This window comes from Pandoraea anhela (assembly GCF_902459655.1).
Lineage (GTDB): Bacteria > Pseudomonadota > Gammaproteobacteria > Burkholderiales > Burkholderiaceae > Pandoraea > Pandoraea anhela.
Genome location: NZ_CABPSB010000001.1, coordinates 346,029 through 403,699, shown reverse-complemented (window position 1 = coordinate 403,699; position 57,671 = coordinate 346,029). Strand labels below are relative to the sequence as shown.

The following is a 57,671-nucleotide window of genomic DNA, read 5'->3' as shown; positions in this document are numbered from 1 at the left end:
GCTGCGGGGGCACGGCAAAACCACCGGCAACGTCTACGAACTCATCACCGAGGGATCGCGGCGGCAACTGCTCGGCAGCCGACGTCGGCACCCGTATCTGGATCGGGCGATCGCGTCGACGGACTTCGTCGACGGTCTGGCGGCGCTCGATCTGTTGTTGTCGGAAACGCGTCAGGTCGTGACGCAAACCGGGGCGGGCATCGTCGAGGCGCCGCCTGTTGCCGGATCCGAGCGTTGATGCGAACCGAAAATGCCGGGAACCGTGGAGGCTCCCGGTGCAGGCTCAGCGGGCGCTGGCCTCGGCAACGCGTTGTGCGATGTGCGCCAGCGCTTCGTCGACCTGATCGATGAGGATCAGGCACAGATCGCCCGGTTGCAGACGGGCGAGCGCCTTGTCGATGGCGACGAACTCGCCGTCGATTTCTTCGACGTGGCTCGTGCGACGGGCATCGACCAGCCCTTCGCGCAGCAGCCGGATCACTTCGCCGTCTTCACGGCCGCGCTGGCATTGGTCCTGATAGAGCAGCACGTCGTCGAAGGCGTCGCCGAGGATCTCCGTCTGACGACGAATGTCCTCGTCGCGGCGGTCGCCTGCGCCCGAAATCACCACCGAACGGCGGCGCGCGGGCATGGTCTCGACCGCCTGCGTGAGGGCGGCGATGGCGTCGGGATTGTGGCCGTAGTCGGCGATCAGCGTCGCGCCCTTGTAATCGAAGACGTTGAAGCGGCCCGGCGCCGTGCCCGCGTCGTTCACGAATGTCGCCAGTCCGGCACGAATCGTCGCCGGATCGAGGTTCAACGCCCAGGCCGCGCCGATCGCCGCCATTGCGTTCTCGACCTGGAAGCCGATGGCGCCGTTGCGCGTGAGCGGAATCTCGGCGAGCGCGTAACGTGTCGCTTCGCTGCCATGGGACGTCACGATATGCGCGCCGTCGACATAGACCACCCGCTTGCCCTTGGCGCGATGCGTGGCGAGTACCGGATGGGCGGCGTCCACGGCGAAGTAGGTCACATCGCCCGGGCAGGCGTCCGCCATGCGCGCGACCATCGGGTCCGCAGCATTGAGAACCGCCATGCCGCGCGGCGACACATTGCGCACGATCACGCTCTTGAGTACGGCCAGATCCTCCACCGTGTGGATGTACGACAGTCCGAGGTGGTCGCCCATGCCGATGTTGGTCACGACGGCGACGTCGCAACGGTCGTATGCGAGACCTTCGCGCAGCAGTCCGCCGCGCGCCGTTTCGAACACCGCGGCGTCCACATCCGGGTGCATCAGCACATTGCGTGCGCTGCGCGGGCCGCTGCAATCGCCGGTGTCGATCCGCTCGCCGCTGATGTAGATGCCGTCGGTGCCCGTCATGCCCACACGCAACCCTTGTTGCGCGATGAGGTGAGCGATCAGGCGCACCGTGGTCGTCTTGCCGTTCGTGCCCGAGACGGCCACGAGGGGAATGCGACCGTCGTCACCGTCTTCGAACATGGTCGAGATGATGGCCTCGCCGACTGCGCGGCCCTTGCCGTAAGACGGCTGAAGGTGCATGCGAAGCCCCGGTGCCGCATTGACTTCCACGATGCCGCCGGCCTGATCCTCGAACGGTTTGATGACCGTTTCACACACGGCATCGACGCCGGCGATATCCAGGCCGACCTGCTGGGCCGCCGCGACGGCGCGGGCAGCAATTTCGGGATTAACGTCGTCCGTCACGTCGGTGGCCGTGCCCCCGGTGGACAGGTTGGCGTTGTTGCGCAGCACGATGCGCGCCCCCGCATTCGGCACCGAGTCGGCGTCCAGGCCCTGCTTGGCCAGCGTGGCGAGCGCGATGTCGTCAAAACGAATCTTGGTCAGCGACGTGGCATGGCCTTCGCCACGGCGCGGGTCGGCGTTCACGGCGTCGACCAGCTGACGCACGGTATGCACGCCGTCGCCGGTCACTTGCGGCGGATCGCGACGTGCAGCCGCCACCAGCTTGTTGCCGATGACCAGCAGACGGAAGTCGTGACCGGGAATGTAGCGCTCGATAATCACGTCGCGGCAGATCTCCTGGGCCGCCTCGAATGCCTTTTCGATCTCTTCGCGCGTGCGCAGACGCACGGCGACGCCTTTGCCCTGATTGCCGTCGCGGGGCTTGACCACGACCGGGGCGTCGATCTCCTGCACCAGCTTCCACGCGTCTTCGATGTCGCGCACCGTACCGCCGAGCGGCACCGGCACACCGGCGGCGTGCAGCAGCGTCTTTGTCAGATCCTTGTCCTGTGCGATCGACTCGGCCACCGCCGAGGTGCGGTCGGTCTCGGCTGCCTGAATGCGGCGCTGCTTGCTGCCCCAGCCGAACTGCACCATCGATCCTTCGGTCAGGCGACGGTACGGAATGCCGCGCGCGACGGCCGCATACACGATCGAGCCGGTCGACGGGCCGAGGCGCACGTCCTCGTCCAGATCGCGCAGGCGAAAGAGCGCATCGGCCAGATCGAACGGGCTGTCTTCGAGCGCGGCGTAAATGAGTTGCTGCGCGAGATCGAAGGCGAGGCGTCCGACCGGCTCCTCGCTGTACTGCACCACCACCTGGAACGTGCCCGGTTCGATGGTTTGCGTCGTATGGCTGAAAGTCACCGGGCAACCGGCGGCGGCTTGCAGGTGCAGCGCCGTGGTGGCCAGTGCGTCGGCCAGCGAGACAGAGCGCTCTTCGGCGTCGGGCGTGAGCGCGGGCAGCTCGGGGAAGCGGGCGCGCAGACGGGCTTCGAAACCGGCCAGATTGCCGATCGAATATTCCAGATCGGTGCACGTCACGATGGCCTCGATGGCGGTGTGACGGCTCCAGAGGTTCGGCCCGCGCAATGCGCGGATACGGGAGACTTCCATAAATTGCAATCCCTGTCTGTCCACTTCGCGTCCCTATATGTCTATATATGGCAGATGCTTGGCGAGAAAAACGACTGTGGCTTAGGTGTTTGGTGAAGATCTATATATAGCGACGGCGGCGGCAGACGTGTCTGCCGGACGCCGCGCTTCACTCATTTGGCGCGCACGTGCTCAGGCGGCAAGCCCGCCGAGCGTGCGCAGCGGCTGTCCCATCCACAGGTGCACCAGTTCGAGCATCGCGGCGGCACCGCCTTCGTCGGCCTGCAACACGAGCAGATCGCCGCTCGTCATGCGGTCCAGCGCCGCTTCGGCGGCAGTGCGGCGCTCGCCGGCGTCCGTCACCTGAACTTTGCGCTCGGCGGCGTCGATGCCCGCACGCAGTTGCGCGCGCGACTCGGCCGACTCGCGATGGCGTGCGATGCTCAGGTCGTCGCACAGCACCACGTGGTCGAACGTCTGCGCAAGCCGCTTGCCTTGCGCCTGAAGGTCCTCGTCCATGCGATCGGCGCCGGGGCCGTAGACCACCGTGCGACGCTCGGCGGGCACGGTGGCGAGCGCGGCGGCCAGCGCGGCGAGCGCCGGTGCGTTGTGGGCGTCGTCGACGATCACGGTCGCGCCTTGTTTTTCGAACAGCGTAAAGCGGCCCGGGGCATCGACCTGACCGACGTCGAAGGTGGTCACGCCGGCGCGCAGAATGTCCAGCGCCACACCCATCGACCATGCGGCCGCCACGGCGGCGAGCACGTTTTCGACCTGGAAGCCGACGCGGCCCGCGTAGGTCAGGGGCATGTTGGCCGTCGCGCCGATGCCGGTTTCTTCCGCACCGGTCGCGAGCATCACCTGACCGTTACGCACGAATACGGCGCGCTTGCCGGCGGCGCGATGCGCCACGATGGCCGGCAGTTGTTCGTCCAGCCCGAAGAAGATCACGTCGCCGTCGCACAGCTCGGCCATTTCCACGACCAGCGGGTCGCGGGCATTGAGCACGGCCACGCCGTCGGGCAGCACCACGTCCACCTGCGTGCGCAGCACGCTGAACATGCGGTCGACATCTTCTACGAAGTACTGGCCCAGATGGTCCGGGCGATCGATGTTCGTCACGATGCCGACCTGGCAGCGGTCGTAGGCAAGGCCCTCGGACAGAATCGCGGTGCTGTCGTTTTCGAAGACGGCGGCGGTCACGCCGGCGTTCATCAGCACGCGGTTCGCGGCGTCCCAGTTGGCGCGATCGCCGCCTTGCACCAGACGCTTGCCGAGGAACAGGCCGTCGCTGCACGCGAGGCCGGTATGCTCGCCCGCCAGTTGCAGCAAATGGGTGAGCAGACGCGCCGTTACGGTCTTGCCGTTCGTGCCGGTAATGCCGACGATCGGAATGCGGCCGGCGTCGCCATCGGGGAACAGATGATCGACGATGGCACGGCCGACCGGACGCGGTGCGCCGTCGGCCGGCTTCAGGTGCATCAGCAGGCCGGGGCCGGCGTTGACTTCCACGATGGCGCCGCGTTGCTCTGCGAGCGGCCGGGAGATGTCTTGCGCCACCAGATCGACGCCGGCGATGTCCAGACCCACGATGCGGGCGGCAAGCGATGCATGCGCCGCCACGCTCGGGTGCACGCGGTCGGTCACGTCGAAGGCGACATTGCCGTTGCGCTGGATCAGCACGTTCTTGCCTTCGGGCGGCACGGAGTCGGCGTCGAAGCCCTGACGCTTGAGTTCGAGGCGGGCCGACGAGTCGATTCGCACGCGGTTGAGCGGCTGGTCTTCCGCGCTGCCGCGACGCGGATCGCTGTTGATTTGCAACTCGATCAGTTCGGAGACGGTATGTTGGCCGTCGCCCACGACACAGGCCATTTCGCCCATCGCGGCGGCCACGACGCGTCCGCCCACGACCAGCAGACGGTGCTCCAGGCCCGGCACGAAGCGCTCGACGATCACGCCGTTGCCTTCTTCGAGCGCCACGCCGAACGCGGTCGTGACCTCGTCGCGCGTGGTGAGATTGATGAACACGCCACGGCCATGGTTGCCGTCGTACGGCTTGACGACCACGGGCAGGCCGATATCTTGGGCGGCTTCCCAGGCGTCGTCGGCGCTGGAGACCAGACGGCCTTCCGGCACGGGCACACCGCACGATTCGAGCAGTTGCTTGGTCAGATCCTTGTCGCGCGAGATGCTCTCGGCGATGGCGGGGGTGCGGTCCGTCTCGGCGGTCCAGATGCGACGGGCGGCAGCGCCGTAGCCCAGTTGCACCAGATTGCCGTCGGACAGACGCAAATGCGGGATGTCGCGGTCGTCGGCGGCGTCGACGATACACGCCGTGCTCGGGCCGAGACAGTGTTTGTCGACCAGCCCGCGCAGGGATTCCACGGCGGCCTCGACATCGTATGGACGATCTTCGATGGCAGCCATGACCAGATCGCGGGCCGCAAACAGCGCTGCGCGGGTCACGTCTTCATGCCAGGCGCGCACGATCACCTTGTACACGCCGGTGATCGGGGTCTCGCGGGCCTTGCCGAAGCCGCCGGGCATGCCGGCGAGGTTCTGGAGTTCGAGCGTGACATGCTCGAGAATGTGGCCCGGCCACGTGCCTTCGCGCAGACGCTGGAGGAAGCCGCCGCGCTCGCCGATGCTGCAACGGTGCTCGATGAGGGTGGGCAGCCACTCGGACAGTCGCTCGGGGAACCCCGGGATCTTATTGGACGGGAACGCTTCCAGTTCGCCGATATCGACCCATGCCTCAAGCACTGGCCGATATGTCCACATATTCGGTCCGCGCAGCGACAGGACATCGAAAATCTCAATGTCTTTCTTTTTCATCTAAGGCTTTAATTCACGCGTCAGGGCTGGTACGAGAAAGCCGGCGAGGCCAATTGGGGGCGGCACAGCCGGTCGCGCTTTTACAGTTAACTGGATGCTTAACGCAAAAATTCCGTAAACGGTTGACAGGCGCAACAATATTTCCATGTTGCACCGTGTCATGCGGGAACTCTGTGTCGCAAAAAGCGTCGCTGTGGTTATACTTGCGGCAATTTTGCGGACCTGACAGGGAAAGTCCGCGTCGATTTTTCTCCGTTTGCTCGATGTCCGCCCCTTGAGGACACGTCTGCCGCATCAATGACTGACACCTCCGCTCAAGCGGCGTCACCCGCCGCCCCATCGACAGATGTTTCCGCCGCCGCGTCTGTGGCTGCCACGCCGGCCCGCAGTGCCGCCGCCGAATCCTGGTACCTCGATCTCACCGCCCAACTCGCCGAAGGCGAGACGGTGCTGGCCTGGCTTACCGTCGATCTGGATGCGCAATTGCATTTCGCGCGGGGGGTGGTCGTCGCGACCGACCGTCGTGTCATCGCCCGTGAAGCACGCCGCGACACGCCCTCGGGGGCCTGGCATTCGTGGGCGTACCGGGCCGACCTGACGCTCGCGCACACGGACCACGCGGGCGTCGGCTCGCTGGAGTTGTGCGACGCCACCCGAAAGCTCGCCAACTGGCGCTACACGCTCGGCCAGAATCCTGCGGCGCTGACGCTGATGGACACGATCGTGCGCCAGCGTGACGCGCTCGTCGCCGGCCATGCCGCAAGCCACGAGCCGGAAGATGCCGGGGTTTGCCCGATTTGTCAGGCGGAGTTGCCGACGGGGGCCGAAGAGTGCCCGCAATGCAATCCGGAAGCAGAAGCCCCGCCGTCGACGTGGGCATTGCTCAGATTGTGGCGCTTCGCGCGTCCGTATCGCTTTCAGTTATTGGCCGGTTTCCTGCTGACGCTTTGTGCCACGGGGGCCACGCTGATCCCGCCGTATCTGACGATGCCGCTCATGGACAACGTGCTGATCCCATTCCAGAACGGCAAGCCCATCGATTACCACCTGGTGGGAATGTATTTGTCGGGCTTGATGGGCGCGGGGCTTGTGGCCTGGGTGCTGGGCTGGGCGCGCACCTATTTGCTCGCCAAGGTGTCGGAGCGTATCGGGGCGGATTTGCGCACGGCGACTTATTCGCACCTGCTGCGCCTGTCGCTGGAGTACTTCGGCGGCAAGCGTACGGGCGACCTGATGGCGCGCATCGGTTCGGAGAGCGATCGTATATGCGTCTTTCTCTCGCTGCATTTGCTGGACTTCGCGACCGACGTGCTGATGATCGTGATGACGGCGGTCATTCTCGTATCGATCAACCCGTGGCTGGCAGTCGTCACGCTGGTGCCGCTGCCGTTCATCGCGTGGCTGATTCATCTGGTGCGCGATCGGCTGCGTCACGGCTTCGAGAAGGTCGACCGCATCTGGTCGGAAATCACCAACGTGCTGGCCGATACGATTCCGGGCATTCGCGTGGTCAAGGCGTTCGCGCAGGAGAATCGGGAGGTGGCGCGCTTCAAGGAGGCGAACCGTCACAACCTGGTGATCAACGACCGCGTGAACAAGGTCTGGTCGCTGTTCTCGCCGACGGTCACGTTCCTCACGGAAGTCGGCCTGCTGGTTGTCTGGATCTTCGGTATCTGGCAAGTCTCGAAGCATGAGATCACGGTCGGCGTGCTCGCCGCGTTCCTCACGTACATCAGCCGTTTCTACACGCGTCTCGATTCGATGAGCCGCATCGTCTCCGTGACGCAGAAAGCCGCCGCCGGCGCGAAGCGCATTTTCGATATTCTCGATCACGTCTCGAACGTGCCTGAGCCGGTCAATCCGGTGCATCTGAAGGAAGTGAAGGGCGCCATCGATCTGCGCGACATCGGTTTTCGCTACGGCAACCGCGCCGTGATCCGGGGGATGGATCTGCGCATCGCGCCGGGCGAGATGATCGGTCTGGTCGGTCACAGCGGCTCGGGCAAGAGCACGCTCGTGAACCTGATCTGCCGCTTCTACGATGTGGCCGAAGGCTCGATTCAGATCGACGGCGTAGACATCCGTGCGCTGCCGGTCTCGGACTTCCGCCGCAACGTCGGTCTGGTGTTGCAGGAGCCGTTCCTGTTCTTCGGCACGATTGCGGACAACATCGCCTACGGCAAGCCGAATGCGACGCGCGCGGAGATCGTCGCCGCGGCGCGCGCGGCCCACGCCCACGAGTTCATTCTGCGGTTGCCGCACGGTTACGACTCGCTTGTCGGCGAGCGTGGTCAGGCGCTCTCGGGCGGTGAGCGTCAGCGCATTTCGATTGCGCGTGCCTTGCTGATCGATCCGAGAATTCTGATTCTGGACGAAGCGACGTCGTCGGTGGATACCGCGACGGAGAAGGAAATTCAGAAGGCGCTCGACAACCTCGTCAAGGGCCGCACGACGATTGCCATCGCGCACCGTCTCTCGACGCTGCGCAAGGCCGACCGGCTCGTGGTGCTCGATCGCGGCAAGATCGTCGAAGTGGGCAACCACGACGAACTGATCGCACGTGAAGGCGCGTACTACAAGCTTTATCAGGCGCAGCAGCGCAACGTCGATACGGATATCGACGCGGTCGTCGAGTCGGCCGAAGCTGCCGCGACGGTCGCCGCCGTCACCGCCGCGCCTGCCCAGCCGCTCTCCGTCAACTAATCGTCAACCGCACCATTCGCGAAGCTACTTATGCAGATCGATTTCACCCTGTCGCGCAACGCCTTCGGACGTCTGGTGCTGACCGACGCCGAGGGCGTCGCCCATGAAGGCGTCGTGCCGGTGCGCGCGTTCCCGATCGCCGCACCCCAGGAGGGGCTCGCGCTCGTGAGCACCGAAGGCCGGGAACTGGTCTGGCTCGATTCGCTCGATGCATTGCCGTCGGCCATGCGCGCGCTCGTGCACGACGAACTGGCCGCCCGTGAATTCATGCCGGAGGTGCTGCGCATCAAGGGGGTGTCGACGTTCGCCACGCCCAGCAAATGGACCGTCGAGACGAATCGCGGCGAGGCGTCGTTCGTGCTGCGCGGCGAAGAAGACATTCGACGTCTGGGTGCGCACACGCTGCTCATTACCGACAACCACGGCATCCACTTCCTGATTCGCGACACGGGCACGCTGGACAAGCCCAGCCGGAAGATTCTCGACCGCTTCCTCTGACGTCTTTCGAAGGCGTTTTGCACGATTGGCGTGACCGCACTTCGCCGTACCTCCCGGCGCTGGTAAAATCCGTGCTTTTGATTTTGCGGTGATGCCGATGTGGTTCAAGAATCTTCAGTTGCACCGAATTCCTGCCGGTTGGTCCATGAGCGTCGCGCAAATGGAAGAGGCGCTCGAAAAGCACGCCTTCCGTGAGGGCGGCAGCCTCGAAATGCAGGTGCAGGGCTGGGCACCGCCGCGCGAAGGCGGTGAACTCGTGCACAGCATCAATCGTCAGTTCCTGCTCGCCTATCGCGCCGAGAAGAAGCTGCTGCCGACGACCGTCGTCAATCAGGTGACGCGGGCCAAGGCCGCCGAACTCGAGGAGCAGCAGGGCTTCAAGCCGGGCCGCAAGCAAATGCGCGAGCTCAAGGAGCAAGTCACCGACGAGCTGCTGCCGCGCGCGTTCGGCATTCGTCGCGATACGCGTGTGTGGATCGATCCGGTCAATCGCTGGCTGGTGATCGATGCTGCGTCGCCGGCGAAGGCCGACGAAGTGCGCAGCCTGCTGCTCAAGACGCTGGACATCATGCTGGAGAACGTCGAGCTCAACGAAGCGCCGGTGGCCGTGATGACGTCATGGCTTGCCGGCAACGACGCCCCCGCCGGTTTCACCGTCGATCAGGACGTCGAACTGCGCTCGAACACCGATGAAAAGGCGGCGGTGCGCTATGTGGCGCATCCGCTCGACGGTGCGGACGTGCGCCAGCACATCGAGGCCGGCAAGCGCTGCACGAAGCTGGCGATGACGTGGAACGACCGCATCTCGTTCGTCCTGACCGACGCCTTCATCATCAAGCGCGTGACGCCGCTCGACATCATCAAGGACGCCGCCGACCCGACTGCCGAAGGCGAAGCCGAGAAGTTCGACGCGGATGTGGCGCTCATGACCGGCGAACTCGCCCGCATGCTCGACGATCTGGTCGAAGCCGTGGGCGGTGAGCGCCAGATGGACAAGGCGGCCTGACGCCCGCCCGCGACCTGTTTCGCCGACACACGGAACGCCGCGACGCCCGGGCAGGGCGCCGCGGCGTTTTTTTACGATTGCGCGGACGGATCGATCAGGTAGACGCCTTGCGTCAACGCCTGCTTGACGGCGCGGGTCCGCTCGTCGACGCTCACTTCCAGCTCACCCGCCTCGATGGCGTCGTATGCCTGACGCACCACGTCCGACGGCGCGGCTTTTTCCACGTCGAAGCCGCTCGTCAGGTCGGTGTCGATGTAACCCGCATGCAAGCCCACCACCTGAGTGTTCTGTGCGCGAAGCTCGTGACGCACGCCATTGGTCAGCGACCATGCGGCCGACTTCGTGATCGAATATTCAGGGATCACGCGCGAGTTGACCCAGCTCACGATGGACAGCACGTTGAGCAGTGCGCCGCCCCCATTGCGGCCGAGGATCGGGGCGAACGCCTGGGTCATGGCGAGCACGCCGAACAGGTTGGTCTCCAGCGTCTCGCGCAGCAGTTGCGCCGCGCCCGGGCGAGTCAGTCCTTCGGACACGCGGGCAATGCCGGCGTTGTTGATGAGCAGCGTCACGTCGCCGGCCAGTTCCGCGGCCGCGGCCACGTCGTGCGGATTGTTGACGTCGAGCTTGACCGGAACGACGCCCGGCAACGTCACCTTGGACGGATCGCGCGATCCGGCGTAGACCTTCTTCGCGCCGAGGGCCAGCGCCTGCTTTGCGAATTCGAGTCCCAGGCCACGGTTTGCACCGGTAATGAATACGACGGCATCTTTGATCTTCATTTCACTGCTCCAGCAAGGTAAGTGGGCCGAATCGACCATGGAAACGACCGGCGAATTCGGTTACAGTTCTTGACAATGGTGGTCGCCATCGTCAATTTGAGCGCATTGTGCAAACGGAGAGCGAATTTGTCAATGGTGATCGACATTGTCTTTTTCGATGAGGTCGATAGCGGCGATGCGTCGGCTATGGGTCAAGGAGCAGGAAAATGGGAATTTCAAGAGAGCAGGCGGCGGAGAACCGGGAGGCGATCGTCAGTGCGGCCGATCGGTTGTTTCGCGAGCGAGGCGTCGATGCCGTCGGGCTGACGGCGCTGATGAAGGAGGCGGGTTTCACGCAGGGTGGCTTCTACAACCACTTCAAGTCGAAGGACGCGCTCGTCGCCGCCGTCATGGCGCGGGCGATCGAGGCGAACAACGGACGCCTCGCGCAGAGCGCCGCGGCAGTGGCCTCAGGCGAGCCGGCGAAGGCCGGCGCGAACAGGTATCTGTCGACGGCACATCGGGACGATGTGGCGTGCGGCTGCCCGATGGCCGGGTTCGCGGGGGACGTGTCGCGTATCGGTGGCGAGGCGCAGGCGTTTTACGCAAAAGGGCTGGCGGACTCGCTCGAACACATGACCGCAGCAGGTATGGCGCAGGGGCTGACGCACGAGCAGGCGCATCGACGCGCCATGGCGCGATTCGCGCAGATGGTCGGCTCGCTCGTGCTTTCGCGCGCCGTGGTGAGCGCCGACCCGGCGCTGTCGGAGGCATTACTGGCGGCGGGGCGTGAGGCGCTGAACGAGGCCCATAGCGAGGTCCATAACGAAGCCGATAACGAAGCCGATAACGAAGCCGATCAGCGCGCCGCGACCGACTGACGGGATGTCGTGAGGCGCGGCGGCCGGTCAGTCCTGCGGCCAGCGCCACGTGGCACGAAGGCTGTCGCGCAGGAACTCGACGAACATGCGCGTGCGCGGCGCCAGATGGCGGCTGTGCGGGTATACGGCATGCAGCGGCGCCGCCGGAATCCGCAGGTCGGGCAGCACGCGTGCGAGGCGGCCTGCCTGAATATCGTCGCCGACATCCCAGATCGATTTCTGCGTGATGCCCGCGCCATGCAACGCGAGTTCATGGGCCGTATCCCCGTCGTCGACGACATAAGTATCGGGGACTTGCACGCGAAATGTTTCGGATTGCGATACAAATCGCCAATCGCCGTGAGGCGCGTTGCCGAACAGAATGCAATCGTGACGGCGCAGGTCTCCCACATCGTGGGGCGTACCGCGCCGCGCCAGATAAGCGTGGGAGGCGACCAGCACGCGATAGTTCGGCGCAAGTTCCTGCGCGATGAGACTGGAGTCGGGCAGGGCGCCCACGCGGATGGCGACATCGATGCCGTGGGCAACGAGATCGACCCACAGGTCGCTCAGCGACAGATGCACCCTCACGTCGGGATGCTGTTCGCGAAATGCGACAAGCAGCGGGGTGAGATGGCGACGCCCGAACGCGCGTGGCGCGCTGATGCGAAGCACGCCGCCAACGGTGCCTGCCTGTCGCGTCATCAACCGTTCAGTCTCGGCGATTTCCGCCAGAATTCGCTGGCAACACGCATGGAAGACCTGTCCTTCCTCGGTGAGCGCCTGTTTGCGCGTGGTGCGATTGAGCAGGCGTACACCGAGCCGCTGTTCGAGCAGGCCGAGGCGTTTGCTCACGACCGCCAGCGACAATCCCAGCTCGCGCGCGGCGCCCGACATGCTGCCCGTCGCGACCACCCGGTCGAAGAGGGTAAGGTCCAGCGTCTGATCGATCATCGGGATGCAATTCTCAATAAATTGAAGAGAGTCATTCAGTTTTTTGGGGGATTATCGTCTTCGAGGATGAGGATCACAATAGCTTCATGACATCGCCGGTGGCCCGGGGGTGTCGCGGTTTTCCGATCCTCCTCCCCATTTCCGGAGTCACATCATGTTCAATTTCGAAGGTCAGCGCGTGCTCGTCATCGGCGGCAGTTCCGGCATCGGCCGTGCGGCGGCGCAAGCGTTCGCCAACGCCGGCGCGACCGTCACGATCGCCTCGCGCAATCAGGCAAAGCTCGACGACGCGCTCGCCACCATCGGCAGCACCGCACGTGCAGTCGTGCTCGATACCGGCGACGTAGCGGCCGTCGAACGCTTCTTCGCGGCGCATGCGCCGTGGCAGCACGTTGTGATCTCCGCAGCGCAGACGCCCACGGGGCAAGTGCGCAAGTTGTCTCTGGAAGACGCCCATGCGGCGTTCAACAGCAAGTTCTGGGGGACGTATCACGTCGCCAAATTCGCGCGTATTGAAGATGGGGGGTCGCTCACGTTGACGTCGGGCTACCTGAGCGTGCGACCGAATACGTCGTCGGTCGTGCAGGGCGCGATCAATGCCGCCGTCGAAGCGCTCGGACGCGGGCTGGCGCTGGAGCTCTCGCCGGTACGGGTCAATACGGTGTCGCCGGGCCTGACGGCGACGCCGCTGTGGAACAAATTGTCCGAAGCGGACCGCGAGGCGATGTATCGCAATGCGGCAGAGCGGCTCCCCGCACGCCGCGTCGTGGCGGCCGAAGACGTCGCGAACAGCATTCTCTATCTCGCCGGCACCCCCAGCGCGACAGGGTCGACCGTGCTGATCGACGCCGGCGGCGCGATCGCCTGAGGCCACACATCGGCAACGGAAATCCTGAACGATGCTGCGTCGCGGCATCTTTCAGGGTCCCGATCCGGCGTACACGTTGCCGTCATATAAACGCGGTATACCCGAATCACTTTCGGGTACCTATTTCGATAGGGATTGCCTAGAATGAAATCGTGCCATCCCGCCATATCGAAGTTAGGAGGCCGCTATGCTGACAGGGAGCTTGATTGGGATGTTGGTGATTGCGCTGGTCGTGGGCGCTGCCGTCGCCTGGCTGGCAGATCGCAACTGGTGCCGGGAGCACCCGGCGGCGCGTCATACGTGGCGTCGCCATCGTCGTGACGTTCGACACGGTTGAGTTCGCGCCGACCGGTCGACCAATGAAAAGCCCGCCTTCCGGCGGGCTTTTTTGCGACTAAGACACCTTAAACAACTGGCTGGGCGCTCAGGCAACGGCCTGAAGGAAGTACTTGCCTTGGACGGTCAGACGCGGCGTCTTCTTCCCCGCTTCCAACTCTTCCCACTCGATCAGTTTGCTTTCGAGCAACGATTCGAGGTCCAGGCGATTCAGCTCCACTTGCTCCGGAGCATCCTTGACCAGCATCAGGGTGGCAAATTCATGATGACTCAGCATCTTCGTCTCCCGGTTTGCGGTTCCACAGGGGGGTCCCTCGTCAGGGACTTTAAGGATAGGTCACGAAAAAGACGCTTGCGCGACAAAATTCGTACTTTCGATGCTGCTGCGCAGCACTTCTCGTAGTGGACTTTCCCACGTGCAGAATAGGCTTGGCAGATGACATGGGCATGTCAATCGTCTAGCATTTCGCACCGCATTCAGCGTATACAAAATGCATTGATATATTGCGATGCAGCAATTGCAATATTTGCGCGATTTGTAGTGATGCCCCGCTTATTACCGGTTTGCTGGGAGCGAAGGGGCGGTAGAATGGCCCAATTTGCCAGCAATTCGCGCACACCAACCTGACATGCCGCAAAAGAAAACGCCGTACTTCGAGTTACGCAGCGGTGCCGTAGATACCCTGCATTTCGTTGTCAAGACGCCTGAACTGGAGACCTTGCGCACCGAGTTGGCGCAACGTTTCGAAGCGACCCCGGAGTTTTTTGCTGGCGACACGGTCGCGATCGACGTGCGGCGTCTGGCCGGCGACGAACGCGTTGCCGTGCCGGCGTTGGCCGAAATGCTGGCCGAATTCCGCATGAAACCGATCGGCGTGGTGGCCAACACCGAGCAGGCCGATTGGGCGGTGGTGGCGGGGCTGCCGCGTCTGGATAGCCAGGAGCGGCACGAGCGCCGCGCGCCGCGCGCCGGGCGAGAAGGACGCGAAGGACGCGAAGGACGCGAAGGGGGCGAAGGCGAAGGACGTGCCGAGTCGGGGCACGCAGCGCCGGCGCCGGCCGTGCCCGAGGTGTCTGCCATCCCCTCGACGATCATCGACAAGCCGTTGCGTTCGGGCCAGCAGGTCTACGCGAAGGGTGATCTGATCATCCTCGATCTCGTCAGTTATGGAGCCGAGGTGATCGCGGAAGGTAATATTCACATTTATGCGCCGCTGCGGGGGCGGGCACTGGCAGGCGTGAAGGGCAAGCTCGACGCGCGCATCTTCTGCACCTGTCTGGAGCCTGAGCTGATTTCCATCGCCGGTATTTACCGGACTGGCGAACATGCGCTGCCGCCCGATGTTCAGGGCCGGTCGGTGCAGGTGCGGCTGGTAGACGACAAACTGATTTTCGAGCCCCTCGGGCTCAAATGATTCGTAGCTAATTTCATCCTCAAGTTTGGGAAGGCATCGACAGATGGCAAAAGTGATTGTGGTGACCTCTGGCAAGGGTGGTGTCGGCAAGACGACGACCAGCGCCAGCTTTTCCGCCGGCCTCGCCTTGCAGGGGCACAAGACGGCAGTCATCGATTTCGACGTCGGCCTGCGCAATCTCGATCTCATCATGGGTTGCGAGCGCCGCGTGGTGTACGACCTGATCAACGTGATTCAGGGCGAAGCGAATCTCAATCAGGCGCTCATCAAGGACAAGTCCTGCGAGAACCTGTTCATCCTGCCCGCCTCGCAAACGCGTGACAAAGATGCGCTCACGCAAGCCGGCGTGGAGAAGGTCATCAAGGACCTGGCCGACATGGGTTTCGAATACATCGTGTGCGATTCGCCGGCCGGTATCGAGTCCGGCGCGCTGCTCGCGATGCACTTCGCCGACGAAGCGCTCGTGGTGACGAACCCCGAAGTGTCGTCGGTGCGCGATTCGGATCGCATTCTCGGCATTCTGTCGTCGAAGACGAAGCGTGCCATCGAAGGCAGCGAGCCGATCAAGGAGCATCTGCTCATCACCCGCTACAACCCGAAGCGTGTGAACGATGGTCAGATGCTGTCGCTGGAAGACATTCAGGAAATTCTGCGAATCAAGCTCATCGGCGTGATTCCGGAGTCGGAGTCGGTGCTTCATGCCTCGAACCAGGGTACGCCCGCCATTCATCTGGATGGCACGGACGTGGCCGACGCGTATCGCGACGTGGTGAGCCGATTCAAGGGCGAAGACAAGCCCATGCGCTTTACCGACTATCAAAAGCCGGGCCTGTTGCAGCGCATTTTCGGCTCGAAGTAAGGAGCGCCCATGTCCTTCCTGTCTTTCCTCCTGGGGGAGAAGAAAAAGACCGCCGCCGTTGCCAAAGAGCGCCTGCAGATCATTCTGGCGCACGAACGCGCGGGCTCGTCGCCGCCGGCCGATTACCTGCCGGCACTGCAACGCGAGCTGGTCGCCGTCATCTCCAAGTACGTGAAAATCGCACAAGACGACATCAAGGTCAGCGTCGAGCATCAGGACAACCTGGAAGTGCTCGAAGTGAAGATCGAGCTGCCGCAGACCTGATCGGGTTGTCTCACCGGCAGGCGCCGTGAGGCGTGGCCGGTGGTTGTAGCCGGTGATGGTAGCCGGATGTGCGAATACGCGAAAGCCCGCCGCCCTCGTGAAAGGGTGGCGGGCTTTCGTCGTGGTTTTTCCTCCGTGTGTCTACGCGCCGCTCAGAACTTGTAGTCCGGGTTTCGGGGATCGAAGGTCGTGTCCGTCCACTGTTCCTTGCGAACTTTCTCGAAGCGCATTTCCTCGATCTTCTGGCCGGACGCGTCCCACGCCTCGATGCCTCGCGGCCTGCCCGTCTTCAGGTCGAGCAGCACGCGTGACTTGCTGGCGTAGTGTTGCGGCGGTCCCGATGGGGCATCCCAATCCAACGCCAGCACGCGAACGCCATTCACTTCGGATACCGATGTATTTGTCGGTTTGCCGGTAAGCCCGGCGGCGCGAAAGCTCCTGCCGTCGTGCGCGATTTGCTCTGCGATGAAACCGAATCCCAGATCACGCACGGTGTGGTTCGATTGCGAGCGCGCGAGCGTGCCGTCGATGCTGCTCCAGATCGACGTGAAGCCGAGAATGCCGCCGAGATGACCGTACATCTCCTTTGGCCGTTTCGTTTCGTCGTAGAGGATCTCCTGTCCCGCATGCGCACCGTCGGGCAGCCACTTCGCGTAGATTTGCCGTGGACTTTCGCGAATCTTCACGAGCATGCGATCCGGCGTCGTTTGCCACTGACCGTTGATGCGTTCGTGGCGCGTGAGCTCGTATTGGTACTCGGGCAGGGCGGCGGACTCGGCCTTCAGAAAGTGCACGAGGGCGTCCGGCTGGATCGCCTGCATGCGGGCAACGATCCCGTCGTCGCTCATCTTCGCCAGTTCGCCGCTCTTGATCGTGCGCGAGAGCCACTGTGTTTGCGCAGCGACAGGCAACGCGGCGAGTTTGGCGATGTCGGCATCGGGCGTCGTCGCCCCGGCGGGGCGGCTGGCCGGGGTGTCTGCCGGGTTGATGGCGCCGGTGGCGTCGGTGGCGTTGGTGCCGCTGCTGTGGGCATTGGTTTTGGCGAGGCCATGGGGCGCGCCCAATGCCCCGGCAACGAGCACGACCGGTAAGAGCGCCTGCTTGAACCCTGACCGGAGCCTTGCCGTTAGCCTGAGTCGGCATGTCGTGCGGCGGATGTCGTGCGCACGTTGACGCGCGCGGCGATGCGCAGGCGCCGATGAGCGGAGGGGCATGAGGCTATCTCCCTGAGGACGGCGCAGGTGCGGCGCTCGCCGGGGCCGGGTCGCGAAGCTCCCGCCGGAGGATCTTGCCGACGGTCGTCTTGGGCAGTTCGCCCCGACGGAATTCGATGATGCGCGGCACCTTGTAGCCGGTCAGGTGTTTGCGGCAGTGCGCGGCCATCTCCTCGGCACTCAGTTGCGGATCCTTTGCGACCACGACGAGCTTCACGCGCTCGCCCGCCACCGGATCCGGCACCCCGACGACCGCCGCCTCGCGCACGCCCGGGTGCAGCATCACCACGTCTTCGATCTCGTTCGGATAGACATTGAAACCCGATACCAGAATCATGTCCTTCTTACGGTCGATCAGCCGGACGTAGCCGCGTTCGTCCATGATGCCGACGTCGCCCGTGAGCAGCCAGCCGTCGGCGTCGAACGTTTTGGCCGTTTCCTCGGGGCGGTTCCAGTAGCCGCGCATGACCTGAGGGCCGCGCACGCACAGCTCGCCCGGCTCGCCGATCGGCGCCCACGTGCCGTCGTCGCGCTTGAAACGCACGTCGGTCGACGGTGCGGGCAGGCCGATGGAGCCGGTGAAGTCGAAGGCGTCCATGTGCGCGATGTCGACGGGGTTCATCGTCACGATCGGCGAGCATTCGGTCAGGCCGTAGCCTTCGATGATCGGCTTACCCGTGACTTGCTTCCAGCGCTCGGCAATGGCGCGTTGCGTCGCCATACCGCCCGCGAGCGAGAGCTTGAGTTTCGAGAAGTCGCGCGCGCAGAAGTCGGGGTTGTCGAGCAAGCCGTTGAATAGCGTGTTGACCCCTGTCACGCCCGTGAAGGTTTCGTTACGGATGATGTAGACGACCTTTTTCACGTCGCGGGGATTCGCGATCAGGATGTTGCGTCCGCCAAGGCTCATGAACACCAGACAGTTCAGCGTGAGCGAGAGGATGTGATACATGGGCAGCAACGACAGATTCACCTCGATATCGCCGTCCAGCTGATCGGCCGCCCAGGCCTCCGTTTGCAGCAGATTCGCCAGCACGTTGCCGTGCGAGAGCATGGCGCCTTTGGCGACACCGGTCGTGCCGCCGGTGTATTGAAGGAAGGCGAGGTCTTCGCGCACGAGCGGCGCCGGCGTGGCCTGGCGTCGGGCGCCTTCGGTCAGCGCCCGGCGCAGCGGTATCGCTTGCGGCAGATGATAGGCCGGGACCTGCTTTGCGATGTGACGCATGAGGAAGTTGACGGCGCGCCCCTTCGCGTTCACGCCCGGGCCCAGCAGATCGCCGATCTGGGTGACGAGCACGTTGCGCACGGGCGTGCCGTCGATGGCGTCCTGCAACGTCCTGGCGAAGTTTTCGAAGACGACGATCGTCTGCGCGCCGCTGTCGTTCAACTGGTGCTTCAATTCGCGCGCGGTGTACAGCGGGTTGACGTTGACCACGACGGCGCCGGCGATGAGCGTGCCGAACAGGCAGATCGGGTACTGGAAGCAGTTGGGCATCATCAGTGCGACGCGCTCGCCCTTTTGCACCCCTTGCGCTTGCAGCCACGCCGCGAAGGCGTAAGCCTGACGGGACACCTCGGCGTAGGTCATTTCGCTGCCCAGACTCACGAACGCGATGCGCTCGCGATATTTTTCGATCCATTCGTCGAAGGCCTGCACGAGCGAGGTATAGCGATTTACGTCGATGTCGGCGGGAACGCCGGGAGGGTAGGCTTTTAGCCACACGCGTTCCTGCTGGACGGCTTGATCCATCGTAGTCTCCGTTGAGTATGTCAGCACTTTTTTGTTCGCCGCGACTCGCAAACGATGTCAACCGTTGTGGCCGATCTTCCGTCGGCTCGCATCGCTTCGCGTGGCGGCGCTTTTTTCACTACCCCTGTGTGGTGTTGCCCGAATTCGAATTCGATGAGGCGCGATGCGCGATTTGCGCCTTATTGCGTTGTTATTGTTGTTGTTGTTGTTGTTGTTGTGCTGTCGCTGGTGCGACGCACTTGGGGTTCGGCGCCGTTGGTTTACCGCTCCAGCATTGCCACCACGCCCTGACCGCCGGCGGCGCAGATGGAGATGAGGCCGCGACCGCCGCCGCGCTGGGCGAGCAGTTTCGCAAGCGTGGCGAGAATGCGTGCGCCGGTTGCCGCGAAGGGGTGTCCACAAGCGAGCGAACTGCCGTTCACGTTCAGACGCTGGCGGTCGATACTGCCCAGCGGCGCGGCCAGTCCGAGTCTGTCGCGGCAATACGCGGGATCCTCCCACGCCTTCAATGTGCAAAGCACCTGCGCGGCGAACGCCTCGTGAATTTCGTAGAAATCGAAGTCCTGCAACGTGAGGCCGGCTTGCGCGAGCATGCGCGGCACCGCATAGGCCGGAGCCATCAGCAGACCTTCGCGCTGCGACTCGTCCGGATTGAAGAAGTCGACGGCGGCCGTTTGCGAGTACGTCAGGTAGGCGAGCACCGGCACGTCGTGCGCGTTCGCCCAGTCTTCGCTCGCGAGCAACACGCACGACGCGCCATCGGTCAACGGTGTCGAATTGCCCGCTGTGAGCGTGCCGGCGGCGCTGCGGTCGAATACCGGTTTGAGGCCCGCAAGCTGGTCGAGCGTGAGTTCGGGGCGCAGGTTGTTGTCGCGTTGCAGGCCACGGAACGGCGTCATCAGATCGAGGAAGAAGCCACGTTCGTAAGCTTGCGCCAGGCGCTCGTGACTCGCGAGCGTGATTTCATCCTGCGCGACACGCGCGATCTCCCACCGCTTGGCCATCCACTCGCAATGTTCTCCCATCGACAGGCCGGTGCGTGGCTCGCCATTGCGGGGCAGCGCCGGGTTGAACAGCATGCCGGGGCGCACTTTCGCCAAGGCGCCGAGTTTGCCGCCCGTGCTGCGTTGACGGTTCGCTTCGAGCAGAATCTTGCGCAGCCTCTCATTGACGCCGATGGGCGCGTCCGATGCCGTATCGACACCGCCCGCGATGGCAACGTCGATCTGGCCTAGGGCGATCTTGTTGCCCGTGAGGATGGCCGTCTCCAATCCGGTGCCACAGGCTTGCTGCACGTCGTAGGCCGGGGTCTGCGCGGCGAGCGTGGTCGACAGCACGGATTCGCGCGTGAGGTTGAAGTCGCGGGCGTGCTTGAGGACGGCGCCGGCGGCGACTTCGCCCAGTGTCTGACCATGCAGATCGAAGCGGTCGACGAGCCCCTGTAACGCGGCCGTGAGCATGTCCTGATTCGAGGCGGTCGCATAGGCCGTGTTCGAACGCGCAAACGGAATGCGATTGCCGCCGAGGATGGCGACGCGTCGTAGCGCAGGCGCGGGCGCGGTGGGTTTGAAGGCGCTCATGTCGGGTCCGGGTTGGCGGCGGTGGCCGGGTTTATCGAGTTTGTTGCGTCGATTGGCGCGGCGTCGGCATGCCAGCGTCCGCGAAGGTGCGGCACGGCGCCGGCGGCGTCGCGCAGTTCGAAGCGCTCGCCGTCGTCGCTGCGCCAGAAAGTGACATCGCCGGGGAGCAGCACCGGCGTTTTGAATTCCACGCGCAGATCGAGAGCGACGGCGTGGGCGGGCAACACGGCGGCAAGTGTTCTCGCGAAGCTCCACATGCCGTGGATGATCGGACGCGCAAACCCGAACAGCTTCGCCGTGAGCGGCCACAGGTGGATCGGGTTGTAGTCGCCCGAGACGCGCGCGTACCGGCGGCCAAGGTCCGCCGGCACCTGCCACGTGGCGGACCGGGTCACGCTGTCATGCGCGCCGAGTTCGGCACGATAGGGCATGCCGAGCGCGTTCTGGACGCCCGTTCTCAAATACAGGCTCTCCCCTGTCCAGACGACGCGATCGTCGCGCCGCGCCGTAGTGACGACGGTAAACACCTGTCCCTTGTCGTGCGCGTGCAGCGGGCCGCACCGCACGTCGAGCGCGAGGCGGTCGCCCACGGCGAGCTCCGCGTGCTGCCGGATGCGATTCGCCAGATGCACCATGCCGAGCATCGCGAACGGGAAGGTGCGATCCGTCATGAGCAACATATGCAGTGGGAAAGCGAGCAGATGCGGCCATGTGGGCGGCACCCCCGCCGTCTCGCCAAAACCGCACAGACGTGCGTAACGGGCGACCTCCTCGGCGTCCAGCACAACGTTGCGGCGCGCGAAGGCCAGCGGCGGCATCGGTTGCGCACGTACCGGTTTGCGCGACGACAGCAACGCGCGCAGATACAGCGACAGCGGGGAGGGCAAAGACGTGACCTGTGTCACATGCTGCACGGGAACGATGTCGGCGCGGTCGTTGGCCATCGTCATGCTCCGAGCAGGCTTTGCCCGCAAACGCGCACGACCTGACCGGTCAGCGCGCCCGACGCCGGGTGCGCCAGCCATGCGATGGTCTCGGCAACGTCGACCGGTTGACCGCCCTGGCCGAGCGAGTTCATCCGGCGTCCGGCTTCGCGAATGGCAAACGGTACGGCGGCGGTCATCTGCGTTTCGATGAACCCGGGAGCGACGGCGTTGATGCTGATCCGACGTTCGGCAAGTACCGGCGCCCACGCGTCGACCATGCCGATCACGGCCGCTTTGGACGCCGCGTAATTCGTCTGCCCGCGATTGCCGGCGATGCCGCTGATCGACGCCACGCCCACGATCCGGCTGTTCGCGCGCAGCACATTGGCGTCGAGCAATGCGGCATTGAGCCGTTGCGGTGCGCCGATGTTGATGTCGAGCACGCTCTGCCATTGCGCATCGCTCATGCGAACCAACGTCTTGTCGCGCGTGACGCCGGCGTTGTGTACGAGGATGTCGAGGCCGCGCGGGGCGTGCGTCGACAGATGCGCCAGCAGGGTGGCGGCCGCTTCCGGGGCGGCGATGTCGCATGTCAGCGCGCTGCCGTCGAGGCGTGTGGCGACGGTCGTGAGCGCGTCCTGCGCGGCGGGGATGTCGACACACACGACGTGGGCGCCGTCGCGGGCCAGCACGGTGGCGATGGCTTCACCGATGCCGCGCGCCGCGCCGGTGACGACCGCTACCTGTGCGGCGAGCGGGCGCGAGTCGCGCATCGGCGGCGTGTCGAACACCGGGGCTTGCAACGTGACGGCCTGACCGCTCACGTACGCCGCGCGAGGGGAGAGGAAAAAGCGCAGCGTGGAGTGCAGCGCCTCGCGGGCGTGGGGCGCCACATAGAGCAACTGCGCCGTGGCGCCGCGCTTGAGTTCCTTGGCAAGTGAGCGCACGAAGCCTTCCAGCGCACGCTGCGCCGTGCTGGCCTGCGGGGTCGAGGCCATGGCCGGCGGCAAGCCGAGCACCAGCACACGCCCGCATCGGTCGAGCGCGGCGAGCGTGTCATGGAAGAACGCGTAGAGCGCGCGCAGACCGTCGGTGTCGGCGATGGCGCTGGCGTCGAACAGCAACGCCTTGGGACGCACGCCTTCGCTCGGGTTGAATCGTCCGCTCATGGTGCCGGCCTGGTTCGCGTACGAAATCCAGTCGAGTCGCTCGGCATGCGCGAGACTCGGCACGCCCAGCCAATGCAGCTCGCGTGCGAGGCCCGGGAGCAGCAGGGCATCGCCCGCACCGCCGACCACGGCCAGCGGTGCCGCGAGGGGGCGTGCTTCAGCGACATCGTCGCCGTAGGCCGGCATGCGCTCCAGCGGTACCGGGCGGGGCAGGCCGAGCGCGTTGGCAAGGCGGCTGCCGACGGCGGAGTTGGCGAAGGCTAGGTATCGATCGGACATCGTCACGGCACGCAGATCCTCAAAGTCATGGGTGTCGGCAAGGGGGACGGACTCACGGCGTGAGCGCTTCGTCCGCCAATGGGTGGTGCTGGGCTTGTCGCATGTCGGCGGCGCGTCCGAAGTCGGCGGGGAAGTCGTCGACGGCGACGGCCTTCGCTGCGTAATCGGCGTACTGCGTCAGAAGACGGCGTTCCTCGTCGGTCACGAGTTGCAGCGTTGTGGCGTGCTGTACCCATGCGACGAAGTCGGGCAGGCTCTGCGGCATGACGGGCAGGCGGCCGTCTTTGATGGCGGCCCGCAGACGTTGCTCGATGACGGTGACCTGCGGCGTCATCTGGAAGACGATTTCGCCGTAGGCCAGATCGTCGACATCGGGGCTGGGCGAATAGCTGCCGGCGATCAGGCGCTCGCGGGCGTCGCCCGGCGTCTGCATGATCTCGGCCACGCGCGCGGCCAGCGCGTCGGACGGTTGGGCATACGGCAGGCCGAGCGGCATGAGTTTCCAGCGCATCCACCAGGCCACGCTGCGCGACGGGTAGTTCGCGAGCACGCCTTCGAATGCGTTACGGGCTTGCCACAGTGCGTCTTGCGCGGCCCAATGCACGAGCGGCAGGTCGGCTTCGGGGCGTCCCTCGTCTTCGAAGCGCTTGAGGGTGGCCGTCAGCAGGAAAAGTTGGGAGAGGACGTCGCCCAGGCGTGCGCTAATGCTCTCGCGACGCTTGAGCGAGCCGCCGAGGACCGCCATCGAGACATCGGCGGCGATGGCCAGCAGCGTCGACATGCGATTCGCCGCGCGGTAGTAGCCGTGCAACTCGGGTGACGCGTTGGACGGTACCGCGGAGAAGCGGGCGTGCGTGACACCATGGAGCGCGCCGCGCACGATGTTGCTCGTCACGAACGTCAGGTGGCCGAAGAGGGCGTCGTCGAAGGCGCGCACGGCAGCCGTCTCGTCGGTCGTTTGTGCGGCGGCGAGTTCTTTGAGAACGTAGGGATGACAGCGGATCGCCCCCTGGCCGAAGATCATCAGGCAGCGCGTCATGATGTTCGCGCCCTCGACGGTGATCGACACGGGAATCTGCTGATAGGCGCGCGCCAGGAAGTTGTTCGGGCCCATGCAGATGCCCTTGCCCGCAACGACGTCCATCCCGTCGTTCACGACTTTTCGCGCACGCTCGGTCACGTGGTACTTCGCGATGGCGGAAATCACCGACGGCTTTTCGCCAAGGTCGACCGCCAGTGCGGCCATGCGACGCGCGGCGTCCATCGCGTAGAGATTGCCGGCCATGCGCGCGAGCGCCTCCTGCACGCCTTCGAACTTGCCGATGGGGGTGCGGAACTGGCGACGCACGGCCGCATAGGCCCCTGTCGCGCGAACGGCGATCTTCGAGTAGCCGACGTTCGACGACGGCAGCGAGATGGCGCGTCCCGCCGCGAGACACTCCATGAGCATGCGCCAGCCCTTGCCGACCTGGGCCTGCCCGCCGATCACCCAGTCGAGCGGAATGAAAACGTCCTTGCCCGAGTTCGGACCGTTCTGGAAGACGGCGTTCAGCGGCCAGTGGCGGCGGCCGATCACCACGCCGGGGTGCTTCGTCGGAATCAGCGCGCAAGTGATACCGGGTTCGTCGTCGTTGCCGAGCAGATGGTCCGGATCGAGCGCGCGGAACGCGAGGCCGAGCACCGTGGCGATCGGGCCGAGGGTGATGTAACGCTTGTTCCACGTGACCCGAAAGCCCAACGTCTCCCGGCCTTCGTGCACGCCCCGGCACACGACGCCGATGTCGGGGATGGCGGCGGCGTCCGAGCCGGCGTAGGGACTCGTGAGCGCGAAGCAGGGAATTTCCTCGCCCTTGGCAAGACGCGGCAGGTAATAGTTCTTCTGCGCCTCGGTGCCGTAGTGCAGCAGCAGTTCGGCCGGGCCGAGCGAGTTCGGCACCATCACCGAGACGGCCGCGGCCGAGCAGCGCGACGCCAGCTTCATCACGACCTGAGAATGGGCGTACGCGGAGAATTCCAGTCCGCCATAGCGCTTCGGGATAATCATGCCGAGAAAGCCCGCATCCTTCGCGTATTGCCACGCTTTGGGCGGGAGGTCCTGCCAGACTTGCGTGCTTTCCCAATCGTTGGACAAGTCGCACAGATGCTCGACCTGATTGTCCATGAAGGCCTGTTCGTCAGCCGACAGCGCCGGGGCGGGCAAGGCGGTGAATTTCTGCCAGTCCGGACGTCCGGAGAACAGATCGGCGTCCCACCAGACGGTGCCGGCTTCGATGGCATCTTTTTCGGTGTCCGACATTTCCGGCATGATGGTCCGGAACTTGGCGAGCATCGGCGCCGTGACCCATGCCCGTCGCAGCGGGCCGAGGCTCAGTATCAGCGCGGGAAGCACGAGAACGATGCCCAGGATGGTGGTCGTGACGGCGCCCGTGAGGCCCGACGCGAAGCCCGCTCCGACCCACAGCGCGGTCGCGATCAGCCATTGCCACGCCTGCGCACGATAGAACAGCAGGGCGCTGACGCCCACGACAAACGCGAGAATCCATACGGCCATCATTTTCTCCTCCCTTTGGGTTCAGCGTCGCGGCGAGCGCCATCGGCCCGCCGTCGCCAGACACCCCGTCGCGATGCGCGCACATGCCGTGCCTTGGCGCTATCGTCCTCATGCCGTTTGCCGGTTTTCGGTGGCGTTGCGCCACGGTCGAACCGATGACGGCGTTCTTGTTCGATCGTTCGGCGACGTATTGGTGCGCCGGGAATTCGAGTAAAGCGTCGAATCTTCAGGCTTCAGGGCATTCGGATGCTGCCTGCCCATGCCCCGCAGCGCGGGCGAACGAGGGAATGTCGTCACTGCCGCTGTCACTGCGGGGGGCTGCGGGTTGGTGCGGGTTGGTGCGGGTTGGTGCAGGTTGATGTTGGTTGATGCTGGTTGATGTGTGTCGATGCGCGCCGCTGCGCGTGTTTTGCCAAGTGCCTCTGCCGTGTTGGCTGCCGAGTGAATCTCGGCGTTGGCTCAGGCGTTGGCTCAGGCGCTGGCGAGGGACCTGTCGTTGGCGGCGGGGCCGTCATCGTTGGCTTGCGGTGTCGACGCGCCGCAGACCTGTCCTGCCTCGCGTGGCGGCGTGACGTCGGCGTCTTTCGCAAGGGCGAATACGGCGGCGAAACTCGCAAGTTGCGCTTCGCCGGGCATCGGCGCCTTGAGCGCGGCGACCATGAGGGCGGTCAGCCTGGCGACGACTTGCAGGTCGCCCATCGGCTGGCCCTGCGCAAACGTGTCGATCAGTCGCGACGTATCGCCGCTCGCGAGCACACCGGAGAGCGCTTGCAGCGCGAAATGCAGTCGCCAGCCCAGTTCCTGACGCGGCAACTCCGGCAATGCCCGGGCGAAGGCCTCGAAAAAGCGCTCGAAGACGGGCGCATAGTGCTGTTGCAGATAATCGCGGATGAACGGTGACGGATCGGCATAGACGCGCCCGAGAAGCCGCAGGAACGCCGGACCGCCGATGTCGCGGTGATGGGAGATGGCCAGTGCGGGAATGAACATGGCGCCCAGCACATGCTCGCAGGTCAGTTGCGGTGCGGGCCACTCCGCCTCGGCGCGCGTGAGCAGCGCCAGGCGCTCGTCGTTGAGCCGGTCGAGCCGGCGCGAGAGCATGGCCTGTAACAGGGTTTCCTTGCTGCCGAAATGGTAGTTGACGGCGGCCAGATTGACCTCGGCGCGCGACGTGATCTGACGCAGCGACATGGCCTCGTAGCCGAATTCGATGAACAGGTCTTCTGCGGCATCGAGGATGCGCAGTTTGGTGTCGCCGGCTTGGCGGCCGGCAGGGACGCGAGGACTCACGACGTACCTCCAGTAAGACGCGGCGCCACGCCGCGTCGTCTCAAGGAACTTCCGTTTCATTCAAACGTTCGATTGAATCCTAGGCGCTCGGTGGACGTCTCCCAAGTCTTTTTTATGGACGGCGGCCTCTAAAGTCGTGGCCATGGCAGGCCTGGCGGGCTTCGGCGCGATCCTGACAGTGGAACCTGCGTGGCGGCGGAAAGGTCTGATTTCGGCACTTTCCCGCCGGAAAGTCTGGGTGCGGGACAATAGTTTGTTAGAATGTCCCGCTTTGTGTGCAAGACCGTTTTGGCGCTAACCCGATTTATCGGGTGCGGAGGGAAGCCGGCGTCGCATCGTCGGTTCCGGCCCAAGGTTGATTAACTGACAGGGTCCGCTTGCGGCACTCCCTCGCCGCAACACAGAACGACCCTCTGGATGGACGAATATCCTCATGACTATCGCTGTTGAAAACCTCGGCAAGCTCGAGCGTCGCTTTACCATCACCCTGCCCAAGCAGGACGTTGAAAAAGAAGTTGCAGCGCGCATTCAGAAGCTGTCGAAGACGGTCCGTATGCCGGGCTTCCGTCCGGGCAAGGTGCCGCTGAAGATGGTCACCCAGCAGTACGGTGGTCAGGTCGAAGCCGAAGTCGTCAGCGACAAGGTCGGCCAGCAATTCTTCGAAGTCAGCAAGGAGCAGGATCTGCGTGTGGCCGGTCAGCCCAGCTTTGCGCCGAAGGCCGACGCGGCGGCGACCGAGTATGCTTTCGACGCCACCTTCGAAGTCTATCCGGAAGTGAAGATCGGCGATCTGGCGACGGCCGAAGTGAGCCGCACCACGACCGACGTCTCGGAAGCCGAGATCGATCGCACCATCGATATCCTGCGTAAGCAACGCGTGCACTACCATGTGCGCGGCGAAGCCGGCGCCCACGGCGACGGCGGTTCGGTTGAAGCCAAGGACGGCGATCGCGTGACGGTCGACTTCGTCGGCAAGATCGACGGCGAAGTGTTCGCCGGCGGCAGCGCCGAAGACTTCGTATTCGTGCTGGGCGAAGGTCGCATGCTCCCCGAATTCGAGAAGGCGACGCTGGGCCTGAAGGTCGGCGAGTCGAAGGAATTCGAGCTGAAGTTCCCGGACGAGTACCACGGCAAGGAAGTGGCCGGTAAGACCGCCACCTTCACCGTCACGCTCAAGAAGGTCGAATGGGCGCACCTGCCGGAAGTCGACGCCGAGTTCGCCAAGTCGCTCGGTATCGCCGACGGCAGCATCGAGAAGATGCGTGCCGACATCAAGGAAAACCTGTCGCGCGAAGTGAAGCGTCGCACGCAGGCGCTCCTTAAGGATCAGGTCATGAACGCCCTGATCGCAGTGTCGGAACTCGACGTGCCGAACGCACTGGTGGCCCAGGATCAGGAGCGTCTGGTCGCGATGGCTCGTCAGGACCTCGCACAACGCGGCGTGCCGAACGCTGGCAATGTGCCGATCCCGGCGGAAATGTTCAAGGAACAGGCGGAGCGTCGTGTGAAGCTGGGTCTGATCCTGGCCGAACTCGTCAAGCAAAACGACCTGCAAGCGAAGCCGGAACAGATCAAGGCCGAAGTCGAAGAGTTCGCGAAGAGCTACGAAGACCCGCAAGAAGTCGTCCGCTGGTACTATGGCGATCAGCAGCGCATGGCGGAAATGGAAGGTTTCGTCGTCGAGAACAACGTGGTCGAGTTCGTCCTTGGCAAGGCCAAGGTGACCGACAAGCAGGTCAGCTTCGAAGAGCTGGCCGGCAATACGCAAGCCTGATCGAACGCGACACGACCGACTGAACCGCCGCGGCCGCGAGGCCGTGGCGGTTCTTTTCCAAATGGCCTTCGGGCTTCCTCCCTGCGGCGCGCAAAACCATCTCGATAGAAGGGTCGAACCGATATGATTACCCGTTCCGAATTGCTCGCCCAACTCGCCTCCCAGACGCACAACTCCGCTCTCGACACGCAAGGCCTCGGCCTCGTGCCGATGGTCGTCGAGCAAAGTGGTCGCGGTGAGCGCGCTTACGACATCTACTCGCGACTCCTCAAGGAGCGCATCATTTTCATGGTTGGCGAGGTCAACGACCAGAGCGCCAACCTCGTCGTCGCCCAGTTGCTGTTCCTCGAGAGTGAAAATCCCGACAAGGAAATCTCGATGTACATCAACTCGCCGGGCGGTTCCGTCTCGGCGGGTCTGGCGATCTACGACACGATGAAGTTCATCAAGCCGCCGGTCTCGACGCTGTGTCTCGGCATGGCGGCCAGCATGGGCGCTTTCCTGCTCGCCGCCGGTGAGAAGGGCAAGCGTTTCGCGCTGCCGAACGCGCGCATCATGATCCACCAACCGCTGGGCGGCGCTCGCGGTCAGGCATCGGATATCGAGATTCACGCGAAGGAAATTCTTTTGCTCAAGGATCGGTTGAACCGTCTGCTGGCGGAGAACACCGGGCAGTCGCTCGAGGTGATCGCACGCGATACCGATCGAGACAACTTCAAGTCGGCGGCCGATGCCGTCGAGTACGGGTTGATCGATCGCGTGCTCGAAAAGCGTCCCTGATTCGGACCTGAATCGGGGCGCCTGACGGCAAAATCGTTGGCGCGACACCAGGCGTTTTCGTTTCGGGAAGCAGGGTGATCGCGCCAAGTCTTTGTCGTAAAAGGAAATTTACGGCTGTCGCGAGTGGGCCACACGCTCGTACAGCATGGCGTTACAATGGGATTCACGTATGCCGCGTTTGCCGCCCCGGCGGGGGACGACCGGGGCGCAAATTGCTAGCAGGCTGACACAGATATGGTGGATAAAAAAAGCACTTCCAACGGCGAAAAGCTGCTCTACTGCTCCTTCTGCGGAAAGAGTCAGCACGAGGTCAAGAAGCTCATCGCAGGTCCGTCCGTGTTCATTTGCGACGAGTGCATTGATCTGTGCAACGAGATTATTCGCGACGAGGCCGCAGCAGCCGAAGACGAGGGGGGCAGCGGCGCGAAGTCGGATTTGCCGTCCCCACAGGAAATTCGCGAGAGCCTCGATCAATACGTGATCGGTCAGGACCGTGCCAAGAAGATTCTGGCGGTTGCGGTCTATAACCATTACAAGCGATTGAAGCACCTCGGCGACAAGCGCGACGAGGTCGAGCTCTCGAAGAGCAACATCCTGTTGATCGGGCCGACCGGCTCGGGCAAGACGCTGCTCGCGCAGACGCTCGCACGTTTGCTCAACGTTCCGTTCGTGATCGCAGACGCCACTACGCTGACCGAAGCCGGTTACGTGGGGGAAGACGTCGAAAACATCATCCAGAAGCTCCTGCAGAACTGCAATTACGAGATCGAGCAGGCGCAAAAGGGTATCGTCTACATCGACGAAATCGACAAGATCAGCCGCAAGTCGGACAATCCGTCGATTACGCGCGACGTGTCGGGCGAAGGCGTGCAGCAGGCGCTGCTCAAGCTGGTCGAAGGCACCATGGCGTCGGTGCCGCCTCAGGGTGGCCGCAAGCATCCGAACCAGGATTTCATCCAGGTCGACACAACCAATATTCTGTTCATTTGCGGCGGCGCATTCGACGGTCTTGAGAAGATCATCATGAACCGCACGGAGAAGACCGGTATCGGCTTCGGTGCGACGGTGAAGACCGGTGAAGAGCGCGATGCGGGCGAGCTGCTGCGCGACGTTGAGCCGGAAGATCTGATCAAGTTCGGTCTGATTCCCGAGCTGATCGGTCGTTTGCCGGTGGTTGCCACGTTGGGTAAGCTCGACGAAGACGCACTGGTCACGATCCTGATCGAGCCGAAGAACGCGTTGGTCAAGCAATATCAGCGCCTGTTCTCGATGGAAGGTGTGGAGCTGGAAATTCGTCCGGCGGCGCTGCATGCGGTCGCGCGCAAGGCCATCAAGCGCAAGACCGGCGCGCGTGGGCTGCGTTCGATCATCGAGCAGGCCTTGCTGGAAGTGATGTACGAACTGCCGTCGCTCAAGGGCGTAACCAAGGTGATCCTGGATGAGAACGCGATCAGCGGCGACGGAAAACCGCTCTTGATCTATCAGGAGTCGCCCAAGGTTGCCGGCTCCAATTGAACGGTCAACTTAGCGCTACCCCAAGCCGTTCATGGAAACATGGACGGCTTTTTTTCCTTCATACTAGTGCCACGGGCAATGAAACCCCGAGTGGTGCAACTTGTTGGCGAAAGGGCGTTTCCAGCCCCTTGTAATTCTCGCCGGCGGCCTCAATTAGCTGGAACACAACGGTATCGTTAAATATGGGGAACGAGATGTCAGGCACCCAAATCCTCCCGCCCGAAGCGATTCAACTGCCCCTGTTGCCTTTGCGCGACGTGGTCGTGTTTCCGCACATGGTGATTCCCCTTTTCGTGGGGCGTCCGAAATCGATTAAAGCGCTTGAAACCGCGATGGAAGGCGGCAAGCACATCATGCTGGTCGCACAGAAAGCCGCGGCCAAGGATGAGCCCACGGCCAAGGATCTCTACGAGATCGGCTGCGTGGCCAACATTCTGCAAATGCTCAAGTTGCCCGACGGCACCGTCAAGGTGCTGGTCGAGGGGATTCAGCGCGCCCGCACCCTGAGTGTGGACGAAGAGGAAACCCAGTTCACGTCGGAAGTCATGCCGCTCGAACCGGACGACGGCAACTCGCCGGAATCCGAGGCCCTGCGCCGTGCGATCGTGGCGCAGTTCGATCAGTACGTGAAGCTCAACAAGAAGATTCCGCCGGAGATTCTGACGTCGCTGTCGGGGATCGACGAAGCGGGTCGTCTCGCCGACACCATCGCCGCGCATCTGCCGCTCAAGCTTGAGCAGAAGCAGAAGATTCTGGAGATGTTCCCGGTCATCGAGCGCCTTGAGCATTTGCTCGCGCAACTCGAGAGCGAGATCGACATTCTTCAGGTGGAGAAGCGCATCCGTGGCCGCGTGAAGCGCCAGATGGAAAAGAGCCAGCGCGAGTACTACCTGAACGAGCAGGTCAAGGCGATCCAGAAGGAACTGGGTGAAGGTGAAGAAGGTGCGGATCTCGAAGAACTCGAGAAGCGCATCAAGGCCGCGCACCTGCCGAAGGAAGCCAAGAAGAAGGCCGACGCCGAACTCAAGAAGCTCAAGCTGATGTCGCCGATGTCGGCTGAAGCGACGGTCGTGCGCAACTACATCGACACGCTGGTCGGTCTGCCGTGGCGCAAGAAGAGCAAGGTGAACAACGACCTGTCGAACGCCGAAAAGGTGCTCGACGAAGATCACTTCGGTCTCGAAAAGGTCAAGGAACGCATCCTCGAATATCTTGCCGTGCAACAGCGCGTGGACAAGGTCAAGGCGCCGATCCTGTGCCTCGTTGGGCCCCCGGGCGTGGGTAAGACCTCGCTCGGTCAGTCGATCGCGCGTGCGACGAACCGCAAGTTCGTTCGCATGGCGTTGGGCGGCGTGCGTGACGAAGCCGAGATTCGCGGCCACCGTCGCACGTACATCGGTTCGATGCCCGGCAAGATTCTGCAGAGTCTGTCGAAGGTTGCCGTGCGTAACCCGCTGTTCCTGCTCGACGAAGTGGACAAGATGGGCATGGACTTCCGGGGCGATCCCAGCTCGGCGTTGCTCGAAGTGCTCGACCCGGAACAGAACCACACGTTCTCGGATCACTACGTCGAAGTCGACTTCGATCTGTCGGACGTGATGTTCGTGGCCACCTCGAACTCGCTGAACATTCCGGCGCCGTTGCTCGACCGTATGGAAGTGATTCGCCTGTCGGGCTACACGGAAGACGAAAAGGTCAACATCGCCCAGCGTTATCTCCTGCCAAAGCAGAAGAAGAACAACGGGCTGAAGGAAGGCGAGATCGATCTGACGGAAGCCGCGATCCGCGACATCATTCGTTACTACACGCGTGAAGCGGGTGTGCGTTCGCTCGAGCGCGAGATCTCGAAGATCTGCCGCAAGGTCGTGAAGATGTTGCTGCTCAAGAAGGTCGAAGGCTCGTCGATCAAGGTCGATGCGGGCAACCTCGATAACTTCCTGGGCGTGCGTAAGTTCGACTTCGGTCTGGCAATGAAGGAAAACCAGATTGGTCAGGTCACGGGGCTGGCGTGGACGGAAGTGGGCGGCGATCTGCTGACCATCGAAGCTGCGCTGATGCCGGGCAAGGGCAACATCATCCGCACGGGTTCGCTCGGCGATGTGATGAAGGAGTCGGTCGAAGCGGCCCGCTCGGTGGTGCGTTCGCGCGCACGTCGCCTCGGTGTGGCCGACGAGCAGTTCGAGAAGAAGGACATCCACATTCACGTGCCCGAAGGTGCGACGCCGAAGGACGGTCCGTCTGCCGGTATCGCAATGACGACGGCGCTCGTGTCGGTGCTTACCGGGATTCCGGTACGTGCGGATGTGGCGATGACGGGCGAGATTACGCTGCGTGGCGAAGTCTTGCCGATCGGCGGCCTCAAGGAGAAGTTGCTTGCGGCTCACCGTGGCGGCATCAAGCTCGTGTTGATCCCGGAAGAGAACGTGAAGGATCTCGCCGAAATTCCGGATACGGTCAAGAACGCGCTGGAGATCGTGCCGGTGCGCTGGATCGACAAGGTGCTGGAACTCGCACTGGAGCATGCCCCGACGCCGCTGCCTGAAGAGGAAGCGAAAGCGGCGCCGGTGACGCCGAGTGCGGATGCCGGTGGCAAGCAGGACGTCATCAAGCACTGAGTGTCGTTTTTGTCGGGCGAGTGACTGAAGGTCAGGTCACTGCCCGATGAAAAAATGCGCAAAAAGCTCGGGGTTTTCCCCGGGCTTTTTTTATTGACGCAAAGTGCTCGAGAACAGCGACCGGTACGTACTGATTCAGGAGTGCTTCCGATGGTGCTCAGAGGCCGCAAAACGGCTTGACATCAGGGTTTGCGGCTTGTCTAATGGCAAAGCCAGCGGACCTATCAGATCAATGTCAAGGCGCGTGAAGAGCGCCTCCGCGGCTCAATCGCCTACTATCCTTGCAAGGGGGTTACAGTGAATAAGACGGAACTGATCGATCACATCGCGAAAGAGGCAGACGTTTCGAAAGCTGCTGCCGGTCGAGCACTTGACGCATTGGTGGGTGCAGTAAAGCGGTCGCTGAAAAAAGGTGACGATGTGACGCTGGTTGGCTTTGGCACCTTTTACGTTACCAAGCGTGCCGCCCGAACGGGCCGCAATCCTCGTACCGGGGAAGCCATCAAGATCAAGGCGGCAAAGGTTCCGAAATTTCGCCCTGGCAAAGATTTAAAAGATAATGTAAACTAGTATGCTTTCCTGCTTCGGCAGGAGGCAGTAACAAACAAGACAAAATCAGGAACGGGTGCTTAGCTCAGCTGGTAGAGCGGCGCCCTTACAAGGCGTAGGTCGGGGGTTCGAACCCCTCAGCACCCACCAGTTCCAGATCTTGGGGAGCGGTAGTTCAGTTGGTTAGAATACCGGCCTGTCACGCCGGGGGTCGCGGGTTCGAGCCCCGTCCGCTCCGCCAAATTGTGAAAAGGCGAACTTCGGTTCGCCTTTTTTGCCATATAGCGTCATAAAACGCATCCAGACGACTCTTCCGATTTCGTATGTTCGACTTCATTCGCCGTCATCAACGATTGGTCCTCATCTTCCTGACGGTGCTGATCGTGCCGTCGTTCGTGGTGTTTGGCGTTCATGGCTGGCAGGAATATGCCTCGGATGCCGGTACGATTGCCAAGGTCGGCGATCAGACCGTGACGCGTCAGGAGTACGATAGCGTGCTGCGTGCCCAGACCGAGCGCATGCAGCAGATGTTTGGCGGCGCCGTCGATGCGAGCCAGATCAACACGCCGGAAATGCGCAGCGCAGTGCTGGATAACCTGATCCAGCAAAAGTTGCTCACACAGGAAACGCTGAAGAAGAATCTGTCGGTGTCGGACGCGCAAGTGCGCGATGCGCTGCTTGCCATTCCCGCGATTGCCCAAATGCGTCGCCCCGATGGTTCGATCGATCAGGCCGCCTATGAACAACTGCTGTCGGCGCAGAATCTGACGCCGCAGCGTCTCGAAGCGCAGATCCGTTTCGAACTCGCATCGAACCAGCTCCCGTCCAGCGTGCAGGCCAGCGCCATGCTGCCCAAGACGGTGCTGGATCGATTCTCGCAACTGCGTTCGCAACAACGCGAAGTCGCGGCGCTCGAGTTCCCGCTATCGGATTACGCTGGCAAGATCGTGCCGACGCAGCAGCAGATTCAGGCTTATTACGACGCGCACAAGGCTGCATTCCAGACGCCTGAGTCCGCCGAGATTCAGTACGTGGTGCTCGATCCGAAAGCGCTGCCGACATCGGATCAGGCGGCGCCGACCGACGATGCGTTGCGCAAGATGTACAACGATAATCTGAAGCAATACACGACGCAGGAAGAGCGTCGTGCATCGCACATCCTGATTGCCTCGCCGGCCGACGCATCCCCGGCGGATCATGCGAAGGCGAAGGCCAAGGCAGAAGCCATCCTCGCCCGGATCAAGAAGAGCCCGAACGACTTTGCCAAGCTGGCCAGCGAAAATTCGGAGGACCCGGGTTCGAAGGCCAACGGTGGCGATCTGGGTTTCTTCACGCGTGACGCGATGGTCAAGCCGTTTGCCGATGCGGCCTTCTCGCTGAAGGGCGAAGGCGACGTGAGCGATGTCGTGAAGAGCGATTTCGGTTATCACATCATCAAGCTGACCGGCATCAAACCGGCGCTGACGAAGCCGTTCGAGGAAGTGAAGGCGCAACTGGCCGATCAGTATCGCCAGCAGGAAGCCGCGAAGCGCTACGCCAAGCTTGCCGACCAGTTCACGAACTCGGTGTACGAGCAGCCCGATAGCCTGCAACCGGCGGCCGACAAGCTCAACCTCAAGGTGCAAACGGCGACGGTGATGCGCACGCCGGACGCTGCACTCGCCCAAAGCCCGCTCGGTAACGAGAAGCTGCTCAAGGCGGTATTCGGCGACGAATCGCTCAAGAACAAGCGCAACACCGAAGCGGTCGATGTCGGTCAGGGTGTGCTGGTGTCGGCCCACGTCGTGAACTACCACCCGGCTGCCACGCCGCCGCTCGCTCAGATCGAAGCACAGGTCAAGCAGAAGGCCGTTGCCGATCTGGCGGAGCAGGAAGCGAAGAAGGCCGGCGAGGCCAAGCTCGATGCGCTCAAGAAGGGTGGCGAGGCCGCGTTCGGTGCGGTGCAGAACGTTTCGCGCGACAACCCGGGTAAGCTCGCGCCGAGCGCACTGACGGCCATCTTTAGTGCCGATGCCAGCAAGCTGCCGGCGTACGTGGGTGTCGCGCTGGGCGAAGGTCAGGGTTACGCGGTGTACCGTATCAGCAAGGTGTCGCAGCCGGCCGCACAGGACGCGCAGCGTCTGGCCGCCGAGGCACAACAACTCAGCCAGTTGGCCGCTCAGGCCGAATGGAACGCCTGGCTGGGTGACCTGCGTGCACGCTCGAAGGTCAAGATCGTGAACGACGTGACGAAGTCGTCGGGCAACTGAGCGCGACAGGCGACGCCTGAAATGAAAAACGGCCAACTGCGTTGGCCGTTTTTTTATGCGCCGGACTTCGGTGAGCGCGAGTCTGCCGCCTTGGCAGACGCTTTGCCTGCGGGTTTGAGCAGCGACTTCACTGTGGGCCAGACATTCTGAAGTATCTGTGGATGCGCCTTGGCGAGCGGATGAATCTGGTCTTGCTGGAACCAGTCGGGATGCTCGGCAACGCCTGCGAGCAAAAACGGCACGTAGCCGGCCTTTTCCTGCTTGGCGAGCGCGGAGAACATGGTGAAGAACTGCTCGCTGTAGTCGGGCCCGTAGTTCGGGGGAATACGCATGCCGACGACGATGACGCGACTGCCGGCATTCCGGGAGGCGGTGATCATGTCGCGCAAATTGCTGCGCGTGAGGTCGAGTGAAATGCCTCGCAGGGCGTCGTTGCCGCCGAGTTCGATGATCGTGATGGCGGGGCGATAGCGTTCGAGCAACGGGGCCAGGCGTGCACGTCCGCCGCTGGTGGTATCGCCGCTGATGCTGGCGTTGACGACGTTATAATCGAATCCGCTTTGCGTGATCGTCTGCTGCATCAGGTTGACCCAGCCGGCGCCGCGCGCAATGCCATATTCTGCCGAAAGGCTGTCGCCCACGACGAGAATCGTCGGCGCGCCAGAACTTGCCGCGTTTGCCGCGGTCCCTGTCAGCATGCCCCAGCCAACGATGGCTGAGGCGGCCAATTTCAAGAACTCTCTTCTTGTCATGTCGTTTTCCGAAAACGTTATTGAAGTACGGGGTCTGGGCAAACGGTTGCGCGACGCCACCGGTGAGCTTGTCATTTTGCAGGATATCGACTTTGCCGTCGCGAAAGGCCAGAGCGTGGCGATCGTCGGGGCGTCGGGATCCGGCAAATCCACGTTGCTCGGACTGATGGCCGGGCTCGACACCGCGACGGACGGCAATATTACGCTGCTGGGCCAGTCGCTCGGCGACCTCGACGAGGAGGGCCGTGCCGCGTTGCGACGCGGCGCCGTCGGTTTCGTCTTCCAATCCTTCCAACTCATGCCGCACCTGACGGCGCTCGAGAACGTGATGCTGCCCCTCGAACTGCTGGGTGAGACACGCGAAGTGCGCAATCGTGCCGTCAAATTGCTCGAACAGGTGGGGCTGGGGTCGCGTATGACGCATTACCCGAAGCAGCTATCGGGCGGCGAACAGCAGCGCGTGGCGCTCGCCCGGGCATTTGTCACCGAGCCGGCCGTATTGTTCGCAGACGAGCCGACGGGCAGCCTCGATACGGCGACCGGCGAGCGGGTCATCGATCTGATGTTCTCGCTCAACGAGGCCAGCGGGGCGACGTTGGTGCTGGTCACGCACGATCTGGCGATTGCGCAGCGTTGTGACGCGACGGTTCAACTCGCGGGCGGGCGCGTGGTCAACGGCGCTGCTGTCTGAGCGTCGGACACCCGAAAAGACAAAGGAGAAGCCGGTGCGGCTTCTCCTTTTTTGTTCCCTTGGCCGCTCGGCGCTGCCGACGTCAGGATCGCTTGCTGAGCGCTTCGCCGGCGATTCGGATCAGCGACGCCGTGGAGGCGTCGTGGGCGTCGGGTTTCAGGGAGTCCGGATCGACCAGTTCGGGCTCGATGGCGCGGCACAGCGTCTTGCCCAGTTCCACCCCCCATTGATCGAAGGGATTGATGTTCCAGATGGCTGCCTGCACGAACACCTTGTGTTCGTAAAGGGCGATCAGCGCGCCGAGTCGCTCGGGCGTGAGCTTGTCGATGACCAGCGTGTTGCTCGGGCGGTTGCCGTCGAAGCGGCGTTGGGCCGCCAACGGTCCGCCGGCCTGTTCGGGCGTCGCCATCGAGCCGCCTTGCAGAAACGCCTCGCTTTGCGCGAAGCAATTGGCGAGCAGCTTGCGGTGATGCTCGACATAGGCGGGCTGCTCGTATTGCGGTTCGAGCACAGCGATGAAGTCGACCGGCACGAGCGTCGTGCCCTGATGCAGCATCTGGAAATAGGCGTGCTGGCCGTTGGTGCCGGGCTCGCCCCAGATGATCGGCGCGGTCTGCCATGAGACAGGCGAGCCGTCGACCTGCACGGACTTGCCGTTGCTCTCCATGTCGAGCTGTTGCAGGTACGGCGGGAGCTTCTGCAACGCGTCCGTGTACGGCGCGATGGACAGTGTTTGCGCGTCGAAGAAATTGCGATACCAGATGCCCAGCAAACCGAGCAGGACCGGCATGTTCGCTTCGAGCGGTGCGTGACGGAAATGCTCGTCCATCGCATGCGCGCCACCGAGCAGGGCGTCGAAATGTGCTGCCCCCAGGTACAGCATGACGATCAGGCCGACCGACGACCACAGGGAATAACGTCCGCCCACCCATTCGCCGAACTGGAACACGTTCTCGCGAAGAATGCCGAAGCGCATCGCTTCTTCGACATTGGTCGACACGGCGACGAAGTGTCGGTTGAGTTCGTGCTCGGGAATGCCGTGCGCCACGAGCCATGCGCGGATCGTGCAGGCGTTCGTCATGGTCTCGAGCGTCGTGAACGTCTTCGAGCACACAACGACCAGTGTCGACTCCGGATCCAGCGTCGGCAACGTGCGTGCGAGTTCCGTGGGGTCGATGTTGGCGATGAAATGGGCCGAGAGATCGTCGCGGCCGTAGACGGCGAGCGCGTCGCAAACCATGCGCGGCCCCAGATCCGATCCGCCGATGCCGACGTTGATCAGATGCTTGATTCGCTTGCCCGTCGCGCCGACCCATCGACCGTCGCGAACCCGTTCGCTGAAGTCGCGCATGCGTGAGAGCGTCTCGCATACGCCGCGACTGACGTCGCCGGACGTGTCGCGAAACGTCACGCCTTTCGGTGCGCGCAGCGCAATGTGCAACGCCGCGCGATCCTCGGTGACATTCACGTGTTCGCCGGCCCACATGGCATCGCGCTTGGCGGGCAGATGGCATTCGCGCGCGAGATGGGCGAGCAATGTGCGCGTTTTGTCGGTGATGCGGTTCTTCGAATAATCGAGGTACAGACCCGCGGCGCGCAGCGAGAAATTCTCGACGCGTGCGCTGGCGCCCGGGCCGGCAAACCAGTCGCGCATATGCTGCGCGGCGATCTCGTCGCGGTGCTCGAGCAGGGTGCGCCAGGCGGGAAGTTGGTCCAGACGAACGGATGTCTTGTACGGCATGTGCAGTATGGCCATTTCGATAAGGCGAAGTATAACGGGTGTCGCCGCGGATTCACGCTGAAATGCGATGCCGGGCGGCTTGGGCTGATGGCGTCAGCGCGCAGTGTTCTGCCCGAATCGCGGGCAAGAGTTCCGATGCCGTGAGTCCCGCCGGTCCCGCGCCCGCCTGCACGCAGCGATCTGCGGCCCGGCCATGAAGCCAGACCGCTGCCAGTGCAGCCTGCGTCGCGGGCATGCCTTGGGCGAGCAATGCACCGATCGCGCCGGTCAGCACGTCCCCGGTCCCGGCGGTCGCCAGCGCGGCGTTTCCCGTCGTATTGATCCAGGTGCGGGCGCCATCGTCGACAAGGCTCCCCGAGCCCTTGAGCACGACGGTTGCGCCGAAATGCTGCGCCAGGGTGCGCGCCGAAGCCAGACGATCCGACTGAATGCGCGCGACATCGCACCCCGCCAGTCGCGCAGCTTCCAGCGGGTGGGGGGTGAGGACCGTCGGCCCGGCGCGGCGTCGCACGCGTTCGGCAAGCGACGGTTCGGCTGCCAGCAGATTGAGCGCGTCGGCGTCGATCACGAGCGGTGTGTGTTCGAGCGCGAGCGCGCGCGACAAGCACGCCGCAGACGCCGCAGATGTGCCGAGTCCCGGTCCGACGCAGACGGCCTGCATCGTGGCGAGATCGAGGTTTTCGGCCTGGCGCAGCATCAACTCGGGATGCATCGGATCCCAGGCCGGCGCGTCGTGCGCCACGAAGCCCACGTAGACGCGCCCCGCACCGGCCATCAGTCCGGTGCGCGCCGACAGCAGCGGCGCGCCGATCATGCCTTCCTGTCCACCCAGCACGGCAAGCGATCCATAGCTGCCCTTATGGGACGCATGGCGGCGCCGTGGCATGTTGCCGATGAAGGCGTCCGGCGCGCTGGTCGACAGGGCGCTGTCATGTCGCGCGAGAGCAGCGTCTGCGCCGAGTCGCGCGACGAGAATCTCACCCGCAACGTCGCGGCCGATACCGATCAGTAATCCCGGACACGCGCCCAGCATGGCAATCGTCACATCGGCATGAATGACGGGACCGTCGGCCATGCCGGTTGAGGCGTACAGGCCGCTGGGGATGTCGATCGCGAGCACCGGGGTCCCGTGTTCATGGGCATGGGCGATATTGCGCACGAGTGTTGCCGCGGCGCCGTCGATGGCGCGGGACAAACCGATGCCGAAAAGGCCGTCGACGATCCAGGCGTAAGCGCGAGGTTCCGGCCATGTGGGCGGGGCAGGGCGGACCGACACACCGGCGGCCTGCGCCTCGGCGAGTGCCCAGCGCGCGTCGTCGGCGACCGGCGCAGAGAGTTGCCATACGTCCACCGATACGCCGCGGCGATGCAATGCGAGGGCGGCGATGTAGGCGTCGCCACCGTTGTTGCCGGGGCCTGCGAGCAGGAGTACGGGCTGTTTGCCGGCGCTCGCCAAAGCGGGCAGGCGGCCGTAAAGCCAGTGTGCGATTGCCTCGCCCGCGCGGGCCATCAGGGTGTGCGGCGGGAGTGTTGCGGCGGCGTCTTGTTCGACGGTGCGCAGCGCGCCGGGCAGGTGCAAGTCCAGCGAGACGGTTGCGCTTGCGGCGATCGACACGGTATCGGGGCGCTGGCACGGCGCCGACGGGCGAGCCAGCGGGTCGGCGTTGACGGGGGCGGCATGGGGCGTGATGGTGAGGGACGCGTCGGCGCGCAGAGAATCGGACATGTCAGGCAAGGCTCCCGGAGACGAAGGCGGCGCGCGCAGCGTGCGGTCGAGATGGCCGAGGCGAGGACCGCTCAGGCGGGACCACGGTCTGCGTACCGATTTGCAGATTATGCCGTGAATGTTCCGTTCTGCCTGCCGGTGCGATTCCCGATGTGCTGTCGGTCGTCTCCGACGCGATGTCCCGATGTCATGATGGCGTCTTTCCCCGGGGCACTGCCGTAATGTCGTTGGAACGTTGTCGGGGGCGGTGGCCGCAAGTCTGGAGGTGGGGCAGGAAGCGAGGCAGGAAGCGGGGCAGGAAGCGGGGCAGGAAGCGGGGCAAGAAGCGGGGCAAGAAGCGGGGCAAGAAGCGGGGCAAGAAGCGGGGCAAGAAGCGGGGCAAGAAGCGGGGAGTGCGGGGGAATGAAGCAAGGACGGGTAAGGACGGGGGAGGGCGTGCGAGGGCGTGCACCCCCCCCCGGCGAAACCGCTCTCCGACCGTACTGCGGACCTTACCCGGGGCTTAGCGCGCGTCGTATCGCGCGAGGGTCAGGCCGTTGAGGTCGATGTCGGGCGTTTGCCCGGACACGACGTCGGCGAGCACGCGCCCGGAGCCGCAGGCCATTGCCCAACCGGTCGAGCCATGGCCGACATTGAGGAAAATGCCCGGCAGATGCGTTGCACCCAGCAACGGCGGGCCGTCGGGCAGCATCGGACGCGCGCCGACCCATGCCCGTGCCTCACGATACCTGCCGGCCCCGGGGAACCAGTCCGTCGCCACTTTGTAGAGCGTGGCGATGGCGCGCTCGCGCAACACGAGTTGTGTGTCGCCCAGTTCGGCCGTGCCGGCAATGCGCAAGCGGTTGCCTTGCGGCGTGATGGCGGTCTTGTAGGACTCGTCCATCACGGCAATGCGCGGGCTGAACAGCTCGGTCTTGACCGGCACCGTAATCGAATAGCCCTTGACCGGCCAGAGCGGCAGATCGATGCCGAGCGGGCGCAATAACGACGCACTGGCAACGCCGGCGGCAATGACCACCGCGTCCGCTTCGAGCGACGACTTCTGCCCCGGCTGCGCCGTGCTTGCCGTCTCGATCGTCACACCGGCCCGGCCGACGTTCGGACGAACGGACTGCACGGTCGTCTCGGTGGCAAGCGTCACTCCCATGTCGCGGGCGATCTGGGCGAGGCGCTTGGTGAAGAGCGGGCAGTTGCCGGTCTCGTCGCGTGGCAGATGCAGGCCGCCGGCGAGAGGAGCATCGGTCGAGATCGCGGGTTCGAGCTTGCGGCAGTCGTCTGCGCTCAGCAGGCGATGCGGCACTTCGTTCTCGGTGAGCATGGCGCGCGCCGGCTCGTTCATCTTGATGTCGCGTTCGGTACGGAACAGTTGCAGATAGCCCTGCGTGTGTTCGTATTCGAAAATGTGGCTCTCGCGCAGTTCGTGCAGGCAACGCTGACTGTAGAACGCCAGACGTTGCATCCGTTCGCGATTGGCGCGGTAGCGCTCGAGCTTGCACTCGCGCAACCAGCGCGCCGCCCAGCGCCACGTGCAGGCGGACAGGCCCGGCCGGAAAATGAGCGGGCTGGCCGAACTGAACATGTAGCCCAACAGCTTGCGCGGCATGCCGGGCGCGGCCCAGGGCGTGACGTAGCCTGGCGCGATGACGCCCGCATTGCCGAAGCTGCTCTCCTGCGCAACCGTGCTGTTGCGCTCGACGAGCGTGACCGTGTGCCCCGCGGCGGCCAGATAGTAGGCGGTGCACGTGCCAATGACCCCGCCGCCGATAACGATGACCTTCATTCCCAACCGTCTGGTGTGTGGCGAACGCCCGTTCGTTCGCTTGTTAGTGTCGTTCTTGGACGCGCCGCGTGCCCGGAGACCGGTCGGAATCGACCGGGACGGCCAAAATCGGGTACATCGCGGCCCGTTTGGATACGGGGCGCATAGGTTACCAGAGAGACGCCCTCACAGGGCGGGACCCCACGAAGAATGCCCGCCTCACACTCGGGTATAACCCGGGGTAAGCAGGGTATAATCCCGGTTTGTCGTTCCCCCGCGTTTTGAACGCCTCGCCTTCCGTCCTTCCATGACTCACATTGCCTGCTTCGCCGGCGCCTTGGCGCTCTCCGAATTCCGCCAGCAACGTCTTTTGCAGACCCTGCAAGCCATCGATAGTTCGATCGTGCGTATCGATGCCCGCTACGTGCACCTCGTCGCCAGCGCCGAGCCGCTCTCGAACGACGACATGGCGCGCGTGGCCGGTCTGCTCACTTACGGTGAGCCGGTGCGCGAAGAACCGGTCGGCGACCAACTGCTGGTGATCCCGCGTCTGGGAACGATTTCGCCGTGGGCGAGCAAGGCGACCGACATCGCCCGCAACTGCGGCATTGATCATGTGCGCCGTATCGAGCGCGCCGTCGAATATACGATCGGCGTGAAATCGGGTCTGCTGGGCGGCAAGAAGTCGCTGGCGCCCGACGTCCTCGCTCAGGTCGCCGGCGTGCTGCACGACCGGATGACCGAGGCGGTGGTGGCCACGCGCAAGGACGCCGAAGCGCTGTTCGTCGAACTGCCGGCCAAGCCGTTGCAGACGATCGACGTGATCGGCGCCGGCCGCGGCGCCCTCGAGGCCGCAAACCGGGATCTGGGCCTCGCGCTGGCCGAAGACGAGATCGACTATCTGGTCGACGCCTTCACCTCGCTCAAGCGTAACCCGACGGACGTCGAACTGATGATGTTCGCGCAGGCCAACAGCGAGCACTGCCGTCACAAGATTTTCAACGCCAACTGGACCATCGACGGTCAGGCGCAGGACAAGTCGCTGTTCCAGATGATCAAGAACACGCACCAACTGCACCCGCAGGGCACGGTGGTGGCGTATTCGGATAACGCGTCCGTGATGGAAGGCGCGGAAGTCGAGCGCTGGTATCCGCGCGGCGCCGATGGCAAATACGGCCGCAGCGTCGAACTCACGCACACGCTGATGAAAGTGGAGACGCACAATCACCCGACCGCCATTTCGCCGTTCCCGGGCGCCTCGACGGGCGTGGGCGGCGAAATCCGCGACGAAGGCGCCACGGGTCGCGGGTCCACGCCGAAGTCCGGCCTGACGGGATTCACTGTCTCGAATCTGGCGCTGCCGGACGCACGCGAATCGTGGGAAAACGATCGCGATGTGGCCGTGCCGCCGTCGCTGCGCAAGCCCGACGACACCGGTGCCGATTACGGTCGCCCGGACCGCATCGCGTCGCCGCTCCAGATCATGATCGACGGCCCGCTCGGCGGCGCTGCGTTCAACAACGAATTCGGCCGCCCGAACCTCGGCGGCTATTTCCGCACCTACGAACAGAATGTGGGCGGTCTTGTGCGTGGCTACCATAAGCCGATCATGATCGCAGGCGGCATGGGCAATATCGCTGCACAGCACACGCACAAGCACGATCTGCCGGCCGGCACGCTGCTCATCCAGATCGGTGGCCCGGGCATGCGCATCGGCATGGGCGGAGGCGCGGCCAGCTCGATGGCGACCGGCACCAACACCGCCGAACTCGACTTCGATTCGGTGCAGCGTGGCAACCCGGAGATCGAGCGTCGCGCACAGGAAGTCATCAACTGGTGCTGGCGTCAGGGCGAAGCCAACCCGATCCTGTCGATTCACGATGTGGGCGCGGGCGGCATCTCCAACGCTTTCCCCGAACTGGTCGACGGTGCGGGCAAGGGCGCGCGTTTCGATCTGCGTCAGGTGCAGCTCGAAGAGTCGGGCATGTCGCCCGCCGAAATCTGGAGTAACGAAGCGCAGGAGCGCTACGTGCTTGCCATCGCACCGGACAGCTTCCCGGCGTTCCAGGAAATCTGTCAGCGCGAGCGTTGTCCGGTGGCGGTCGTGGGGATTGCCACGGACGAGCGTCAATTGAAGCTGGTCGACCCGATGCATCCGGAATCGCCGGATCCGGTCGATATGCCGATGGACGTGCTGCTCGGCAAGCCGCCGCGCATGCACCGCAACGTCACCCGCGTCAAACAGGAACTCCCGCCGGTCGACGTAACGGGCCTGTCGCTCGACGACGTGGCGCGCGCCGTGCTGCGTCACCCGACGGTGGCCAGCAAGTCGTTCCTGATCACCATTGGCGACCGCACCGTAGGCGGCCTGACCGCGCGCGACCAGATGGTCGGCCCATGGCAGGTGCCGGTGGCCGATTGCGCCATCTCGCTCATGGATTACGCCGGTTATCGCGGCGAAGCCATGACGATGGGCGAGCGCACGCCGCTGGCGGTGATCGACGCGCCTGCGTCGGGCCGCATGGCGGTCGGCGAGGCCATCACCAACATTGCGGCGGCGCCGATTGCGTCGCTCGATCAGATCAAGCTGTCGGCCAACTGGATGGCGGCATGCGGCACGCAAGGGGAAGATGCCGCCCTGTTCGATACGGTGAAGGCCGTCGGGATGGAACTGTGTCCGGCGCTGGGTCTGTCGATCCCGGTCGGCAAGGATTCGTTGTCGATGCGCACCAAGTGGGACGATGCGGGCCGTGCCAAGGACGTGGTCGCACCGGTTTCGCTGATCGTGTCGGCGTTCGCACCGGTGGAAGACGTTCGCGGCCACCTCACACCGCAACTGCGCTCGGTCGCAGACGCCGGCGAGACCGTGCTGATCGCGATCGATCTGGGGCACAACAAGAACCGTCTGGGGGGCAGTATCCTCGCGCAGGTCACGCAACAGATCGGTGACGTCACGCCGGATCTTGACGACCCGGCCGACCTCCAGCGCTTCTTCGACGTCATTCAGAAACTCAATCGCGACGGCAAGCTTCTCGCGTATCACGACCGCTCTGACGGCGGCCTTTTCGCCACCGTCGCGGAAATGGCGTTCGCCGGTCACGTCGGCGTGTCGCTCAACGTCGATATGCTGACGCTCGACGACGGCTTCGAGTCCGACTATGGCGATGCCAAGGATTGGGCGAAGCAGACGGCGGGGCGTCGCGAAGACAAGACGCTGCGTGCACTTTTCTCGGAAGAGCTAGGTGGCGTGATTCAGGTGCGCGCCTCGGAGCGTGACGCAGTGCTGCAAACATTGCGCGACGCCGGCCTGTCGTCCGTCACGAATGTGATCGGCAAGCCGAACACGAGCGACGTCATCGAAATCTATCGCGATGCGAAGAAGATCTTCGGCGCTTCGCGCGCCGAGTTGCAGCGCGTGTGGTCGGAAGTGAGCTGGCGTATTGCGCGGTTGCGCGACAACCCGGCTGCGGCTGATGCCGAATACGACGCGCTCAACGACACCAGCGATCCGGGTCTCTCGCCGAAGCTGACGTTCGACCCGAGCGAAGACGTGGCCGCACCGTTCATTGCGACGGACGCGCGTCCGAAGGTGGCCATCCTGCGTGAGCAGGGCGTGAATTCGCATCTGGAAATGGCCTATGTGCTGGATAAGGCCGGCTTCGAGGCTTACGACGTGCACATGAGCGATCTGCTCGCGGGCCGTCATTCGCTCGACGCGTTCAAGGGCTTCATCGCTTGCGGCGGTTTCTCTTACGGCGACACGCTGGGCGCCGGGGAAGGCTGGGCAAAGACGATTCTGTTCAACCCGTCGCTCGCCGAGCAGTTCGCCGGCTTCTTCAACCGTGCGGACACGTTTGCATTGGGCGTCTGTAACGGTTGTCAGATGATGAGCAACCTGTCGAACCTGATTCCGGGCGCAGCGGCGTGGCCGAAGTTCACGTACAACCAATCGAAGTACGAGGCGCGGCTCACGCAAGTGGAAGTGCTCGACTCGCCGTCGTTGTTCTTCAAGGACATGGCGGGCTCGCAACTCCCGATCGTGATCGCACACGGCGAAGGCTTCGCCAACTTCGGGCAGCAGGGCAACATCGATCAGGCGATTGCGGCGATGCGCTTCGTCGATCATCGCGGTCAGCCGACCGAGCAGTATCCGTTCAACCCGAACGGCTCGCCGCGCGGCCTGACTGCCGTGACGACCGGTGATGGACGCTTTACCGTGATGATGCCGCACCCCGAGCGTGTGTTCCGTACCGTTCAGATGAGCTGGGCGCCCCAGCAATGGGGCGACGACAGCCCGTGGATGCGCATGTTCCGCAACGCGCGCCGCTGGGTGGCGTAAGTGGTGTAAGTGATGTAACCGGGCGCAGTCCAACGCACTCCCACGCCAACGTCAAGGCTACCCGATGAGCGCAACACCGATCGGTTGCGTGGCAAGGGGGAGCGTTGTGGCACCCGTGCATCGTGGCATCGAAGGAATAACCGCCTGCCCTGTGATGGGGCCGGCGGTTTTTTCATGGCGTTTCCTGCGCTGTGTCGATGTCAGCGCCCGTTCCTCGGCGGGAACCCCGGCGAAATGATGGAGGGCGTCGGCGGGCGGCGCTCGCATCAGGACGCCGGAACACTGCCATGCGGCGCTTTTGAGACCGCATCGCGAGACCGTGGATTGGTAGCGCTGATTGACGAGCGTGGCGACGTCCGCGCCACTGAGGGCGTGCGCGACGAGGCGAACGCCAGCGAGTCCGAGACAGACGCCCGTCGCGAATGTCAGCGTCCGGCACCGGTGCGCAAAAGTTGACTTGACCATGTTGGCGACCTCAAACCTCGGTTGCGTCGGAGGATGATTGGATTGCCGTCGAGGAACTCAACTGTCAACGTTGACAGGTCGCCATCGTGGCACAGATGCCTCGGATGGCAGCCTGTCAGGGTTGACAGTTGTCCGTCGCAAACGATGCATGGCCCAATGAGCGCGGGTCGATTTCAGTCGGGGTGCTGGCATGGCAATCCCAACGTGGCGCGCCGCCTTGGCGGCGTGGACACGGTTCATCGCATTGGCGCGCGTCCCGATGCGGGGGCGCGGCAAGATACTGACGAATCGTCGTCGCACCTTGCGCGTCGGTCGCGTCGGGCGCATTGTGCTCACTTGTCTAGGTGCGGCGCTTGCGATGCGTGCCGCGCCGGCCGATGCGCTGACCGGCGCGGACGTGGCGCAGTTGGTGAACCAGCGATACGCGTCGCGCGTCGAAAAGTGTGCGCTGGACCGTCCGTTGTGGATGTGCAGCGGGGTGATCGTGCGGCCGCTGTCGGGGGGCGCGTCCCAGCATTTCGCGGCACCCACGGCGAGCGAGACGCAAACGCAGTCGGTGAATCTCGCGTTCGTGCGAGGGGATTTGCGCGCTTCGTCGCTGGGAGCGACGGCGGGACTGATTCTCGAAGACGGTTTCACGGCAGTGGCATCACAGAAGTCTTACGACGTGCGCTGCGTTTATCCGCTATCGGTCGAGCCAACCGCGACGTCTGGCGCGAAGGGGTGCGATCTGCCCGGCGGTGCTGCGTCGGCGCCACCGGATCTGAGTTCTTGCGCCACCCATGGTGTGACGGACGCCGCCGCATGGGTCGACCATTTCAATGCGAGTGCCCAAAGTGTCCTCAAGCAATGCTCGATGAATGCGCTTGCGGCCAAATCGTTTTACGCCGCGATGCAAGCGCACGAACAGGCGCCCGCACCGTTCGGGCAGACGACCATGTCGCTCCTTGTCGCGGCATGGAATCCGGCATTGCCTGCCACGATCCCGATTCAGGCGTTGTATTACGACACGGGTTCGGCAGGCCAGCTTTTGCAGGCGCAGCGTTATCAGATGCAGTTCTACGCCGCGACCCAAGTGTGGCTGCCTATCTTGCGCGTCACGTTCGTGCCGGGGCAGGGGGCGACATTCGGGTATGACGAAACGGAGCAACTCGACGAGGGGTTCCGGGTGGTCGAGCGGTTGACGAAGCGTTACCTCGATACGTCGCCGGACTGCAACGCAGGGACGAAGGCCGCTTACTACTGCGACGGCGTTCTGATTCGGATGGTGGCGGTGCAGTACATGCCCGTGTGGAATCCGCGCGCCGACTATTACAAAAGAGACGGTATCTCGTTTACCTATCTGCGAGCGGATGCCAAGGTCGGCGCCGTGGCCACCTGGACCGGCGGTACGGGTTTCATCATGAAGGAGTTCAACGCGCCGGCAGGCCATCCCTTGACGCTGAAATGTTCGTTCCCGACCGATGCCGGCACAGGCGGTCGCTCGGAAAGTTGCTTCAGCAGCGCGACGGACAAGCGATTCTGCGATGAGTTGGGCGTCACGTCCTACGCCATCTGGGTCGCGCGTTACGGCGCCGGGGGAATCGGCCTTCATTGTCCGTTCCGTCCCGACCCGGCAGGCTTCCAGCTAAGCATCACGATTCGACGCGACTATCCGAACATCATCATGCTCGGCTATCCACACAACGAGATCACCCTCAAGCCCTGGCCGTCCGACATCCCGGGGCAGTTGCCGCTCGAAGCGTTCGTGGTCGTGGGAAGCGCGTTTGCGGGCGGGCGTGTCATGCAGCAAGGCTATTTCGACGCGACGGGACGGTTCTTGCCGATTGTCCGTGTGAACGTCACCGCGGCTGCCACACAGGTATTTACGTACGTACCTGCGGACCAAATCAGCGCGAATTGACGAGGCTGACGCGACGCACGCCAAGCGTGTCGCGTCATAGACAATCAATCGAATGCCACGAATGGAGAAGCCCCTGATGGCGTTGCCATCGGGCATAGGGGGAGGGGCGGACTGAGGCCGCCTGGTGGGCATCGACTCTCTGAGGTTTGCGCGAGGTGACGAAATGTCGAGGAGGCGGCTCGGGCAAGGCGTGAGCGTTAATGGCGGGTGGGTACGGCGCTGGATGGCCGGGATCGGACTCGCGTTCGCGATGGTCTGCACGCCGGCGCATGGTCTCACCGGCGCGGACGTGGCGCAGTTGGTGAACCAGCGATACGCGTCGCGCGTCGAAAAGTGCGCGCTGGACCGTCCGTTGTGGATGTGCAGCGGGGTGATCGTGCGGCCGCTGTCGGGGGGCGCGTCCCAGCATTTCGCGGCGCTCACGGCGAGCGAGACGCAAACGCAGTCGGTGAACCTCGCGTTCGTGCGCGGCGACTTGAGCACCGCGTCGCTGGACGCCACCGCCGGGTTGATTCTGGCGGATGGTTTCACGGCGGCGGGCGCACAGCAGCCATACGCGATGCACTGCGTCTACCCGTTCACCGTCGCGCCGCCGGGCACTGCCGGCTCAAGGGGGTGCGATTTGCTCGGCGGCGCCGTGCCCGCGCCGCCCGACCTGAGTTCCTGCAAGTCGCACGGCGTGGCCGACATGGAGGACGTGACGGCCTGGGTCGCACATTTTCGCGCGAACGGTCAGAACGTGCTTCGGCAATGCTCGCTAAGCGCACTTGCCGCAAAACCGTTCTACGCTGCGTTGCAAGCGCACGAGCAGGCTACGGCCTCTTTGGCGCGCACGAGCATGTCGCTGCTGAGCGCCGCATGGAATCCCGCCGTCCCCGCAACCATCCCGATTCAGGCGTTCTACTACGACACGAGCACCGCCGGCCAATTGCTGCAAGCGCAGCGCTATCAGATGCAGTACTTCACGGCGACGCAAATGTGGTTGCCGATCCTGAGGGTGACATTCATCGCAGGGCAGGGCGCGACGTTCGGATACGACGAAACGGAGCAACTCGACGAGGGCTTGCGCGTCGCGGCGCGATTGACGAAACGGTATCTCGACACGTCGCCCAACTGCGATGGCGGGACGAAGGCGGCGTACTACTGCAACGGGGTTTTGATACGGATGGTGGCGGTGCAGTACATGCCGGTATGGAATCCTCGTGCGGACTATTACACAAGGGACGGCATTTCATTCAGCTACCTACGCGCGGACGCCGGGGTTAGGTCCGTGGCCAGTTGGACGGGGGGCACGGGCCTCATCATGAAAGAATTCAACGCACCGACGGCTCAGCCGCTAACACTGAAGTGTGCGTTTCCTCAGGACGTCAGTACCGGATCGATTCCCGATAGCTGTCTGCGTGCGGGGGTTAGCTATTGCGATGAACGCACCGTCAGAAGGTTCGCGACATGGGTAGCTAACAGATACTGCCCGTTTCGACCGACCCCTGCCGGATTCGAGGCGAGCATCGAGATTCGCCGCGCCGATGCCGGGCAGGTGGGGCCATACAACGAGATCGCCATCAGACCTTGGCCTTCCAATGTTCCCGCGCAATTGCCGCTTGAAGCTTTCGTGGCCGTAGGCAACGCCTTCGTCGACGCGCGCACGATGCAACGTGGTTTTTTCGAAGCAACGGGACGATTCATGCCTATCGTTCGCGTCAATGTCACGGCACCTCCCGATCAAGTCTTTACCTATGTACCCGCCGACCAGATCGGTGCGAACTAGGCGGATGGGGCGCTGATGCGTCGCTCGACCTGTCAGGGTTGACAGTTGTTCGCCATGAATCGTCTGTGGCCTTATTCACTACAGCGGTGCATGACGCACCGTTTGCGATAACGAATTCATCAGGAGGCCGCAATGAACGCTACATCGATTGTCACGCTGGCGCCGAGCGTACTCGAGGCGCGAGGAAACAATGGTCAGGAACTTCTGGCTACCGATTACTATGATCGCGAGCATGTGACCGTTGAAACCCCGCAGTACGTCGGCATGACAGCGGGGCACACCGTCGGCGTGCGTTGGCGAGGTCCGGCGTTCATTTATGACTCGCCGATCAGGACTGTCGCATTCCCGGCACGATTGGCGTTCCAGGTTCCCCGCTGGGAAGTGCTCGATTCGATCGGCACCACGGTGCAGGTCACGTTCAGCGTCAAACGAGGGGCAGCGGCTATCGAAATGTCCGGTGCACTGGGTCTGCGCGTGCAGGGAACGCCGTTCGCCCCGCCGACATACGACGCCGCCCGGGCGCAAGTGGTCGTCAGCTATCCCTCGCAAGCGAACGGTCAACTGGTGACCGTGCGTTGGGGCGGGATCGTGGTTCGCGATACCGGACTGACGACGGTCGTCCCGGGAAGTCCAACCCGGATTTCGATTCCGAGCGCCTGGATTCAGGAGAATCGCGGCAGGCGTGTCAACGTCACCTATGCCATCGGCACGACGTCCGGTGCGCCTTATCTGTTCTCCAGAACGCTGCGGCTTCAGCTGTAATCGCCGCGTGGCGATCACGGTCGACGATCGTTACGGATGAAGCCAGCGTGATCTGATGGGCGGGGGCTCGTCGAGAGGGGAGACACGACGATGTTAGTCCATTGCCAAGCGCGCCAAACGTCAGACGGGTTGGCCCGTTCACTTGTGTTGCGACTCGTCCTGTGGGCGGCGCTGGTTCCGTGCGCCTCGGCGCAGTCGCTCACGGGGGCCGACGTCGCTTTTCTGGTCAATCAGCGCTATCAGTCCACGGTAAGTCAATGCGCGGCCGGCCGGGCCGCGTGGATGTGTTCGGGGGTGCTGATACGTCCCTTGTCGGGGGATTCGTCGCGTGACGTTGCATCGCTGTCGGCGGCAGAGTCGGCACTGGGTTCGGCGAGTGTGGTCTACCTTCGGCAAGACATCGGGACGTCGTCTCTGTCGGAAAGCGCAGGCGTCATTCTGGCCGACGGTCTGACGGCCGCAGGCCGGGGCACCCCCATCTCGGTGCGATGCGCTTATCCCTTTGCGCCAACGCTCGCCAGCGGTATGAGCGCCAACGGTTGCGACTTACTGGCGAACAGTTCGACTGCCGTGCCTGATGCGAGCACATGTGCGTCGCATGGCGTCATGGACGTGGTCGGCTGGACGGCACATTTCGCCGCGCAAAGTCGTGATGTGCAACGTCAATGCTCGCTGAGTGCAACTGACGCGAAACAGTTCAGGGCGTCGATCGATACGCACGGGGCTGTATCTCCGGAATTCTCCAAAACGTCGAATGCGTTGCTGCTCGTGGCCTGGGATCCGCGGAATGTGCAGACCATGCCGGCGCAGGCGTTTTTCTACGATCCGTATCGGGGTGGACAACTACTTCAGGCGCAGCGTTATCAGAAGCAGTATTTCGATGCAAGCCGGCAATGGCTGCCCATTCTTCAGATGCGATTCGACGAGCGCGGGAAAGCCGCTTTCGGTTTCGACGAATCGGATCAGCTGGACATCGGTTATCAAGTGGCCGAGCGTCTAAACGCCCGATTTGCCGACACGTCGGACACGTGTCCGGGGCAGAAGCCGGGGTTTTATTGCAACGGGATCCTCATTCGGGTGGCCGAAGCGAATCCTTTGTTTCACGCGTGGGATCCGAGTCCGCAGTCGATGGCGCGCAACGGTGTGTCTTTCACCTATTTGCGCGCCGATGCCCACGTCACCGTCCTGATCGAAGACCGGGGCGCGACCGGCTTCATCGTGAAAGAGTCTTCGGCGCCTGCGGCGTATCCACTGACCGTGCGATGCTCGTTCCCGTCGGATGGATGGACCGGCGGACGCACCGACAGCTGCAACGCCGGCACCGACCCGCGGTTATGCGACGAACTCGGCGTGACCACAATCGCCACATGGCAGCAGCATTACCTGCCGTCCGAACTTTGGACGCAATGTGCGTTCCGTCCCGATATCCCGTCGTTTCAGTTGAGCATCGACGTGCGACAGCATTTCCCCAAGGTGGATGTGTTACGCAACGCGGACAACGAGGTCATCATCAAACCCTGGCCGCGCGGCATTCCGCTCGAATTGCCACTCGAAGCGTTCATTATTCTGGGCGATGGGGTCGGTGACGGAAGGTACGTGCAGCAGGACTACATGAACACGACTGGCCGGTTCCTGCCGTTGATCCGCGTCGATCCCGTGGCGACGCACGGCAAAGTCTTCTCCTACGTGCCGGGCGACCAGATCGCTGCGCTATCGTCGACGGTGCCACCGCCCAAAGCGCAATAAATGAGGCTTCTCAACAAAAATCCCGCCGAATGGCGGGATTTTTATCGATATCGGTCAGCGCAACGCTTACTGAATCTTGGCCTTCTTTTCCAGGCCGTCGATGAAGCCTTGCAGCTTTTCTTCCTGCATCTGCTGCATCAACTGCGGCTTGACGTCGGACAGCGGCGGGATCTGTGCGTCGCGCACATCGTCCAGTTCGAGAACGTGATAACCGAACTGCGTCTTCACCGGCGTTTGCGAGTACTGGCCCTTTTGCAGCTTTTGCAGCGCGTCGGCGAACTCGGGCACATAGGCATTGGCCGGTGACCAGTCGAGGTCGCCACCGTTTTGCGCCGAACCCGGGTCCTTCGAGTATTGCTTGGCGAGATCCGCAAACTTCGCGCCGCCCTTGAGCTTTGCGATGATGTCCTTGGCGGTGTCTTCGCTCGGCACCAGGATATGGCGTGCGTGATATTCCTTGTCGCCGAACTGCTTCTTCAACTGATCGTAGCGCGCTTGCAACTCGGCGTCGGTGACCGGCGAGGTCTTCTGGAAGTCGGCGATCAGGGCGCGAATGAGCACGCCTTGCTCGGCGAGCTTGATCTGCTGCTTGACAGTCGGATCCGTGGCCAGACCCTTGCTGATGGCGGCCTGCGCGAGCACTTCGCGCTTGACCAGCTCTTCGCGCACCTGCTGTTGCAGTTGCGGCGAGTTCGGCTGACCCTGACGCACCATTTCACGCACCATGGCGTCGGCGCGGGCCACGGGCACCGGCGTGCCGTTCACGACGGCAACGTTCTGGGCGAGGGCGGGGAGGGAGACGGCGGTCAGCGACACGGCGGCGCCGAGCGCCAGTGCCGTGCGGGCGAGTTTCAATGCCATGCTGTTTTTCCTAACGAATGACGGGGGCAAGGTTAATCGACAGGGGACGCGTCGCATGCGCGTTACGCTTCGCCGGGGGCGAGCGCAACGATGGCGAGGGCGTGAATGCCGTTCTGCATCAAATCGGCCAACGCATCATACACCAGCCGGTGACGCGCAACGCGGTTACGTCCGGTAAACGCCGCAGATACGATGCGCACGTTGTAATGACCGCCCGAGGCCGCGCCGGCGTGGCCGGCATGGCGGGCGCTGTCGTTCTCGAGGGAGAGTTCGAGCGGGGAGAGCGCAGCGGTCAGCCGCGCTTCGATTTGCTGTTCCATGGTCATGGCGGTGGCTTCCTGACGAACGGGGTTACTCGTCCTGCTTGATGTACTTCGCGAGCCAAAGGCTCTGCACGACGATGAACACGACCATGAGGCCCATGCCGCCGAAGAGCTTGAAGTCGACCCACGTGTCGGTGGAGAAGTGATAGGCGATCACCAGATTCAGCACACCCATCGCGAGGAAGAAGAGCGCCCAGCTGAAGTTCACGGCGCGCCAGAGATGCTCGGGCAACGTCATCTGCTTTTCCATCATGGCGCGAATGAGGTTCTTGCCGAACATCAGTTCGGCGACGAACAACGTGACGCCGAAGAGCCAATACAGTGCGGTGGGCTTCCACTTGATGAAGGTTTCGTCGTGCAGCAGCATGGTGGCGCCGCCGAACACCACGATGATCGCCAGACTCACCCATTGCATGGGCTCGACCTTGCGGTGACGGAACCACATCCAGATGACCTGCACGATCGTCGTGACGATCGCGATGCCGGTGGCGACATAGATGCCGGCGAATTTGAAGGCGACGAAAAACAGGATGACCGGTAACAGGTCGAAGAGAAATTTCATGAAGTCTCGGCTTGGGGGCTTCGGGGTTTCCGCGCCCCGGCGCAATACGCCAGGGGGCAAACCCGCATTATATTTCAAAGGCCCGGCCCCGGAATGCGTCGGGTGCGGGCCTTTGTCCGAAAGCCGGGACAGCGGCGCCGGAAGTATCCGGGCGCCGGGAGGGTTATTCCAGGATCTCGATGCGCTTCACATCGATGTCGTTGGCTTTCATCCGGTGCGTATCGACTTCACCGATGATACGCACGCGGGTCTTTTCGGTGATCTGGCGACCCGGGGGCAGGTATTTGTCGTCGAGTTCGATCTCGATGGTGCCGGACGCGTCCTGGAAGGTGTAGTGCTCGGGTTTGAGCTTGTTGATGATGTGCCCGTCGATGACCGCTTCCATGTCCTTCGGTGCTTTGAGCGCTTGTTCGACCGTGGTGGCGCGGGGCATCGCCGCCGGCACGGCGACGCTGCCACCGGCGGTGGCGCCGGCCTGAGGCACGTTGATCTGCGCTTGCGCCGGCGCGCTCAGGAAGCCGCCGCCGGCGAGTAGCGAAGCGGCAAGGGCAAGGGTGAGACGGCGATCCGATTTCTTGGACATGACAGGGACTCCCAGTAAAAAGTCAGGTGGACGCAAGCCTAAAGCCAAAAAATGCCAATGGCCGGTGAAAGACGCGTAGTTCACGTCATTTCACCGTTATTCAGCGGCGTGGCGCCGCAATTTGAAAGCGGACTTCGAAGCTGTCCGCCTGGGGATGAGCGCAAACGGGGATAGCGGTGATCGCTCTCAGTCTTGCGTCGATGTGTCGGACTTGCCTTCCTTGTCCTCGAAACTCAACGACGCCGAGTTGATGCAGTAGCGCAGACCGGTCGGTTGCGGCCCGTCTTCGAAGACGTGCCCGAGATGGGCGTCGCAGTTATGACAACGCACTTCCACGCGCACCATACCATGGCTGTAATCGGCGATTTCGTCGATCTTCGCGCCCTCGATCGGCTTCGAGTAGCTCGGCCAGCCACAGCCCGCGTCGAACTTCTCGGTCGACTCGAACAACGGCGCGCCGCAGCAAACGCAGCGGTAAGTGCCGTCTTTCCAGTGATCCCAGTAACGGCCGGTGAAGGCGCGCTCGGTCGCGGCGTGGCGCGTGATCTGATATTCGACGTCGTCGAGTTGGGCCCGCCATTCGGCGTCGGTTTTTTCCACTTTGCTCATGAGAGTCTCCGGAGGTGGGGCGTCCCCGCAGGGGTCGCCGCGCGACATATGGGGTCAGTGTGCGTTGGACGGTGCAAAGTTGGAGATGATTCCGTATTTTGCAACGGCAGGCAACGCGGTATCGAATGCCGCAGCGAGGGGATAGGGCGCGGGCCGCGGCCCGCACCGTCCGTCTCGCCCGGTCACGTAGATCATGACGAGCAACTGACTTCGAGCTGGCCTGCCCAGTCCGGCGGCAACGCGGCGTAGCGCTCGAACTCGCGTTGTTCGTCGTACGGATGCGAAAGCACCTTGAGCAGCGTCTCGACCTCCGAGAAATCTTTCTCATTGGCGCGCCGGATGGCGATTTCCGCCAGATGGTTGCGCAAGATGTACTTCGGGTTGACGAGACGCATCGCCACGGCGCGCTTTGCGTCGGTGCTGGCCTCATGGCGCAGGCGCGCGCGGTAATCGACGGCCCATGCGTCGAATCCCGGCCGGTCGATGAACATATCGCGCAGCGGGGCGTCGGCGGCGGGGTTGTCGAGCTCAAGCGTGGCCAGCGTGCGGAACCAGTGCGTGAAGTCGACGCGGCCTTCGTGCATCAGCTTGAACAGACGGTTGATGAGCGTTTCGTCATCGGCATGCGACTCGCGCAGGCCG

General features: G+C 63.5%; 43 protein-coding genes and 2 tRNA genes (2 of these 45 cut by a window edge). 23 read left to right on the top strand and 22 right to left on the bottom strand.

The window, feature by feature from the left end; all coding sequences use genetic code 11:
• Window positions 1-238 carry the end of a hypothetical protein gene (locus PAN31108_RS01675; RefSeq protein ID WP_150667158.1) on the top strand. It extends 1,568 nt beyond the left edge of the window, so the window shows 238 of its 1,806 coding nt (coding positions 1,569-1,806); its start codon lies beyond the left edge, outside the window; the stop codon is at window positions 236-238.
• 45 nt (window positions 239-283) lie between these two features.
• Here PAN31108_RS01675 and cphA (PAN31108_RS01670) read toward each other — a convergent pair whose 3' ends face one another.
• Together cphA (PAN31108_RS01670) and cphA (PAN31108_RS01665) are read right to left on the bottom strand one after the other, a co-directional pair.
• Window positions 284-2,863 (bottom strand): cyanophycin synthetase, encoded by a 2,580-nt coding sequence (gene cphA, locus PAN31108_RS01670; protein WP_150667157.1) that lies wholly within the window; start codon window positions 2,861-2,863, stop codon window positions 284-286.
• Window positions 2,864-3,034: 171 nt separating this feature from the next.
• Window positions 3,035-5,677 carry a cyanophycin synthetase gene (gene cphA, locus PAN31108_RS01665; RefSeq protein ID WP_150667156.1) on the bottom strand — a complete coding sequence of 881 codons (2,643 nt, stop codon included), beginning with the start codon at window positions 5,675-5,677 and terminating at the stop codon, window positions 3,035-3,037.
• A gap of 297 nt (window positions 5,678-5,974) precedes the next feature.
• On the opposite strand from cphA (PAN31108_RS01665), the gene PAN31108_RS01660 reads away from it, so the two are divergent.
• The 3 genes from PAN31108_RS01660 to PAN31108_RS01650 all read left to right on the top strand — a co-directional run bounded on the left by PAN31108_RS01660 (window position 5,975) and on the right by PAN31108_RS01650 (window position 9,884).
• A complete protein-coding gene (locus PAN31108_RS01660) occupies window positions 5,975-8,380 on the top strand; it encodes a cyanophycin metabolism-associated ABC transporter (RefSeq protein ID WP_246183720.1) in 2,406 nt (801 codons plus the stop codon).
• Window positions 8,381-8,410: 30 nt separating this feature from the next.
• Window positions 8,411-8,878, top strand: coding sequence for a cyanophycin metabolism-associated DUF1854 family protein (locus tag PAN31108_RS01655; RefSeq protein WP_150667155.1), 468 nt, complete (start codon window positions 8,411-8,413; stop codon window positions 8,876-8,878).
• Between the two features lie 97 nt (window positions 8,879-8,975).
• Complete coding sequence (locus tag PAN31108_RS01650) at window positions 8,976-9,884, top strand: recombination-associated protein RdgC (protein WP_150667154.1); 909 nt, start codon at window positions 8,976-8,978, stop codon at window positions 9,882-9,884.
• Window positions 9,885-9,955: 71 nt separating this feature from the next.
• Here the strand turns inward: PAN31108_RS01650 and PAN31108_RS01645 are convergent, their stop codons facing one another.
• Window positions 9,956-10,666: an SDR family oxidoreductase gene (locus PAN31108_RS01645; protein WP_150667153.1), complete on the bottom strand. Its 711-nt coding sequence runs from the start codon at window positions 10,664-10,666 to the stop codon at window positions 9,956-9,958.
• 206 nt (window positions 10,667-10,872) lie between these two features.
• Between PAN31108_RS01645 and PAN31108_RS01640 the strand changes: the two genes are divergently transcribed.
• Window positions 10,873-11,526: a TetR/AcrR family transcriptional regulator gene (locus PAN31108_RS01640; RefSeq protein WP_150667152.1), complete on the top strand. Its 654-nt coding sequence runs from the start codon at window positions 10,873-10,875 to the stop codon at window positions 11,524-11,526.
• A gap of 27 nt (window positions 11,527-11,553) precedes the next feature.
• On the opposite strand, the gene PAN31108_RS01635 is transcribed toward PAN31108_RS01640, so the two are convergent.
• The gene (locus tag PAN31108_RS01635; protein WP_150667151.1) at window positions 11,554-12,459 is read right to left on the bottom strand and encodes a LysR family transcriptional regulator; all 906 of its coding nucleotides are present in this window, start codon (window positions 12,457-12,459) and stop codon (window positions 11,554-11,556) included.
• Window positions 12,460-12,610: 151 nt separating this feature from the next.
• Here PAN31108_RS01635 and PAN31108_RS01630 point away from each other — a divergent pair, with 151 nt between their 5' ends.
• Entirely contained in the window at window positions 12,611-13,327 is a 717-nt protein-coding gene (locus PAN31108_RS01630; RefSeq protein WP_174994824.1) for an SDR family oxidoreductase, read from the top strand.
• Window positions 13,328-13,751: 424 nt separating this feature from the next.
• On the opposite strand, the gene PAN31108_RS01625 is transcribed toward PAN31108_RS01630, so the two are convergent.
• Window positions 13,752-13,940: a hypothetical protein gene (locus PAN31108_RS01625; protein ID WP_150667149.1), complete on the bottom strand. Its 189-nt coding sequence runs from the start codon at window positions 13,938-13,940 to the stop codon at window positions 13,752-13,754.
• A 352-nt stretch (window positions 13,941-14,292) separates the two neighbouring features.
• Between PAN31108_RS01625 and minC the strand changes: the two genes are divergently transcribed.
• The 3 genes from minC to minE are packed head-to-tail and all read left to right on the top strand — an operon-like array spanning window position 14,293 to window position 16,201.
• Window positions 14,293-15,078 carry a septum site-determining protein MinC gene (gene minC, locus PAN31108_RS01620; RefSeq protein WP_150667148.1) on the top strand — a complete coding sequence of 262 codons (786 nt, stop codon included), beginning with the start codon at window positions 14,293-14,295 and terminating at the stop codon, window positions 15,076-15,078.
• Between the two features lie 43 nt (window positions 15,079-15,121).
• The gene (gene minD / locus PAN31108_RS01615; RefSeq protein ID WP_069343771.1) at window positions 15,122-15,937 is read left to right on the top strand and encodes a septum site-determining protein MinD; all 816 of its coding nucleotides are present in this window, start codon (window positions 15,122-15,124) and stop codon (window positions 15,935-15,937) included.
• A 9-nt stretch (window positions 15,938-15,946) separates the two neighbouring features.
• The gene (gene minE / locus PAN31108_RS01610) at window positions 15,947-16,201 is read left to right on the top strand and encodes a cell division topological specificity factor MinE (protein ID WP_010808102.1); all 255 of its coding nucleotides are present in this window, start codon (window positions 15,947-15,949) and stop codon (window positions 16,199-16,201) included.
• 152 nt (window positions 16,202-16,353) lie between these two features.
• Here minE and PAN31108_RS01605 read toward each other — a convergent pair whose 3' ends face one another.
• From PAN31108_RS01605 to PAN31108_RS01575, 7 genes are all read right to left on the bottom strand, one after another.
• A complete protein-coding gene (locus PAN31108_RS01605) occupies window positions 16,354-17,415 on the bottom strand; it encodes a DUF1571 domain-containing protein (protein WP_150667147.1) in 1,062 nt (353 codons plus the stop codon).
• A gap of 4 nt (window positions 17,416-17,419) precedes the next feature.
• A complete protein-coding gene (locus tag PAN31108_RS01600) occupies window positions 17,420-19,162 on the bottom strand; it encodes an AMP-binding protein (RefSeq protein WP_150667146.1) in 1,743 nt (580 codons plus the stop codon).
• Between the two features lie 260 nt (window positions 19,163-19,422).
• A complete protein-coding gene (locus PAN31108_RS01595; RefSeq protein WP_150667145.1) occupies window positions 19,423-20,742 on the bottom strand; it encodes an acetyl-CoA C-acetyltransferase in 1,320 nt (439 codons plus the stop codon).
• Window positions 20,739-21,686, bottom strand: a complete 948-nt coding sequence (locus PAN31108_RS01590; RefSeq protein ID WP_150667144.1) for a MaoC/PaaZ C-terminal domain-containing protein — start codon at window positions 21,684-21,686, stop codon at window positions 20,739-20,741. Before PAN31108_RS01590 ends, PAN31108_RS01595 begins: the two co-directional genes overlap by 4 nt.
• Before the next feature lie 2 nt (window positions 21,687-21,688).
• The gene (locus tag PAN31108_RS01585; protein WP_150667143.1) at window positions 21,689-23,116 is read right to left on the bottom strand and encodes a 3-oxoacyl-ACP reductase; all 1,428 of its coding nucleotides are present in this window, start codon (window positions 23,114-23,116) and stop codon (window positions 21,689-21,691) included.
• 52 nt (window positions 23,117-23,168) lie between these two features.
• Entirely contained in the window at window positions 23,169-25,667 is a 2,499-nt protein-coding gene (locus PAN31108_RS01580; RefSeq protein ID WP_370819557.1) for an acyl-CoA dehydrogenase, read from the bottom strand.
• 471 nt (window positions 25,668-26,138) lie between these two features.
• Entirely contained in the window at window positions 26,139-26,957 is an 819-nt protein-coding gene (locus PAN31108_RS01575; protein WP_246183719.1) for a TetR/AcrR family transcriptional regulator, read from the bottom strand.
• 433 nt (window positions 26,958-27,390) lie between these two features.
• Here PAN31108_RS01575 and tig point away from each other — a divergent pair, with 433 nt between their 5' ends.
• From tig to PAN31108_RS01535, 8 genes are all read left to right on the top strand, one after another.
• Window positions 27,391-28,731: a trigger factor gene (gene tig / locus PAN31108_RS01570; RefSeq protein WP_150667141.1), complete on the top strand. Its 1,341-nt coding sequence runs from the start codon at window positions 27,391-27,393 to the stop codon at window positions 28,729-28,731.
• A 126-nt stretch (window positions 28,732-28,857) separates the two neighbouring features.
• Window positions 28,858-29,511: an ATP-dependent Clp endopeptidase proteolytic subunit ClpP gene (clpP, locus tag PAN31108_RS01565; protein ID WP_044458178.1), complete on the top strand. Its 654-nt coding sequence runs from the start codon at window positions 28,858-28,860 to the stop codon at window positions 29,509-29,511.
• A gap of 234 nt (window positions 29,512-29,745) precedes the next feature.
• Entirely contained in the window at window positions 29,746-31,026 is a 1,281-nt protein-coding gene (gene clpX, locus PAN31108_RS01560; RefSeq protein WP_150667140.1) for an ATP-dependent Clp protease ATP-binding subunit ClpX, read from the top strand.
• A 194-nt stretch (window positions 31,027-31,220) separates the two neighbouring features.
• Window positions 31,221-33,641 (top strand): endopeptidase La, encoded by a 2,421-nt coding sequence (lon, locus tag PAN31108_RS01555; protein ID WP_150667139.1) that lies wholly within the window; start codon window positions 31,221-31,223, stop codon window positions 33,639-33,641.
• Between the two features lie 267 nt (window positions 33,642-33,908).
• Window positions 33,909-34,211, top strand: coding sequence for an HU family DNA-binding protein (locus tag PAN31108_RS01550; protein WP_281350027.1), 303 nt, complete (start codon window positions 33,909-33,911; stop codon window positions 34,209-34,211).
• A gap of 53 nt (window positions 34,212-34,264) precedes the next feature.
• Window positions 34,265-34,340, top strand: a tRNA-Val gene (locus PAN31108_RS01545).
• A 14-nt stretch (window positions 34,341-34,354) separates the two neighbouring features.
• Window positions 34,355-34,431: transfer RNA gene (locus PAN31108_RS01540), tRNA-Asp, on the top strand.
• Window positions 34,432-34,513: 82 nt separating this feature from the next.
• Entirely contained in the window at window positions 34,514-36,439 is a 1,926-nt protein-coding gene (locus PAN31108_RS01535; protein WP_150667137.1) for a SurA N-terminal domain-containing protein, read from the top strand.
• Between the two features lie 53 nt (window positions 36,440-36,492).
• On the opposite strand, the gene PAN31108_RS01530 is transcribed toward PAN31108_RS01535, so the two are convergent.
• On the bottom strand, window positions 36,493-37,137 hold the full coding sequence (locus PAN31108_RS01530) for an arylesterase (RefSeq protein WP_150667421.1): 645 nt from the start codon (window positions 37,135-37,137) through the stop codon (window positions 36,493-36,495).
• 52 nt (window positions 37,138-37,189) lie between these two features.
• On the opposite strand from PAN31108_RS01530, the gene PAN31108_RS01525 reads away from it, so the two are divergent.
• Window positions 37,190-37,882 (top strand): ABC transporter ATP-binding protein, encoded by a 693-nt coding sequence (locus tag PAN31108_RS01525; RefSeq protein WP_150667136.1) that lies wholly within the window; start codon window positions 37,190-37,192, stop codon window positions 37,880-37,882.
• 82 nt (window positions 37,883-37,964) lie between these two features.
• On the opposite strand, the gene pgi is transcribed toward PAN31108_RS01525, so the two are convergent.
• From pgi to PAN31108_RS01510, 3 genes are all read right to left on the bottom strand, one after another.
• Window positions 37,965-39,623, bottom strand: coding sequence for a glucose-6-phosphate isomerase (gene pgi / locus PAN31108_RS01520; RefSeq protein WP_150667135.1), 1,659 nt, complete (start codon window positions 39,621-39,623; stop codon window positions 37,965-37,967).
• 52 nt (window positions 39,624-39,675) lie between these two features.
• Window positions 39,676-41,349 carry an NAD(P)H-hydrate dehydratase gene (locus PAN31108_RS01515; RefSeq protein ID WP_150667134.1) on the bottom strand — a complete coding sequence of 558 codons (1,674 nt, stop codon included), beginning with the start codon at window positions 41,347-41,349 and terminating at the stop codon, window positions 39,676-39,678.
• 502 nt (window positions 41,350-41,851) lie between these two features.
• Complete coding sequence (locus PAN31108_RS01510) at window positions 41,852-43,129, bottom strand: D-amino acid dehydrogenase (RefSeq protein ID WP_150667133.1); 1,278 nt, start codon at window positions 43,127-43,129, stop codon at window positions 41,852-41,854.
• A gap of 286 nt (window positions 43,130-43,415) precedes the next feature.
• On the opposite strand from PAN31108_RS01510, the gene purL reads away from it, so the two are divergent.
• From purL to PAN31108_RS01485, 5 genes are all read left to right on the top strand, one after another.
• Complete coding sequence (gene purL, locus PAN31108_RS01505; protein ID WP_150667132.1) at window positions 43,416-47,447, top strand: phosphoribosylformylglycinamidine synthase; 4,032 nt, start codon at window positions 43,416-43,418, stop codon at window positions 47,445-47,447.
• Window positions 47,448-48,102: 655 nt separating this feature from the next.
• On the top strand, window positions 48,103-49,815 hold the full coding sequence (locus PAN31108_RS01500; protein ID WP_150667131.1) for a hypothetical protein: 1,713 nt from the start codon (window positions 48,103-48,105) through the stop codon (window positions 49,813-49,815).
• A gap of 163 nt (window positions 49,816-49,978) precedes the next feature.
• Window positions 49,979-51,583 carry a hypothetical protein gene (locus PAN31108_RS01495; protein ID WP_150667130.1) on the top strand — a complete coding sequence of 535 codons (1,605 nt, stop codon included), beginning with the start codon at window positions 49,979-49,981 and terminating at the stop codon, window positions 51,581-51,583.
• Between the two features lie 132 nt (window positions 51,584-51,715).
• The gene (locus tag PAN31108_RS01490; protein WP_150667129.1) at window positions 51,716-52,345 is read left to right on the top strand and encodes a hypothetical protein; all 630 of its coding nucleotides are present in this window, start codon (window positions 51,716-51,718) and stop codon (window positions 52,343-52,345) included.
• Window positions 52,346-52,474: 129 nt separating this feature from the next.
• A complete protein-coding gene (locus PAN31108_RS01485; protein WP_150667128.1) occupies window positions 52,475-54,091 on the top strand; it encodes a hypothetical protein in 1,617 nt (538 codons plus the stop codon).
• A 66-nt stretch (window positions 54,092-54,157) separates the two neighbouring features.
• Here PAN31108_RS01485 and PAN31108_RS01480 read toward each other — a convergent pair whose 3' ends face one another.
• From PAN31108_RS01480 to PAN31108_RS01455, 6 genes are all read right to left on the bottom strand, one after another.
• Entirely contained in the window at window positions 54,158-54,952 is a 795-nt protein-coding gene (locus tag PAN31108_RS01480) for a peptidylprolyl isomerase (protein WP_150667127.1), read from the bottom strand.
• 62 nt (window positions 54,953-55,014) lie between these two features.
• Window positions 55,015-55,278 carry a BolA family protein gene (locus PAN31108_RS01475; protein ID WP_150667126.1) on the bottom strand — a complete coding sequence of 88 codons (264 nt, stop codon included), beginning with the start codon at window positions 55,276-55,278 and terminating at the stop codon, window positions 55,015-55,017.
• A gap of 25 nt (window positions 55,279-55,303) precedes the next feature.
• Window positions 55,304-55,837: a septation protein A gene (locus tag PAN31108_RS01470; protein WP_150667125.1), complete on the bottom strand. Its 534-nt coding sequence runs from the start codon at window positions 55,835-55,837 to the stop codon at window positions 55,304-55,306.
• A 163-nt stretch (window positions 55,838-56,000) separates the two neighbouring features.
• A complete protein-coding gene (locus PAN31108_RS01465; protein WP_150667124.1) occupies window positions 56,001-56,420 on the bottom strand; it encodes a YgiW/YdeI family stress tolerance OB fold protein in 420 nt (139 codons plus the stop codon).
• 186 nt (window positions 56,421-56,606) lie between these two features.
• Entirely contained in the window at window positions 56,607-57,029 is a 423-nt protein-coding gene (gene msrB / locus PAN31108_RS01460; protein ID WP_150667123.1) for a peptide-methionine (R)-S-oxide reductase MsrB, read from the bottom strand.
• A gap of 191 nt (window positions 57,030-57,220) precedes the next feature.
• Window positions 57,221-57,671 carry the end of a protein adenylyltransferase SelO gene (locus tag PAN31108_RS01455; protein ID WP_150667122.1) on the bottom strand. The gene runs 1,079 nt beyond the window's last position, so 451 of the gene's 1,530 nt are visible here — the last part of the coding sequence; the start codon falls outside the window, past its right edge; its stop codon occupies window positions 57,221-57,223.

Excerpts from the sequence above, each read along its gene's own strand:
- cphA (WP_150667157.1), bottom strand. The coding sequence starts at position 2,863 with ATGGAAGTCTCCCGTATCCGCGCATTGCGCGGGCCGAACCTCTGGAGC.
- cphA (WP_150667156.1), bottom strand. The coding sequence starts at position 5,677 with ATGAAAAAGAAAGACATTGAGATTTTCGATGTCCTGTCGCTGCGCGGA.
- PAN31108_RS01660 (WP_246183720.1), top strand. The coding sequence starts at position 5,975 with ATGACTGACACCTCCGCTCAAGCGGCGTCACCCGCCGCCCCATCGACA.
- PAN31108_RS01655 (WP_150667155.1), top strand. The coding sequence starts at position 8,411 with ATGCAGATCGATTTCACCCTGTCGCGCAACGCCTTCGGACGTCTGGTG.
- PAN31108_RS01650 (WP_150667154.1), top strand. The coding sequence starts at position 8,976 with ATGTGGTTCAAGAATCTTCAGTTGCACCGAATTCCTGCCGGTTGGTCC.
- PAN31108_RS01645 (WP_150667153.1), bottom strand. The coding sequence starts at position 10,666 with ATGAAGATCAAAGATGCCGTCGTATTCATTACCGGTGCAAACCGTGGC.
- PAN31108_RS01640 (WP_150667152.1), top strand. The coding sequence starts at position 10,873 with ATGGGAATTTCAAGAGAGCAGGCGGCGGAGAACCGGGAGGCGATCGTC.
- PAN31108_RS01635 (WP_150667151.1), bottom strand. The coding sequence starts at position 12,459 with ATGATCGATCAGACGCTGGACCTTACCCTCTTCGACCGGGTGGTCGCG.
- PAN31108_RS01625 (WP_150667149.1), bottom strand. The coding sequence starts at position 13,940 with ATGCTGAGTCATCATGAATTTGCCACCCTGATGCTGGTCAAGGATGCT.
- minC (WP_150667148.1), top strand. The coding sequence starts at position 14,293 with ATGCCGCAAAAGAAAACGCCGTACTTCGAGTTACGCAGCGGTGCCGTA.
- minD (WP_069343771.1), top strand. The coding sequence starts at position 15,122 with ATGGCAAAAGTGATTGTGGTGACCTCTGGCAAGGGTGGTGTCGGCAAG.
- minE (WP_010808102.1), top strand. The coding sequence starts at position 15,947 with ATGTCCTTCCTGTCTTTCCTCCTGGGGGAGAAGAAAAAGACCGCCGCC.
- PAN31108_RS01605 (WP_150667147.1), bottom strand. The coding sequence starts at position 17,415 with ATGCCCCTCCGCTCATCGGCGCCTGCGCATCGCCGCGCGCGTCAACGT.
- PAN31108_RS01600 (WP_150667146.1), bottom strand. The coding sequence starts at position 19,162 with ATGGATCAAGCCGTCCAGCAGGAACGCGTGTGGCTAAAAGCCTACCCT.
- PAN31108_RS01595 (WP_150667145.1), bottom strand. The coding sequence starts at position 20,742 with ATGAGCGCCTTCAAACCCACCGCGCCCGCGCCTGCGCTACGACGCGTC.
- PAN31108_RS01590 (WP_150667144.1), bottom strand. The coding sequence starts at position 21,686 with ATGGCCAACGACCGCGCCGACATCGTTCCCGTGCAGCATGTGACACAG.
- PAN31108_RS01585 (WP_150667143.1), bottom strand. The coding sequence starts at position 23,116 with ATGTCCGATCGATACCTAGCCTTCGCCAACTCCGCCGTCGGCAGCCGC.
- PAN31108_RS01580 (WP_370819557.1), bottom strand. The coding sequence starts at position 25,667 with ATGGCCGTATGGATTCTCGCGTTTGTCGTGGGCGTCAGCGCCCTGCTG.
- tig (WP_150667141.1), top strand. The coding sequence starts at position 27,391 with ATGACTATCGCTGTTGAAAACCTCGGCAAGCTCGAGCGTCGCTTTACC.
- clpX (WP_150667140.1), top strand. The coding sequence starts at position 29,746 with ATGGTGGATAAAAAAAGCACTTCCAACGGCGAAAAGCTGCTCTACTGC.
- lon (WP_150667139.1), top strand. The coding sequence starts at position 31,221 with ATGTCAGGCACCCAAATCCTCCCGCCCGAAGCGATTCAACTGCCCCTG.
- PAN31108_RS01535 (WP_150667137.1), top strand. The coding sequence starts at position 34,514 with ATGTTCGACTTCATTCGCCGTCATCAACGATTGGTCCTCATCTTCCTG.
- PAN31108_RS01530 (WP_150667421.1), bottom strand. The coding sequence starts at position 37,137 with ATGCTGACAGGGACCGCGGCAAACGCGGCAAGTTCTGGCGCGCCGACG.
- PAN31108_RS01525 (WP_150667136.1), top strand. The coding sequence starts at position 37,190 with ATGTCGTTTTCCGAAAACGTTATTGAAGTACGGGGTCTGGGCAAACGG.
- pgi (WP_150667135.1), bottom strand. The coding sequence starts at position 39,623 with ATGCCGTACAAGACATCCGTTCGTCTGGACCAACTTCCCGCCTGGCGC.
- PAN31108_RS01515 (WP_150667134.1), bottom strand. The coding sequence starts at position 41,349 with ATGTCCGATTCTCTGCGCGCCGACGCGTCCCTCACCATCACGCCCCAT.
- PAN31108_RS01510 (WP_150667133.1), bottom strand. The coding sequence starts at position 43,129 with ATGAAGGTCATCGTTATCGGCGGCGGGGTCATTGGCACGTGCACCGCC.
- purL (WP_150667132.1), top strand. The coding sequence starts at position 43,416 with ATGACTCACATTGCCTGCTTCGCCGGCGCCTTGGCGCTCTCCGAATTC.
- PAN31108_RS01500 (WP_150667131.1), top strand. The coding sequence starts at position 48,103 with ATGGCAATCCCAACGTGGCGCGCCGCCTTGGCGGCGTGGACACGGTTC.
- PAN31108_RS01495 (WP_150667130.1), top strand. The coding sequence starts at position 49,979 with ATGTCGAGGAGGCGGCTCGGGCAAGGCGTGAGCGTTAATGGCGGGTGG.
- PAN31108_RS01490 (WP_150667129.1), top strand. The coding sequence starts at position 51,716 with ATGAACGCTACATCGATTGTCACGCTGGCGCCGAGCGTACTCGAGGCG.
- PAN31108_RS01480 (WP_150667127.1), bottom strand. The coding sequence starts at position 54,952 with ATGGCATTGAAACTCGCCCGCACGGCACTGGCGCTCGGCGCCGCCGTG.
- PAN31108_RS01475 (WP_150667126.1), bottom strand. The coding sequence starts at position 55,278 with ATGACCATGGAACAGCAAATCGAAGCGCGGCTGACCGCTGCGCTCTCC.
- PAN31108_RS01470 (WP_150667125.1), bottom strand. The coding sequence starts at position 55,837 with ATGAAATTTCTCTTCGACCTGTTACCGGTCATCCTGTTTTTCGTCGCC.
- PAN31108_RS01465 (WP_150667124.1), bottom strand. The coding sequence starts at position 56,420 with ATGTCCAAGAAATCGGATCGCCGTCTCACCCTTGCCCTTGCCGCTTCG.
- msrB (WP_150667123.1), bottom strand. The coding sequence starts at position 57,029 with ATGAGCAAAGTGGAAAAAACCGACGCCGAATGGCGGGCCCAACTCGAC.